Below are 54,468 nucleotides of genomic sequence, written 5' to 3'. Positions count from 1 at the left end.
CCCTCCACGCAGGCCAGCTTGTCAGCCACCTTCGTGTAGGCCTCCAGCCCGAGTTCGGCCGCGCGGCGCTCAGCGATGGTGCTGGCGCGCGCGGTGACGAAGGCGACGGCCAGGCCGGCCTTGCGCAGCATCACCAGTCCCATGCCGTCGTGGACGTGGAAGGCCTTGATCTCGCGCCCCTCGCTGTCGAACAGCAGGCGTCCGTCGGTCAGGGTGCCGTCCACGTCGAAACAGGCCAGCCGGACGCGCGAGGCGCGCTGGCGGATGTCGGCGGGATAGTCGTTGAGGTGCGAATAGGGCATTGGGTTGTTGGTGACTCGTGATTGGTGATTGGTGATTGGTGATTGGTGATTCATCGTCAGGCTGGTGGAAGAGTCCTTCCAATCACCCATCACGAATCACCCATCACCGCACTTAAACCACCCGCGCGCGCAACAGGTCGTGAATGTTCAGCGCGCCGACGACGATGCCGTCCGCGTCGACGACGAGCAGGCCGCTGATCTTGTGGGTCTCCATCAGCTGCGCGGCCTCCACCGCCAGGGCGTCCGCGCCGATGGTCTTGGGCGAGCGGGTCATCACCTGGCCGATCGTCGTGCTGCGCAGGTCGACCGCGGCATCGTCGAGGCTGCGGCGCAGGTCGCCGTCGGTGTACAGACCCAGCAGGTGCCCGTCGCCGTCGACGATCGCCGTCATCCCCAGGCGCTTGCTGCTCATTTCCACCAGCGCCTCGCTGACGGTCGCGTCAGGGCCGATCCGCGGCACCTGGTCGCCGGCATGCATCACGTCGGTGATGTGCAGCAGCAGGCGGCGGCCCAGCGAGCCGGCCGGGTGGGAGCGGGCGAAGTCGTCGGCGGTGAACCCGCGCGCCTCGAGCAGGGCCACCGCCAGCGCATCGCCCATGGCCAGCGCGGCGGTGGTGCTGGACGTCGGCGCCAGGTCGAGCGGGCAGGCCTCGGCGGGCACGGTCACGTCCAGGTGGACGTCGGACTCGCGTGCCAGCGTGGAGCCGGGGCGGCCGGTCATCGCCACGACCGGATTGCCCTGGCGCTTGAGCACGGGCAGGAGCATCAGCACTTCGTCGCTTTCGCCCGAGTTCGACAGCGCCAGCACCACGTCGGCGTCGGTCACCATGCCCAGGTCGCCATGGCCGGCTTCGCCCGGATGCATGAAGAAGGCCGGGGTCCCGGTCGAGGCCAGCGTCGCGGCGATCTTGCGGGCCACGTGCCCGGACTTGCCCATGCCGGTGCAGACCACGCGGCCGGGGGCATCGAGCATCAGCTGGCAGGCCCGGGCGAACTCGGCGCCGACGCGCCCACCGACCGCGGCCAGGGCCTGGCCCTCGATCTCGAAGACGCGGCGCCCGGAGGCGGCGAGCGCGGAGGCGGAGGCGGTTCGGGCACCGGGCGGGGAAGCGGGATGGGCTGCCATTCAGGAGATTGCCATTTATGGCCGAAGGGGTTTGGGCTACGCTAATCCGACGATTCTAGGCGCTTCGCCATCGAATTGCCTGCCTTACACCCCAATGCCCACCCGGCGATTGCTTCGCCACGCGCGCGCTGCCGGCGCCCGCGGTGGGCCCAGCCAAGGAATTCCAGTGGATCCCAGCACCATCCAGTCTTTGATCGAGCAGGGCCTGCCCGGCGCGCGTGCCGACGTGCGCGGCGACGACGGCGTGCACTTCGAGGCGACCGTCGTGGCCGAGGCCTTCCGCGGCAAGCTGCCGCTGGCCCGGCACCGCCTCGTCTATGCCACCCTCGGCGACCGCATGGGCGGCGAGATCCACGCCCTCGCGCTGAAGACCCTGACTCCCGAAGAAGCCGCCTGAGGCGGCGCTTCCCCCAACCGGAACCCCGATGCAGAAAATCGTTGTCCAGGGCGGCCGTCCGCTCACTGGCGAAGTCCAGATCTCCGGCGCCAAGAACGCCGTCCTGCCCATCCTGTGCGCCACCCTGCTGGCCGACGGACCGGTGGAGATCAGCAACGTGCCGCACCTGCACGACGTGGTCACCACGGTGAAGCTGCTTGGCGAGCTCGGCGCGGGGATCACCATCGACGAGCACTACGGGATCACCGTCGACCCGACCACCGTCCACAGCCAGGTCGCGTCCTACGAACTGGTCAAGACCATGCGGGCCTCAGTGCTGGTGCTCGGCCCGCTGCTGGCGCGTTACGGCCACGCCGAAGTGTCGTTGCCCGGCGGCTGCGCGATCGGCTCGCGACCGGTGGACCTGCACATCAAGGGCCTGCAGGCGCTGGGCGCGGAGATCAGCGTCGAGAACGGCTTCATCAAGGCCCGCGCCGAGCGCCTGAAGGGCGCGCGCTTCGTCTTCGACATGGTCAGCGTCGGCGCCACCGAGAACGTGCTGATGGCGGCCACGCTCGCCGAGGGCACCACGGTGCTGGAGAACGCGGCGATGGAGCCGGAGATCGTCGACCTGGCCGAGTGCCTGCAGGCGATGGGCGCGCGGATCCAGGGCGCCGGGAGCAACCGGATCGTGGTGGAGGGCGTGCCTTCGCTGCACGGGGGGCGGCACTCGGTGGTGCCCGACCGCATCGAGACCGGCACCTTCCTGGTGGCCGCGGCGATGACCGGTGGCCGCGTGGTGGTGCGCCGGGCGCGGCCTGACACCATGGATGCCGTGCTCGACAAGCTCAAGCAGGCGGGCGCGGCGATCGAGGTCGACGGTGAGTCGATCACGCTGGACATGGGCGGGCGCCGGCCGAAGGCGGTCAACATCACCACCGCGCCGCACCCCGCGTTCCCGACCGACATGCAGGCGCAGTTCATGGCGCTCAACTGCATCGCCGACGGGGTGGGCGTGATCAACGAAACGATCTTCGAAAACCGCTTCATGCACGTCAACGAACTGCTGCGCCTGGGCGCGGACATCCGCGTGGACGGACACACGGCGGTGGTGCGGGGGGTGGAGCGGCTCAGCGGCGCGCCGGTGATGGCGACCGACCTGCGTGCCTCGGCCTCGCTGATCCTGGCCGGCCTGGTCGCCGACGGCGAGACGACGATCGACCGCATCTACCACCTGGACCGGGGTTACGAGAACATCGAGGAGAAGCTCTCCGGCCTCGGCGCGGTGATCCGCCGGATCGACTGACCGCCCCCGCCCCCCGGATGCAGGGGCGGGGGACGTGCGCGATCAGGCCTTGCGCCAGGACTGCATGCGCAGGTCGATGGTGTCGCCCTCCGGCTCGTGCTGGAGGATGCGCACGGGCAGCGGGACACCCGGCACCACCCACACGACGGTTTTCTTCGCGCCATCGGCGTGGAACAGGCGGATCGCGCTGTAGCGCTTGCCGTCCACGGTGACGTCCTGGTTCTTGAGGCGGGTATAGGCCATCGGGCGCACGCGCCCGTTCTCGGCCACGCGGTAATTGAGCGACCGGCCAGTCGCCGCATCGGATGCCAGGCTCAGGTTGAGCAGCAAGGGATCCATGTCGCCGCGTTGCAGTGCCACCGGCCCCCGCTTGGCGGATTTCACGTCGCCCGTCCAGCTGACGCGGCCTTCGCGCCAGTTGAAATGGGTGGTGATGGCGCGCCGACCGAGCGGATAGCTCAGGTGCCGGCTGCTCGCGAGTGGCAGGTAGCGCGCGCCACTGGCGTCGAACACCGTGGCCTGGTCGATGGAGGCCACGCGGTTTCCGAGCTTGAGGGTGTAGGTCCAGCGCTGCGTGCCGGAGGCGGGGCGCAGCGCCATGCTCCCGGAGGCGTTCATTCCGTTGTAACTGACCTGGTATTGCGCGGAGGCCGGCTCGAGCGCTTGGGCCGACAGGGAGGCCAGGCACAGGCCACCGGCCAGCCAGAGGCGGGAAATTCGTGTCTTCATGGGAGGGCTCCTGGGGCTAGCGGATAGCCTGCATCGTCAATTCAAGCGCGTCGCCGTCCTTGTCCTTCTGGACGATGCGCGCCGGCACCTGCATGCCCTCCACGATCCAGGCCGTGGTCTCGCGGCGGCCATCGTTGCCCACGACCTTGGTGGCTTGGTGGCTCTGGCCGTCCACGGTGATCGTCTCGGTGCCGGCGTTGCGGTAGTCGAGCTGCTTGATCCGGCCGTCGTCCACCATGCGGTACTCCAGGGGCTTGCCGGCGGCGACGTCGCGGACGAGCGCGAGGTTGATCAGCAGTGCATCGAGGTCGCCGGCCTTGAGCGCGATCGGCCCGGCGCGGTCGGGCTTCACGTCGCCGCTCCAGCGCGCCTCGCCCGCGGCCCAGTCATAGGTCGCGGTCTTCTGGCTGCGCTTGACCAGCACTTTGTTGGTGTCGTTGCTGCTCAGGGGGCGCCACTGGTCGCCTTTCACTTCGAACACGGTGACCTGGCTGAGGTCGGCCAGGGCATTGCGCACGTTCAGGCTGTAGCGCCAGCGGCCCTCGCCCTCGCTCGCGAGCGTCATCTGGCCATTGGCCTCCATGCCCATGTAGCTGGCCTTGTAGTCGGCGGTGAAGGGCTCGATGGCCCGCGCCGGCAGCACGGCCAGCGCCAACGCGGCGCCGAGCACCAGCACGGGCGCCTTCGACAGGGTGTTCTGGATCTTCGATGCAAGCTTCATCTACTGCACTCCTGTGTAATCCACCAAACGCAAGTCGTACTTGTCTTCGCCGCCCTCGCGCTGGAGCATGCGGACCGGGGTCGGGACGCCGTGGGCGACCCAGATCACCGTCTCTTCGTCGTCCTGCGCATCGCCGGGGTCGGGCGAGCGGGTGACGCGCATCGCGTTGTAGCTCAGCTCGCCGACCTTCACGCCCTCCATCTCTTCCGAGACGCGGTAGACGTGGGGCTTGGCGCGCCCGTTGTCGACGTAGCGGTAGCGCAGCGTCGCGCCGGGCCGGGCGTCGCGGATCACCGCCAGGTTGATCAGCAAGCCGCTCATGTCGCCGGGCTCGAGCGCAACCGGGCGCTCGCGACTCTCCTTGATGTCGCCGGTCCACGTTGCGCTTCGTCGAGCCCAATCGTAGGTGCCCGTGGTCTGCTTGCGGCTGAACAGGGTCTTGCGGACCGTGCCCTGGCTCAATGGCAAGAAGCCCGAGGCCGTGTCCTCGAAGACGGTGCTCTGCTCGGCGTTGATGCCGGCCAGCCGGAACAGGCCCCGGCCGCCCATGTCGAGGTCGACGCGCCAGCGGTGCGGCGAAAGTGGCGTCAGCTGCAGCGTGGCTTCGCCCAGCGCCTTGCCGCCGGCGAGCACTTCGTAGCGCGCCTCGAAGGGCGCGAGCGCGGGTGACGCTTCCGTCTCGAGTGTCGAGGAGGCTTCGGGGAGGCCCTCGCCGACGCTCGGGTCCTGTGCGGCTGCGTCGGGCATGCCGAGCGCTCCCAGCACGAGCAGGAAGGATAGGGTGGTTCGGATCATGGGCACCTTGTCAGGCAGTCGGGACATGCAGCGCATTGTCGACATCCAGCTGCAAGGGCGCGTGCAGGGGCGTTCCGTCGACGCAGGGGCGGGGGCCATCCAGGGTGATGCGACCGCGCAGCAGGGCATCCACCGTCGCCAGCAGCAACGGGTGTTCACGTTCCAGCACGCGCGCCGCGAGGCGCCCGGCATCGTCGCCCGGCTCGACCGGCACGCGGGCCTGGGCGATGACCGGGCCGCCGTCGAGTTCGGTGGTGACGACGTGCACGCTGGCACCGTGGACAGGTACGCCCGCGTCCAGGGCTTGCTGGTGGGTGTGCAGGCCCTTGAAATCGGGGAGCAGCGACGGGTGGATGTTGATCATGCGACCGGGACGTGCCTCGACGACGTTGGAATCCAACAGTCGCATATATCCGGCACAGACGATGAGGTCGGGCTGAACGTTGTCGACGAGGCTGAACAGCGCTTCGTCGAAGCCCCGTCGCGAATCGAAGTCGCGTGGCCGCAGCGAGAACGCCGGTATCCCGGCGTCGCGCGCGCGCTGCAGTGCGCCGGCCCTGGCACGGTCGGAGAAGACGCCGACCAGCTCACCGCCCAGGCGGCCGTCGGCGATCGCGTCGACGAGCACCTGCAGGTTGCTGCCACGGCCGGAGGCCAGTACCGCGATGCGGCGCATCCGTTCAGCCGATCTTGACGCGGGCGTCGTCCGCGGCGGCCACGACCCGGCCGATGCGCCAGTTCGGCAGCGCCATCCGTTCCAGGTCGGACTCGATGGCGGGCGCGTCGGCGGGGTCGACGACGAGGACGAAGCCGATGCCGCAGTTGAAGGTGCGCCACATTTCCTCGTCGGCCACGGCGCCTTCGCGCTGCAGCCATTCGAAGACCGGGGGCTGCGGCCAGCTGGAAGCGTCGATGTCCAGGCCCAGCCCCTCCGGGATCACCCGGATGATGTTTTCGGTGAGGCCGCCGCCGGTGATGTGCGACATGGCGTGGATGTCGTGGGCGGCCAGCAGCTCCAGCACCGGCTTGACGTACAGCCGGGTCGGCGCCATCAGCGCATCGGCGAGGGCGGTGCCGTCGGCGAGCACGTGCGCGCCCGGCTGGCCGGCGCGGTCATAGATGCGGCGGATCAGCGAATAGCCGTTCGAGTGGGGACCGCTGGAGGCGATGCCGATCAGCAGGTCGCCGTCGCGGCTGCGGCCGCCGTCGAGCAGCCGGGACTTCTCCACGCCCGCGACGCAGAAGCCGGCCAGGTCGTACTCGCCCGGCGCATACATGTCCGGCATTTCCGCGGTCTCGCCGCCGATCAGCGCGCAGCCCGATGCCTCGCAACCCCGCGCGATGCCGCCGACGACCGCGGCGGCGGTGTCGATGTCGAGCTTGCCGGTGGCGAAGTAGTCGAGGAAGAACAGCGGCTCGGCGCCCTGCACGAGCACGTCGTTCACGCACATCGCGACCAGGTCGATGCCGATGCTGTCGTGGCGGCCGAGTTGCTGGGCAAGCTTGAGCTTGGTGCCGACGCCGTCGGTGCCCGAGACCAGGACCGGCTCCTTGTACTTCGCCGACAGGTCGAACAGGGCGCCGAAACCACCCAGTCCGCCCATCACCTCGGGGCGGAAGCTGCGCTTGACCAGGGGCTTGATGCGTTCGACGAGTTCATTGCCCGCGTCGATGTCGACGCCGGCGTCACGGTAGGTCAGCGGGGTTTGTGGGCTGGTCACGGGCAGTGCTTCGACGGCGGGGAATGGGGCATTTTAGCAGCGATGGCGGCTTGATCCGCGGCCCTTCCGATCCGGCCCCCCGCCGGGCGCCCGGCCGGCGATCGCGCGGCGGGGCGGGCGATCCAACCCGGCAGCGGTGGGCGCGAGGGCGGCCGGGGGGCGGGCGATTCCGTTTTAGATGGACGTACCGGGCCCGCTGCGGCACCATTTCGGTGTTTCCGGAGCAAACCAGGCGGCGAATCCTGCATGAGTGGCGCAATCCGTACGGCCTTCCTGTCCATTACCGCGGCGATGCTGCTGGCCTGCCTGGCGCCCGTCGCCCAGGCCCAGCGCGTCGAGGGCGACCGCGCCCGGGCCGAGGACATCTACACGGCGGAGGTCGCGGTGCGCGGGCAGGCCGAGGGCGAGCGCAAGGCCGCCTTCGCCCGTGGCCTGGCCCAGGTGCTGGGCAAGCTCTCCGGCGATCGCCAGGCGGCGTCGGCGCCGGGCGTGGGCCGCGAGTTGCGCCGCGCCGAGGACTACGTGGTCCACTACGACTACCGCCAGGACGAGACGCTCACGTCCAGCGGCGCCCCCACCTACCGCACGATGCTCGTGGTGCAATACCAGGACAGCGCGGTCGACGCGCTCGCGGCCACCCTCGGCATTCCGGTCTGGCCGCAGCCTCGGCCCAAGCCGGTCCTGTGGCTGGCCATCGACGACGGCAGCGGCCCCCGCCTGGTCGGCCTGTCGAAGTCGGCCGTCGCCCGCACCGTCCTCGATCGTGCCATCCAGCGCGGCTATCGCCTGGGCCTGCCCGCCGGCAACGCCGCCGAGCAGGCCGTGGTCGGCGCGATCTGGCGTGGTGACACGGCGGCCGTGGCGCGCGCTTCGCAGCGCTACAACCCGCCGATGCAGCTGGTGGGCAAGCTGTACCGCGATGGTGGCGGCTGGACCGCGGACTGGATCTTCGTCGATCGCGGACGCGTGCTCGCCCGCTGGTCGGAAAGCGGCGCCGATGCGCGCCAGGTCATGGCCACCGGCGCCGACGGCGCCGCGGACGCGCTCACCAAGCGCTACGCCAAGCGCAGCGCGGTCGGTCCGGCCGGCAGCTACGCGGTGACCTTCGAAGGCCTGGACAGCGCCGACGACTACATCCGCCTGTCGGGCTACCTGCAGGGCCTGGCGGTCGTCCGCGGCATCAAGCCGTTGAAGGCCACGGCGGAGAGCGTGGTGCTGGAGCTGGAACTGCTGACCGGCCTGGCCGGGCTCAAGCGCATGGCCGAGGGCGACGACGTCCTCGTGGCGGTGGAAAGCCTGGCGATCCCGGACGGCCTGCCCGAACCCCTGCCCGAGCCGGGCCCCGTGTTGCCCGACGACGGGACCCTGGACGAGCCGCCGGTATCGGCCCCCAGCGTCTACCGGGTGCGCTGATGCAGGAGACCGACGCCATGGACGACATCGCGCGATTCCTCAAGCGGCTGCAGTGGGGGGCGGTCGCGCTGGCCGCGCTCTGGCTGGTGTGGGCGCTGGCCCCCATCCTCACGCCCTTCGTGCTGGCGGCCCTGCTGGGCTGGCTGGGCGACCCCCTGGTCGACCGACTCGAACGCTCGGGGCGCTCGCGCAACGTGGCCGTCGGACTGGTGTTCACGCTGATGGCGCTGCTGATCACCCTCGCCCTGGTGATCCTGGTGCCGATGATCGAGCGGCAGGTGGTGACCGTCGTCGAGATGATGCCCAAGCTCCGCGACTGGCTGCTGGGCACCGGCCTGCCCTGGGTGGAGCAGCGCACGGGACTGGAGTTGCGCGGGTGGCTCGACCCGCAGCGCCTGATCGAACTGGTGCGCGAGCACTGGCAACAGGCCGGCGGGGTGGCGGCGACGTTCTTCGGCTATGTCTCGCGTTCGGGTTTCGCGCTGGTGACGATGGTCGCCAACGCGGTGCTGCTTCCCATCCTCACGTTCTACTTCCTGCGCGACTGGGACAAGCTGGTCGAGCGCGTTGGCCTGCTCGTGCCGCGCGACCACCTGCCCACCGTCCGCCGCCTGGCGATCGAGTCCAACGACGTGCTGTCGGCCTTCCTGCGCGGGCAGATCCTGGTGATGCTCGCGCTGGGTGCGATCTATGCGATCGGGTTGTCGGTGGTCGGCCTGAAGGTGGGCCTGCTGATTGGCATCGTTGCCGGCCTCATCAGTTTCGTGCCCTACCTGGGGACGGCGACGGGCGTCGTCCTTGGGCTGATCGCGGCCTTCATCCAGCCCGGCGGCGACCTGACCCTGGTCCTGATGGTCGGCGGCGTGTTCGTGGTCGGGCAGATGCTGGAAGGTTACGTGCTGACCCCGCGCATCGTCGGTGACCGGATCGGCCTGCACCCGGCCGCGGTGATCTTCGCGATCATGGCCGGCGGGCAGCTGTTCGGGTTCCTCGGCATGCTGATCGCCCTGCCGGTGGCGGCGGTGGCCAACGTGCTGCTGCGCTTCGCCCAGGAGCGCTACACGCACAGCCGCCTGTACGCGGGCGATCACGTCGAGGTGGTCGATACCGGGACCACGCCCGCCGCGGCCCTCGCGGACGCGGACGCGGGGCGCGACCCGAGGTGAGCGTGCCGCAGCTGCCCTTGGCGCTGCGCTACCCGCCGGACCAGCGATTCGAGACCTATGTCGGCGCCCCGGCGGGTGCGCTCGCCCAGCTGCAGGCGCTCGCCGATGGTGGCGCGGGTGCATGGCTATACCTCGCCGGGCCGGCCGGGGTCGGCAAGACCCACCTGCTGCTGGCCACCTGTGCGGCCGCCGAGACCGCCGGCCACCGCGTGGCCTACCTGCCGCTGGCCGCGGCCGCCGGGCGCCTGGATGACGCCTTGCAGGCGCTGGAGGGCAACGACCTGGTGGCGCTCGACGGCCTCGAGGCCATTGCCGGGCATCGCGAGGACGAAGTGGCGATGTTCGATGCCCACAACCGTGCGCGCGCCGCCGGTACCTGCCTGCTCTATGCCGCGCGTGGCAATCCTGCCGAGCTGGCCCCGGGCCTGCCCGACCTGCGTTCACGGCTCTCGCAGTGCGTACGCGTCAACCTGCTGCCGCTCGACGATGCCGGACGCCGCCAGGTACTCGCCCAGCGCGCCCAGCGCCGGGGCCTGGTGGTCGACGATGCCGCGCTGGACTGGTTGCTGCGCCGCAGCGGCCGCGACCTGGCCGGCCTGACGGCGCTGCTCGACACCCTCGATCGCGAATCCCTGGCCGCGCAGCGCCGGGTGACGGTACCGTTCCTGCGGCAGGCATTGGGCCTTGCGGCGACGCGCCCCGACGCCGACGCGAACTGAGCCCCCTCAGCGCGCGACGCGCGCCCGGGGCGATCAACGGCAGTCGTCGGCGACGTCCTTCCACACGACCGGTTCCCAGTAGGCGTTCCGGCGGATGCGGTCGCCATCCAGGCCCTCGTCGAGGAATCGCGCGCCCAGCAGGTGGCGCGTGCCGGGCTTGACCTCGACCACCAGGGTCTTGGCTGCGCGCGCGCCTTCGCGGCGGAGCAGTTGTTCGCGCATGCGCAGCTCCACCGGGTTGAAGCGGATCGACTCGATCCGTTCGGCGACCGTGATCGCGTGCATGCCGGCCGGGAGCCGGTGGCGGTTGGCGTCGATCGGAAGGCCGCTGCCGTCGATGCTGATGATCTCGACCGGATACAGACGATCCGTCACATGCGGCAACGTCCCGCGATTGCTGACGTACCCACAGCCACTCGGCGGGGGCGCGCTCCGTCCCACGGGGGCGCTGTCGGACAGTTCCAGCACCTGACCATCGCGCGAGACCGTGGCGCTGATCGCGCCGCCCTGCGCGAGCGCGGCCTGCAGGGTCGTGTTCGGCTCCAGCGTGTCGGTCAGCGACCGGCCATTGACCGACAGCAGGCGATCGCCGACCCGCATGCCCATGCGATCGGCGTTGCCGCCCGGGGTGATGGCGAGGACCGCGACGCCCCGCGTCTCCGGCCGGCGCACGTCGATGACCGCGTCCAGCGCACTCGACTGCGCGCCAGCGAGCACCATCGGCAGGCTCACCGTCGAAGGGGTGCCGCTGGCGAACGCGGGAAGCGTCGCGGCACCCGCGCTCAGGGCGAGGATCGCGACGGCAAGGTGGCGTTGGAGATGCCGGAAGTTCATGACGAGGTCCCGCTGTCCACAGTGTTGGAAGGAACGAGGTCGCGCACCAGCTGCAAGCGTGCCTCCCACAAGGGGGCAAGTTCGGCGTCGCTGGCGCCGCGCCCGTAGGCCGTCTGCAGGGCGCGGTCGATGGCCCGGAGCTTCATGTGCGCCGCATCCCCGGAATCGGGGAAGGCACCGGGCGCGACGGCGACGATGGCGGCACCGCCGGCACCCGGAGGGCTCTCGACCTGCGGTCCACGGTGTCCCGGCAGCGCCAAGACCACGACCAGGCCCAGGGCCAGGGCCGACGCCCCGGTCCGCAGGACGCGGCTGCGGCGCGTCTGCGACGCGCGCAGGCGGTGCTCCAGCGAGGCCGGCGGCAGCGGTTCGGGCAAGGCCTGCAGGTATCGGCGCAGGCGTTCGTGGTCAGGCTCGGGTGCGTGCATGGGGTTCGGTCGCGTTCGGGGCGTCGTTGTCGGATTCGAGGCTTTCGCGCAGGCGTGACAGGGCGCGGGAAATCTGGGATTTGGACCAGCTCGGGCTGCGGTCGAAGCGCTCGGCCAGTTCGGCGTGGGACCAGCCCTCGACCTCGTGCAGCCATACCAGGGTACGGGCCACGGGGTCGAGACGTTGCAACAGCGCGCCGGCATCGACCTGGCGCGCGGCGCTGCCTTCGGCGCCGTCGGCGACCGTGGCCACGTCCTCGTCCGCGTACAGGTGGGCGTGCTCGCGACGCACGCGGTCGATCGCGGCATTGGCCACGACCTTCTTCAGCCAGGGCCTCACAGGCCGGTCGCTGCGCAGGCCGCCGATGAAGCGCAGCATCTTCATGAAGGCGTCATGGGTCAGATCCTCGGCCGCGGCGGGGTCGCCGGTCAGCCGCAGGGCCAGCGCATGCGCTGCCGCCGCGTGCCGCGCATACAGCTCGGCGAAGGCCTGGCGGTCGCCCCAGCGGGCCTTTCGCAGCAGTTCGGGTTCATCCACGAGTCGGGTGACGGCCTGGTCCATTGGCATGGATACGCGCCGGGGACCGGAAGCGTCGCACGGCGAGCGCGAAGACCGGGTGGCGAGGGCGTTCAGGCACCGTCGGCGGCCAGGCGCGCATCGAGCTCGGCCAGGCGTTGCGGCGTGCCGACGTCGGTCCATTGCCCGCGGTAGTGCTCGCCGCCGACCAGGCCTTCGGTCATCCTCGCCGCCAGCACCGGCGCCAGGCGGAAGCGCGGCTTGCCGCCGGGTGAGTCGTGTCCGCCGATGATCGCCTCCCATCCCTGCAGTATCCCGGGCCGGTATACCCCAAGCCCCGCATAGGTCAGCAGTGGAGTGCCTTCTGCTCGGACCCGCCCTTCGGTCGTCAGGACAAAGTCGCCCCGCGCGGCCTGCGCCGGTGGATCGACCAGGACAAGATGCGCCATGCCGTCGGGTTCGCGCGGCAGCCTGTTGAAGTCGTAATCGGTCCAGACATCGCCATTGACCAGCAGGAAGGGCGCGTCGCCCAGCAGCGGCAGCGCATTGAACATGCCACCGCCGGTTTCCAGCGGCGTGTCGCCTTCGTACAGGAAGTGCAGCGACAGGCCCCAGCGCCGCCCGTCGCCGAGTGCCTGCGGGAAGCGGTCGGCCAGCCAGCTGGTGTTGACCACGACCTCGCGTACCCCCAGCGCCGCCAGTTTCTCCAGGTGCCACTCGATCAGCGGTTTGCCGCCGACGGGCAGCAGGGGCTTGGGGGTGCGCTCGGTGAGTGGCCGCATGCGTTCGCCGAAGCCGGCGGCGAAGATCAGCGCCTTCATCGCACCTCCGCCAGGCGTCGTTCGAAGGCCGGACGCACGCGCGCGTCGAGCAGGTCCCGCAAGGGGTGCAGCGCCGGATGGCGCGGCAACACCTCGTCCAGGTAGGCCAGGAAGCGGAACGCATCGGCCAGGTACTTCGGCTTGCCGTCGCGATGGTGGAGGCGGGCGAAGATGCCGAGGATCTTGAGGTGCCGCTGCACCCCCAGCCAGTCGGCATCGCGCATGAAGGCCTCCAGCGCAGGCACCGGCAGGCCGGCGTCGCGGGCGCGTGCGTGGTAGCGCGCCAGCCAGTCGTCGACCCGTGCCAACGGCCAGCTCACGAAGGCGTCCTTGAACAGGCTCACCGCGTCGTAGGCGACGGGTCCCACCACGCAATCCTGGAAATCGAGCACCGCCGGGCCGTCGTCGGCGGGCATCAGGTTGCGCAGCATGTAGTCGCGATGGGTGAGCACGCGCGCCTGGGCGAGCGCGTTGTCCATCAGCCGTCGCTGGACCAGTTGCAGGCGCTCGGCATCCGCGCAGTCGAGGGCCAGGCCCAGGTGCTCGCCGATGAACCAGGTCTCGAACAGGCCGGCGTCGCGCTGCAGGAGGGCCTCGCCGAACACCGGCATGTCGCGCGGCGGGGCGATCCGCTGCAGGCGGACCAGTTGGGCGATGGCGGCGTCGAAATGGGCGTCGGCCGATCCTTCGTCGATCAGTTGGGCCAGGGTCGGGCCGCCGAGGTCCTCCAGCAGCAGGAAGCCCGCCTCGATGTCCTGCGCCAGCACGCGCGGCACGCGCACGCCGCCGCCGGCAAGGAGGCGATGCATCGCCAGCCAGGGGCGCACGTCCTCCAGTGCCGGGGGCGCGTCCATGACGACCATGCTCGGCGTCGCCCCCGTGGTTCTCCAGTAGCTGCGGTGGCCCGCGTCGTACGAGGCGCGTTCGAGCCCGAGGCCTGGCACGCCGCTGGCCGCGCGCGCCCAGTCCAGGCGCGCGGCGTCGCGCGGTGGTGATTCGGTGGGGGCGTGGGGCGTGGGCATGCGCGGCGGGGCGGTTTCGACGGCCCACAGGATAACGCCCGGGACGCGGCGTTTCGCGCGCTGCGGTCCCGGGCGCGAAGTCAGCCCGCGCGGAGTGGGGCTGCGTGGCCTAGAGCGTGGCCAGCCACTCGTCGTCGGAGCCTTCCGCGACGCCCTCGAACAGGAACGTCGACAGGTAGCGCTCGCCGGTGTCGGGCAGCATCGCCAGCAGCACCGCGCCTTCCGCGGCCTGCTCGGCGACCTGCAGCGCGGCGGCTACCGTGGCGCCGGCGGAGATGCCCACGAAGATGCCTTCCTCGGCGGCCAGGCGGCGCGAGGTGTCGCGGGCCAGCACGTCGTCGATCGGCAGGATCTCGTCGGCGATGTCGCGGCTGAGGACCTCGGGCAGGAAGTCGGGCGTCCAGCCCTGGATCTTGTGCGGCTGCCATTCCTTGCCCGACAACAGCGCGGCGCCGGCGGGTTCGCTGGCGATCACCTTGAGGTCCGGGCGGGCGGTCTTGAGCACCTCGCCGGCACCGGTGATGGTGCCGCCGGTGCCCCAGCCGCTGACGAAGAAGTCCAGGCGCTTGCCGGCGAAATCGCGCAGGATCTCCGGTCCGGTGGTGTTGCGATGGTAGGCCGGGTTGGCCGGGTTCTCGAACTGGCTGGCGAGGAACCAGCCGTGCTCGCGGGCCAGTTCGGCTGCCTTGCGGACCATGCCGGTCCCGCGCTCGGCGGCGGGCGTGAGGATCACCCGGGCGCCATAGGCGCGCATCAGCTTGCGGCGCTCGATCGAGAAGGTTTCCGTCATCACCGCGACGAAGGGATAGCCGCGGGCGGCGCAGACCATCGCCAGGGCGATGCCGGTGTTGCCGCTGGTGGCCTCTACCACGGTCTGGCCCGGTTTGAGCACGCCCCGTTGCTCGGCATCCAGGATGATCGCCAGGGCCAGGCGGTCCTTGACCGAGCCGCCGGGGTTGAAGGATTCCACCTTCGCGTACAGCGTCACGTGGCTGGGCGCGATGCGGTGGAGCTTGACGATCGGCGTACCGCCGATGGTGTCCAGGATGCTGTCGTACAGGGCCATGGGGTGCTCCGGGTTCAGATCGTGTCGGGTGCGCGGCCGGTACGGCCGCGTGGTCGGTAAGACGCAGGGATCACGCGGCTTCGGCCATCGTGGGTTCCCGCCGGGCGGGACTGTCGAGCCGCAGGGGTTGCGGCCCGAACCAGTGTAGGGCCTCCGCCGACGCGGCCACTTCACCCAGGATCAACAGGGCGGGGGCCTTGACGGCGTGCCGCGCGGCGGCTTCCGGCAAGGTGTCCAGTGTCCCGGTCACCACGCGCTGGTCGGCGCGGGTGCCGTTCTCGACCAGTGCGAAGGGCGTCCCGGGCGCACGCCCATGCGCGATCAACTGGTCGCGCAGGTGCGCCAGGCCGGAGACGCCCATGTAGAAGGCGAGCGTCTGCCGCTCGCGGGCCAGCGCAGGCCAGTCGACCGGGTCGCTGCCGTCGCGGCCCAGTGCGGTGACGAAACGCACCGACTGGGCGTGCTCGCGGTGGGTGAGCGGCACGCCGGCATAGGCGGCGCAGGCCACCGCGGCGGTGATCCCGGGCACCACCTCGAAGTCGATGCCGTGGGCGTGGAGCACGTCCAGTTCCTCGCCGCCGCGGCCGAAGACGAAGGGGTCGCCGCCCTTGAGGCGCACCACGCGCTTGCCGGCGCGGGCATGCTCGACGAGCAGGGCGTGGATGCGGGCCTGGGTGGCGTCGTGGTCGCCGCCGACCTGCTTGCCGACCTCGATCCTGTCGGCGTCGCGACGCGCCAGCGCGAGGACTTCGTCGCTGACGAGGCGGTCGTGCAGGATGACGTCGGCCTCGTTCAGCACGCGCAGGCCCCGCAGGGTCAGCAGGCCCGGGTCGCCGGGGCCCGCGCCGACCAGGGCCACGCTGCCCCGCGCCGGGGAGGCATCCGTGGCCAGCGCGGCGTCGAAGGCCGCCTGGGCGGCACCATGATCGCCCCGCCGCAAGTGAGAGGGCACCGGTCCTGCCAGCAATGCATCGAAGAAGCGGCGACGCGCGCCGATCTCCGGGAAGCGTTGGCGGATGCGTTCGCGCTCGCGGTCGAGCAGGCCCGCCAGGTCGCCCAGCGATTCGTCCAGCTCCCGCTCAAGGCGCTCGCGCAGGTGGCGCGCGAGCATCGGCGCGCCGCCGCCGCTCGAGATCGCGACCTGCAGCGGGCCCCGTTCGACGCGCGAGGGCACCTGTACGCTCGACAGCGACGCGTCGTCGACCACGTTGGCCCAGACCCGGCGCGCCTCGGCGGCGGTGCAGACCGCGCGGTTGATGATCGGGTTGTCGGTGGCGGCCACGACCAGCCACGCATCGTTGAGCCAGTTCGGATCGAATCGCCCGGCGATGTGTTCGATCCGACCCTCGGCCACCAGCGTCGCCACGCTGGGCTCCAGCGCCGGCGCGCCGACCACGACGCGCGCGCCCGAGGCGAGCAGGGCGTCGATCTTGCGCCGGGCCACGGCGCCGCCGCCGACCACGAGCACGCGGCGGTCGCGAAGGTCGATGAACAGGGGAAACAGGGGGGCGGGCATGGCATCGGGCCGGAGCAGGGATTGCAACGCTAGGCCCTCGCCCGTGGATGCGGAAATGAGCAATCGCCCGACCGCCATGCCGAGCGGTCATAAGCGCGGGGCATCGCGCGCTGGACGGGTCGGGGGCCTTGGGCTAGTTTCGTGGCTGTCCATGCAGTCCACCGGCATGCCTCCATCCGCCCTGTCGCGCGCCTGCGCGGACCGGAGACCGGAACCGCGTCCATGACCCTGACCCAACTCCGCTACCTCGTGGCCATCGCCGACTCCGGCCTCAACATCACCCTGGCCGCCGAACGCGTGCACGCGACCCAGCCCGGTCTGTCCAAGCAACTCAAGCAACTGGAAGAGGAGCTGGGCTTCCAGCTGTTCGTGCGGCGCGGCCGTAGCCTGGAGTCGATCGCGCCGGGCGGCGAAAAGGTACTCACCCACGCGCGGCGGATCCTGGAAGAGGCCGCCAACATCCGCGCCTATGCCGCCAACGAGCGGGGCGAGCACGTCGGACGGCTGGTGCTGGCGACCACGCACACCCAGGCCCGGCACGTACTGCCCAGCGCGATCGCCGCGGTCAAGCGCGAATTCCCCCGCATCAGCGTCCACCTCGAGCCGGTGGCGGACGGCGAGGTCCTGGAACAACTGGCCCACGGTGCCGCCGACCTCGCCGTCCTCAGCACCGCAGGCCAGGTGCCCGACGCAGGTCTGGCGGTACCCCTGTTCCGCTGGCGGCGCATGGTGCTGGTGCCGGCGTCGCACCCGCTGGCGCGCCTGCGCCGCACGCCGACACTGACCGAACTCTCGCGCTACCCGCTCGTCAGCTACGAGTCATCGATCCGCCCGGAGTCCTCGCTGCGGCGTGCCTTCGCCAGCGAGGGCGTGGAGCCTCAACTGGCGATGACCGCCCGCGACGCGGACCTCATCAAGACCTACGTCCGCGCCGGGATGGGCGTGGGACTGCTCGCGGAAATGGCCCTGGACGCGCAGGGCGACAAGGACCTGGTGGCCATGCCCGCGCCGGACGCGATCCCCGAATGCACGGCCTGGGCAGTGCTGCCGCGCTCGCGGGTGTCCCGCGACTACGCGCTCGAACTGATCCACGCGATCGCCCCGCAACTTGATCGCCACGACCTGCGCCGGGTGCTGGAGGGCAACGCCGAGGCGGACTGGCCGGTGCCGCCGACCTGGATCGAACTGAGCCAGCCGATCACCCTGTGAGCGCCGCGTCGTTGTCCGTGCCCGGCGTGCGTGGGACGGCGGCGGGCGCACGAACGCGTGCGTGGGCGCCGGCGATCAGGCGGCTTCCTCCGCGGCGACGGGTTCGTCGTCGAAATGCAGGCCGCATTCGCGCTTGAGTCCGAAGAATCGCGTCTCTTCCGGGTTCATGCCGTCCTCGAGACGACGGGTGGTGTGCACGTCGCCGATCGAGACGTAGCCCTCGTGCCATAGCGGGTGGTAGGGCAGGTCGTGCCGGTCGAGGTACTGCCAGATGTCGCGGTCGGTCCAGTCGGCCAGGGGATGCAGCTTCCAACGACCGTCGCGCAGTTCAAGGAAGTCGATGCCGGCGCGGCTGCGCGACTGGTCGCGGCGCAGTCCGGCGATCCACGTGCGCACGCCCAGTACCGACAACGCGCGCTGCATGGGCTCGACCTTGTGGACGCGGTTGTACTGGCCGATCGCCTCTGCCCCGAGTCGCTCGAGTTGCCGCGTCCGACTCTCGGGCCAGGCTTCGCTGGGATCGGGCTGGAACACCTTGAGGTTCAGGCGAAGGCGCTCGCGCAGTTCGCCGATGAACACGTGGGTTTCCGGGAACAGGTAGCCGGTGTCGACGAGGATGACCGGCAGGTCCGGCGCCTGCCGGGTGACCATGTGCAGGGACACGGCGGCCTGTGCGCCGAAACTCGAAGAGAGCGCATGGTTGCCGGCGGTGTTTTCCAGGGCCCAGGCGATCCGCCCGGCGGCATCCTGGCGGGCCAGCCAGCGATTGAGTTCTGCCAGCGCCTTGGGGGATTCGGCGGCGGTGATGGGGTCGGGGGGCGGTGTCATGTCGTCACCTCGTAGTGCGAGGGGTGCGAATACGCGACCACGTCGCTGCGCACCAGGAAGTCGCCGAACCCTTCGTCGGGATCGCGTTCCGCGGCGTAGCGCGCGAGCAGCGCGTCCAGCTCGGAGAGGATCTGTGCCTCGTCGATGTTCTCGCGGTGCAGCGTGTTGAGCCGCTGGCCGCGGTGGTCGGCGCCGAGCATGAGGTTGTAGCGGCCGGGCGCCTTGCCGACCAGGGCGATTTCGCCCAGGTAGGGGCGCGAGCAGCCGTTCGGGCAACCGCTGATGCGCAGGTTGATCGCCGTGTCGGCCAGGCCGTGCCGGGCCATGAGTGCGTCGACGCGCGATACCAGCGCCGGCAGGTAGCGCTCGGCCTCGGCCATGGCCAGCCCGCAGGTGGGCAGGGCCACGCAGGCGATCGCGTCGCGCTGCAAGGGGGTGGCGCTGCGGTGGGCATCGAGCGCGTAGACCGCCACCAGGGCGTCGATCGCCTGGCGACGGCCGGCGGGGATTCCGGCGATCACCAGGTTCTGGTTGGCGGTCATCCGGAACTCGGCGCCTTCGTCGTGGCCTTCCAGCACGCGCGCGATCTCGCGCAGTCCACTGAGGTGGCGCACGGTTTCGTCGTCGACGATGCGCCCGGCCGGCAGGGCCAGGGTGAGGTGCCAGCGCCCGTCCTCGCCCTCGATCCAGCCGAAGCGGTCGTTGTTGTGTTCGAAAACGAACGGACGGGCCGGGGCGAGAGCGAACCCGGCACGCCGTTCAACCTCGTCCCTGAAAGCCTCCAGTCCGTGGTCGTCGATCGTGTACTTCAGTCGCGCGCGCTTGCGCACTTCGCGGTTGCCCCAGTCGCGCTGGGTGGTCACCACCGCCACCGACACCGCCTTGAGGCCCTCGGCCGGCACGAAGCCAATCACGTTGGCCAGGCGCGGGTAGGTCTCGTCGTCGCCATGGGTGGCACCCATGCCGCCGCCAACGGCGACGTTGTAGCCGACCACGCGGCCATCCTCGATCACGGCGATGAAGCCCAGGTCCTGGGCGAACACGTCGACGTCGTTGAAGGGCGGGATCGCGAACCCGATCTTGAACTTGCGCGGCAGGTAGGCCTCGCCGTAGATCGGCTCCTCCACCTGCGGCGTGCCGGCGACCTGTTCCTCGTCCAGCCAGATCTCGTAATAGGCACGGGTATTGGGCAGCAGGTGCTCGGAAACCGCCGCGGCATGCGCGTACACCTCGGCATGGGCGGTGGACTGCAGCGGATTGGCGGCCACCGCGACATTGCGGTTGACGTCGCCGCATGCCGCAAGCGTGTCGATGAGGGCGGCGTTGATCGCCTGCATCGTCGCCTTCAGCTCGGTCTTGATGACGCCATGGAACTGGAAGGCCTGGCGCGTGGTGATGCGCAGGCCGCGCTCGGCGAAGGTGGTGGCCACGTGGTCGAGCTTGAGCCACTGGGAGGGCGAGACGACGCCGCCCGGGGTACGGGTGCGGATCATGAAGCTGTAGGCCGGTTCCAGCTTGGCGACGCGACGTTCCTCGCGGATGTCGCGGTCGTCCTGCTGGTAGCTGCCGTGGTACTTGATCAGGGTCTGGTCGTCTTCCCGCAGCGCGCCCGTCAACGGGTCGGCGAGGCTTTCGAGCAGGCTGCCGCGAAGGCCGACGCTGGCGCGCTTGATGTCTTCGACCGAATGCGTGCTCATGTCAGTACACGTCCCGGGCGTAGCGGCCCTGCTGCTGCAGCCGGGCCAGGTAGTCCTCGGCGTCCGCGGCCGAGCGCGCGCCATGCTCGACGATCACGTCCAGCAGCGCCGCGTGCACGTCCTTGCCCATGCCGATCGCGCCGCAGACATAGAAGTGGGCGCCTTCTTCCAGTCGCGCGTAGACCTCGCGCCCCTGCTCGCGCAGGCGGTGCTGGACGTAGACCTTGTGGGCCTGGTCGCGCGAGAAGGCGAGGTCGATCCGCTCCAGGTGTCCGTCCCTGAGCGCGCGCTGCCACTCCAGCTGGTAGAGGAAGTCGGTGCGGAAATGCGGATTGCCGAAGAACAGCCAGTTGCGCCCGCTGGCGCCGGTGATCGCGCGTTCCTGCACGAAGGCACGGAACGGCGCGACGCCGGTGCCGGGGCCGACCATGATGATGTCGCGCGAGGGGTCGGCCGGCAGGCGGAAGCGCTCGTTGGGCTCGATGTAGACGGGCACGCGGTCGCCCTCGGCGGCACGGGCGAGGAAGTCCGAGGCAGCGCCCCAACGCGACTGGCCGTCGACCGCGTACTCGACGTGAGCCACCGTGAGGTGCACCTCGTCGCCGGCGTGTTTCTGGCTCGACGCGATGGAATACAGGCGGGGTGTCATCGGGCGGAGGGCCTCGACCAGCGCGGGCCCGTCCCAGCGGGCGGGATGGCGCTGCAGCAGGTCGATCACCTGCTGCTCGTCGAACAGGCGGGCCAGGGCCTCGCGGCCGTCGGGTTCCAGCAGTTCCCGTAGCGCGGCATCGCCGGTGCGCTCGGCGTGCGCGGCGAGGAAGGGGCGCGAGAGGCGCGTGAGTTCGCGCCTGCCGCCCAGCCACTCGCGCAACGGTCGGCTCTCGTCGGCCACGTCGACGGCCTGGTCGCCATCCAACCCCAGCACGTCGAGGACGCCCTGGACCAGGGCCGGCGGGTTCTCGGGCCAGATCCCCAGTGCGTCGCCCGGTTCGTAGTGCAGCCCCGATTCCTCGAGGGACAGTTCGAAATGGCGCACGTCGCGACCGCGCGGCGTGCGCAGGCCGCCCGGGGCGGACAGGGCATGGCCGGCGAGCAGTTCGGCACGGAAGGGTCGATCGCGATCGAAGGCCGCTGCTGGCGCCGCAAGCGGGCGCAGCGGCGTGACGGTGGCGCTGTGTGCCGGGCTGGCCTTGGCCAGGGCCTTTGCGGCCTCGACGGCGCGCGCCATCCAGGGCGTCGCGACACTGTCGATGTCGAGGTCGGCATCGCCACGCTCGAACAGGCGGCTGGCCCCCAGCTCGGCCAGGCGCGCGTCAAGCACCCGCCCGATCTCGCAGAACTGTGGATAGCTCGAGTCGCCCAGCCCGAGCACGGCGAACTTGAGTTCGGGCAGCTTGGGTGCGCGGCGCCCCCGGATGAAGTCGACCAGGCCGATGGCGTCGTCCGGCGGATCGCCTTCGCCCTGGGTGCTGATGACGATATAGAGCTGGCGTTCGTCCTTGAGCTCGCGGGTCGGGTACGCGTCCGCGCGAAGCAGGCGTACGCTGGCGCCGGCGGCCTCGCTTTGCGCGGCCAGTTTCTCGGCCAGGCGCCTGGCGTTGCCGGTCTGGCTGCCGTACACGATGGTCAGCGTCGGCGACGCCGTGGCGCCCGCCACGGGCTGGGCGATGGCCTGGACCGGGCGCCCCCCCGTCGCCTGGCCGCGGGCCAGCCCCGCGGCATAGCCCGACAGCCACCACAGCCCGGCGCCATCGAGGCCGTCGGTCAGCTGGTTCAGCAGGCCGGCCTGCTGGTCGGTCAGGGGCGCGGGGGCAGGGGAGGCGGGCATTGCAGCGGCTCTCGGGCGATTTCCTGAGCACGAGACTAGGGATGGGCCCGGGCGACGGGAAAGGATGCATCGTTATGCGGTTATGCCTTTCCCGAACTTCCGGGGGGCGGGGCCGCGCCCGATACTGCGGCGGCGCAACATCGCGCCCCCATGCCGAGTGCCATGGAACTCCCCCCCGAGCTTCTCTACTACATCGCCATCGGTGTCGCCGCACAGCTCGTCGATGGCGCGCTGGGGATGGCGTATGGCGTCACCGCCTCGAGCCTGCTGCTGGGGCTGGGGGTGCCGCCGGCGGTGACCAGCGCCACCGTGCACGCCGCGGAGTGTTTCACCACGGGGGCGTCGGCGGCTTCCCACCATGCCTTCGGCAACATCGACAAGCGCCTGTTCCGGCGCCTGCTGTTGCCGGGCATCGTGGGTGCCGGCGCCGGTGCCTACCTGCTGGCCAGCCTGCCGGGCGAGGCCATGCGTCCCTGGGTCGCCGCGTACCTGATGCTCATGGGCGCGGTGATCATCATCAAGGCCTTCAGGGCATTCCCCTCGCGCGAGGTGACCACCCACATGGCCCCGCTGGGCTTCTTCGGCGCGCTGGTGGATGCGATGGGCGGCGGGGGCTGGGGACCGATCGTCGCCAGCAACCTGCTGGCCCGCGGCAACGAGTTCCGCCTCACGGTCGGCACGGTCAATGCCGTGGAGTTCTTCGTGACCCTCACCGCGTCGCTCGTGTTCCTGCTGACCCTTGGCCTGGAGCACTGGGACGTCATCCTCGGCCTGGCCCTGGGGGGCGTGGTCGCGGCGCCATTCGGCGCCTGGCTGGTCAAGCGGGTCCGGCCCAGGCCGATGCTCGTCTGCGTGGGCCTGGTGGTCATCGGCCTGAGCCTGCGCACCCTGCTGAAGCATCTGGGCGTGATTTGAGCGACGATGCAAGCACCACGCGCGGGTTCCACACCCTTCACCTTTTCCTCAAGCGTTGCCTGAAATGTCATTAGCAGAGCTGTCCCATCTCGATCGCCTCGAGGCCGAAAGCATCCACGTCCTTCGCGAGGTCGCCGCCGAGTTCCAGAACCCGGTGATGCTCTATTCCGTCGGCAAGGACAGCTCGGTCCTGCTGCACTTGCTGGTGAAGGCGTTCGCCCCGGCGCGCCCGCCCATCCCGCTCCTGCACGTCGACACCGGCTGGAAATTCCGCGAGATGATCGCCTTCCGCGATCGGCGCGCCGCCGAGACGGGCGTGGAGCTGCGCACCCACACCAACCCCGAAGGCCTGGCCCAGGGGATCGGTCCCTTCACGCACGGGGCGACCGTCCATACCGACGTGATGAAGACGCAGGGGCTCAAGCAGGCCCTGGGCCTGTGGAACTTCGACGCCGCGATCGGCGGTGCGCGCCGCGACGAGGAGAAATCGCGCGCGAAGGAGCGCATCTTCAGTTTCCGCAGCGCCCAGCATCGCTGGGATCCCAAGGCCCAGCGCCCCGAGCTGTGGGACGTCTACAACACCCGGGTCAACAAGGGCGAGAGCGTGCGCGTGTTCCCGCTCTCCAACTGGACCGAGCTCGACGTCTGGCTCTACATCTATCGCGAGAAGATCCCGGTGCCGGACCTCTATTTCGCCGCCGAGCGCCCGGTGGTCGAGCGCGACGGCGCGCTGATCATGGTCGACGACGAGCGCCTGCCCCTGGGCGAGGGCGAGGTGCCGCAGTCGCGCAAGGTGCGCTTCCGCACGCTCGGCTGCTATCCGCTGACCGGGGCGATCGAGTCGGAAGCCGACACGCTGGAGAAGATCATCGCCGAGATGCTGGTCTCGACCACGTCGGAACGCCAGGGCCGGGTGATCGACCACGACCCGAGCGCGTCGATGGAGAAGAAGAAGCAGGAGGGGTATTTCTGATGGGCGTCCACGATACCGGCACCCAGGACGCCGCGGCCGCGGTCGCCGCCTACCTGGAGCAGCACGAGAAGAAGGGCCTGCTGCGCTTCATCACCTGCGGCAGCGTCGACGACGGCAAGAGCACGCTCATCGGTCGCCTGCTGCACGACACCAGGCGCCTGTTCGACGACCAGCTCGCGGCGCTGGAATCCGACAGCCGGCGCCACGGCACCCAGAACGGCGAGATCGATTTCGCGTTGCTGGTCGATGGCCTGTCCGCCGAGCGCGAACAGGGCATCACCATCGACGTCGCCTACCGCTTCTTCAGTACCGAGAGGCGCAAGTTCATCGTCGCCGACTGCCCGGGCCACGAGCAGTACACCCGCAACATGGCGACCGGCGCGTCGACGGCCGACGTCGCCGTGGTGCTCGTGGACGCCCGCAAGGGCCTGCTCACGCAGACCCACCGGCACAGCTATATCGTCTCGCTGCTCGGGATCCGCCACGTGCTGCTGGCGGTCAACAAGATGGACCTTGTCGATTACGACCAGGGCGTTTTCGAGGCGATCGTCGAGGGCTATCGCGCGCTCGCCGCGGACCTGGGGATCGAACACGTACACGCCGTGCCGCTCTCGGCGCTCAAGGGCGACAACCTGATCGGTCGCTCCGCCGCCATGCCCTGGTATGAGGGCCCGAGTGCGCTGGAATACCTGGAGACCGTCGATGTCGCGCGGACGGGCAGGGACATCGGGTTCAGGATGCCGGTGCAGTGGGTCAGCCGGCCCCACCAGGATTTCCGGGGCTTCGCGGGGACGGTGTGCGCCGGCGAGGTGCGCCCCGGGGACGCCGTGGTCGTGCTGCCCTCGGGCCGGCGCTCGCAGGTGGCGCGCATCGTCACCTCCGATGGTGACCTGGACCGCGCCGTGGCCGGCCAGGCCGTCACGCTGACCCTGGACGACGAGCTCGACATCAGCCGTGGCGATGTCATCGCCAGTGCCGGCCAGCCCCCCGAGGTGTCGGACCAGTTCGCCGCCCACGTGCTCTGGATGGGCGAGCAGGCGCTGCTGCCGGGTCGCCCCTATTGGCTCAAGATCGGTACCCGGCAGGTCAGTGCCACCGTCACCGAGATCAAGCACAAGGTCGACGTCAACACGCGCGACGAGCTCGCGGCCAAGCACCTGGGGCTCAACGAGGTCGGGCTGTGCAACCTGCACCTGGACCGGCCCATTCCCTTCGAGGCCTACGCCGACAACCGCACGCTGGGCGGATTCATCCTGATCGACCGGATCAGCAATGCCACGGTGGCGGCGGGCACGTTCGATTTCGCCCTCCGGCGTGCGGCCAACATCCACTGGCAGCATGTCGACGTCGACAAGACGGCCCGTGCGGCGAGCAAGGGCCAGGTTGCACGTTGCGTCTGGTTCACGGGCCTGTCGGGCTCGGGCAAGTCGACGATCGCCAACCTCGTCGACAAGCGCCTGCATGCCCTTGGACACCATGCCTTCGTGCTCGACGGCGACAACGTGCGCCACGGCCTCAACAAGGACCTGGGCTTCACCGACGAAGACCGCGTCGAGAACATCCGGCGCGTGGCCGAAGTGTCGCGGCTGATGACGGATGCGGGCCTGATCGTCCTGGTGAGCTTCATCTCGCCATTCCGCGCCGAACGCCGCCTGGCCCGCGAGCTTTTCGAAGAGGGCGAGTTCATCGAGGTCCATGTCGACACGCCGCTGGAGGTGGCCGAGCAGCGCGACGTCAAGGGCCTCTACGCCAAGGCACGCGCGGGCAAGATCCCCAACTTCACCGGCATCGACTCGCCCTACGAGGCGCCGGAAGCCGCGGAGCTGACGCTCGACACGGTGGCTGAGGATGCCGAGGCGCTGGCCCAGCGCGTGATCGACCGGCTGCTGGGCTGAGGCCCGTTCGAGCACTGGATGGCAAAAGGGCCGGATCCCTGGATCCGGCCCTTTTGCGTTCGAGACAGCGCCGCTCAGCAGCAGCCGTGGTCGCCGTGGCGGGTGCCGCTGTCGGGCGCCGCCGCGGCGCCGCGGGTCTCGCCGCGCTCGCTCGCCAGGTGGTGCTCGGCGATGACGCGCGCCACGCAGGCGGTGACCCGCTTGCCCATCGGGATGTGCAGGAATTCGTTGGGGCCGTGGGCGTTCGAGTGCGGGCCCAGGACGCCGGTGATCATGAACTGCGCGCCCGGGAACTTCTCGCCGAGCATGCCCATGAACGGGATCGAGCCGCCTTCGCCCATGTACATCGCCGGGGCGTCGTAGAACGCCTGGCTGGCATCGTCGATCGCCTTGAACAGCCAGGGCGACATCGCCGGGGCGTTCCAGCCGGTCGAGGCCTTCTCCAGGTTCAGGCTGACCTCGGCGCCATTGGGAGCGTCCGACAACAGGGCGGACTGCAGCATTTCGCCGGCCTTGGCGCCGTCCAGCGTCGGCGGCAGTCGTAGCGAGAGCTTCACGGCCGTGTGCGGACGCAGGACGTTGCCGGCAGAGTCGAGCGTGGGCATGCCGCCGATGCCGGTCAGCGAAAGGGCGGGTCGCCAGGTGCGGTTGAGCACCAGCTCGGTCAGGTCGTCGTCCATCGGCGACAGGCCATCCACCAGCGGGAACTTGTCGTAGATGGCGGTGCCCAGCACCTCGGCGGCCTGGCGAGCCTGCTCCAGCCGTTCGGCGGGGATGTCCACGTGGAGGCCGTCGAGGGTGATGCGCCCGGTCTTCTCGTCCTCGATGCGCGAGAGCAGCTGGCGCAGCAGGCGGAAGCTGGACGGCACGATGCCCGAGGCATCGCCGGAGTGCACGCCCTCGTCGAGGACCTTGACGCTCAGGTTGCCCCCGGCCAGCCCCCGCAGCGACGTGGTGCACCACAACTGGTCGTAGTTGCCACAGCCCGAGTCCAGGCAGACCACCAGCGACGGCTTGCCGATACGGTCCGCGAGGTGGTCGACGTAGGCCGGCAGGTCGTAGCTCCCCGATTCTTCGCAGGCTTCGATGATGACCACGCAACGCGCGTGTGGCAGGCCCTGCGCCTGCAGCGCCATGATCGCGGTCAGCGAGCCGAAGATCGCGTAGCCGTCGTCCGCGCCACCCCGGCCATAGAGCTTGTCGTCGCGCAGCACCGGCTTCCACGGGCCGAGGTCGTCGTCCCAGCCGGTCATCTCCGGCTGCTTGTCGAGATGGCCGTACAGCAGGATCGAATCATCGTTGCTGCCGCCGTTGCTGGCGGGGATGTCGATGTAGATCAGGGGCGTGCGTCCTTCCAGCCGGACCACCTCGAGCTGCATGCCCGGGATGTCCTGCGCGCGCGCCCAGGTCTCCATCAAGCGCACCGCGTCATCCATGTACCCGTGCTTCACCCAGTCGGCGTCGAACATCGGCGACTTGTTCGGAATGCGGATGTACTCGATGAGCTGGGGCACGATTTCGTCATCCCATTTTCCGGCGACGAATCGTTCGACCTGGCGGGTATCCATGGGGGGGCCTCGGTACTGAAAAAAAGATGTCCCATATTAACGCCTGCCATGTGTAGGACTTTTCCTACGCCACATCGCGTTCATTTCCGATCCAAGCCGGCCGGTTTGCCGATACCGCCCCTTCAGGGACGACGCGACACTGGGTCATCGCCGATGACAGGCCCGGGCCCATCATCATGAACCGTACGGAGTGGGACATGAGTCCGTTCAAGCCGATACTGAAGTCCGTCGCGTTCGCACTGCTCATGGTGTGGGCGGTCCTGACGGGAATCGTGCTGGCGGCGGAACGGGTCGACATCAATACGGCCGACGCGGATCGGCTCGATCGCGTGCTGACCAACGTCGGCCCGGCGCGCGCAGCGGCGATCATCGAGTACCGGCGCCTGAACGGACCGTTCCGCAGCGCGGAGGAGCTGGCCCTGGTCCGTGGGATCGGTCTCAAGACCGTGGAGAAGAACCGGGACCGGATCGAAGTGGGGACACCCCGGGCGCATCGACCCGCGAGCGCGTCCGGGGCCCTGCCGAGGATCGTGCCGGTTACGCCCTGATCGGGCGGGACGCGGCTGCGGGATGCCACAGGTACCACCTTCGCAGGGACGCGGGGATGGTGGATGTCAGGGCAGGGAGCCCGGAGGAGTCAGGCGGAGCGCCTGGACATGGATGTACACCGCCCGGCGTGGACGGACCCACGATCGGGCGGCCCGGCAGGCGCTGCGCAGGACGTGCAGCGCCGCCGGTCGCGCCGATACACTGTCGCGCATGGGGCATGACACCGAGACCAACGACGACCACGTGCTGCGCGTCGTGCCGGCCAACGAATACCGCCGCGTGCGGTGGAAGAACGGGTGTGGCTGGACGCGCGAGGCGGCCCAGGGGCGCCTGGCCCCGGGTCCCGGGGTGCATGCCCTGGCTGCGGAAAGCGTGCCGGGTAACAGCCCGTGTGATGGCGACGGCGATCACGACGGCAGGGGTGCCGGCGACGCCTGGGACTGGCGCCTGTCGATCGCCGAGATCGACGAGGACGCGGCGTACTCCAGCTTCCCGGGCGTCGATCGCGAGCAGATGCTGCTTTCCGGCAATGGCCTGCGCCTGCGCCTGGGCGAGCATGTCGAGACCCTCATGCCACCGCACGACCGGCATGTCTTCCCCGGCGAGGCGCCCGTGTTCGCGGAACTGGTTGATGGGCGCGTCCAGGCCATCAACCTCATGTGGCGGCGCGGGCGCGTGGCGCTGCAAAGCTGGTTCCGGCCCCTGGTCGGGCCGATGCTGGTTTTCACCGATCCCGCCGAGACCTGGGTGCTCCATCTCGTCTCCGGCCATGCCCGCCTGGACCGGACGCATGCGCTTCCGCGACTGGAGGCCGGCGACACGGTGGTCCTGCAGGGATTGGGGCAGCGTCGGCGCTGCATGATCGAAGGCGCGGGCAGCGTGCTGCTGGCGCGGATCGCGCCGACAGCGGCGGACGGCGAAATGGGTGCGATGTCGTCGGCGATGCCTCAGTAGATGTCGCGCCGGTAGCGTCCGGCTTCGACCAGTGCGTCGACTTCGGCGTCGCCCAGAACCTCGCGCAGCGCAGTGTCGACCCCGGGGGCCATGCCCTCCAGGCTGCCGCAGACATGGATGGACGCGCCGTCGGCGACCCAGCGTGCCAGGCGAGCCGCTTGCTGTCGCACCGCGTCCTGCACGTACTTCAGCGGCCCGGGGTCGCGCGAGAACACCAGGTCGAGGTGCGCGAGTCCGCCGGCCGCCGACCAGGCCGCCAGCTCGTCTCGGAAATACAGGTCGTGCGCGCGGGTGCGCTCGCCGAACAGCAACCAGTTGCGATGATGGCCGCGCTCGATCCGCGTCATCAGCAACGCGCGCAGCCCGGCCAGCCCGGTGCCGTTGCCGACCAGCACCAGGGGGCGGTCGTCGGTGGGGGCATGGAAGGCGCTGTTGCGGCGGATGCGCAGGTCGATACGGGCGCCCGGGGGCGCGTGCCGGGTCAGCCAACCGCTGCCACTGCCCAGGCGGCCGTCCGCGTGCCGTACCTGGCGGATGAGGAGGACGAGCGATCCCTCGGCGGGCGTGGATGCGATGGAATATTCACGATGCGGCAGCGCCTGCAGTGCGTCGACCACCGCCTGCGCATCGGGCCACGCACCGTCCTTCGGCAGCGCGGGCAGGCGCGATGCCGCCAGGGCGTCGCGAAGGCAGATGCGGGTGTCACCGAATCGAACCGGCTGTTCGCCGTCCAGGCCAGTGTCCAGCAACCAGGCATCGACATCGGCCGCCGCGTGGCGCGGACCCACTTCGGCGATGTCGCCCGCCACCCAGTCCAGGTCCGCCGCGTCATCGGGGCGTAGCGACACCGTGTACACGGGGCCACCGGGACTGCCGGGGTTGAGGTGGCGCCGCTCCGAGAGGCGCCACGGTTGGTAGGCGGGCGCGTTCCAGTCCGGTATGCCGGTATGACCGCCCAGCTGGCCGAGGTGCTGTTGCCACGCACGCAAGGCCCCCGGGTCGCCGTTGTCGACTTCGATCAGGTCGAACAGCGGATGCGCGTGGCTGTGGCGGAGCCACGCATCCAGCGCATGCCCGAACGCGCAGTACGCGCGATATTCGCGATCGCCCAGGGCGAGCACGCCGTACTGCAGGGAGCCGAGCGAGGCAGGCGACTGCATCGCGCGGCGCACGAACGCGAGCGCGGTGTCGGGCGCGTCGCCTTCACCGGTCGTGCTCGCGATGAACAGGACGCGTCGCGCCTGGGCGAGCCGCTCGACATCCAGGCCGCCAAGGCCCGCCACGCGTACCGACTGTCCGGCGGCCTGCAGCGCCTGTGCGCTCAGGTGGGCGAGGGCTTCGGCATGCCCGGTCTGGCTGGCGTGGACGACCCACCAGTCAGCTGCAGCGTCGGCGGCGGGAACCGCGGGTGCCACGGTGGCACGGCGACGCTGCAGCAAAACCAGGCCGGTGAAGCCGGCCCAAAGCAAGGCGACCGCCGCCGCCGCCCCTGCGCGCGCACTGCCGGGTGCGCGCCATTGAAGGGGCTCGACCTGCCAGCCGGCCAGGGCGATGCACAAGACCAGCAGGCCCAGCATGACGAGGGCCTGGCCCAGCGTCGCGGCTTCCAGCCGCGGTCGCGCGGGTGCGGTGCTCATGGCGCGGACAGCTGGCGTGCGAAGGCCGGCGTCATGCGCTGGCGGAAGCCGTCGCCCTCGTGGACGAAGAACAGCACGGCGAGGTCATGCTCCAGCGCGTAGCGCCAGCCTTCGTCCGGGCCCAGCACGCTCATCGCCGTCGCCAGGGCGTCGGCCTGCATGCAGTCGCGGTGCAGGACGGTGACCGAGGCGAGCGCATGCGCGACCGGGCGCGCGGTGCGCGGGTCGATGGTGTGCGAGTAGCGTTGCCCGGCGTCATCGAAGAAATGCCGGTAGTCGCCCGAGGTTGCCATGGCCAGGTCCTCGAGCGCGACGACGATGGCGTCGCCACGCTGCATGGCATCCTGCGGGTCGGGGTGCTCGACGGCGACATGCCACGGGCGTCCCGCCGGGTGGCGGCCGCGTGCGCGCAGTTCGCCGCCCACCTCGACCAGCCAGGAGGTGCTGCCGCTGGCTTCGAGATACCCGGCCACGCGATCGACGGCGTGCCCTTTCGCGATCGACGAAAGGTCTAGGTACAAGCCACCGGGCTGGATGGCAATCCGGCGTTCCGGGTCGAGTGCCAGGCGCTGCCAGCCGGTGCGCGCCCGGGCCGCGGCGGTCGCCGCTTCGGTGGGCGCCGCCAGGCGTTCGCCGTCCGGACCAAAGCCCCACAGGTTGACCAGCGGGCCAACCGTCGGGTCATAGGCCCCGCCGGTGCCGGCCGCCAGGTCGAGGGCCGCCTGCAGCACCCGGAAGAAGCCCTCCGGCAGCACCTGCGCGGTGCCGGCCGGCGCGGCATTGAAGCGGCTGATGTCGGAGTCGGCCTCCCAGGTGCTCATCTCCGCCACGACCTCGTCCAGCCGCCGCTGGATGCCCGCCCGCAACTCCGACGCGTCACGGTCGGAAGCGACGGTCACCTGCCAGGTGGTGCCCATGGTCTGGCCCGCCAGGTGCTGGACCGGTGCCGCCGGGACGGCCAGAGGCCACAGCAGGAACGCCAGCACCAGGGCGAGGCCGGGACGCACGACGGACGCGCCTTAGAGCGGCAGGACTTCGAAGGTCGCGACGTAACTGGCGCGACGCTCGCCGGCGCCCGGCAGGGAGGTCTTGTCATCGCTGTGGCTGGTTTCCATCCAGTACATGCCGGCGCCCGGCCAGGTCACGCTGAACTTGCCGTCCGCGCCACTCGTCAGGGTGATGGTGTCCTGCTGGTCGCGGTAGCGGGTGGCGCCGGGCACGATCTCGATCTCCAGTCCCGCCGCCGGCTCGCCGTCGAGCAGCAGCTGGAACTGCGCGGCTTCGCCCGCGTAGAGGTCATTGGGGTGAGTGACCGGCGCAAGCTCGAGGCCCTGGCCGGTGGGCTTGAACACCGAGGTCGTGGGGGCGCCAACGGTCACGAAGGTCTCCACCCGGCCCGCGCTCTCGGAGGCCCGCACCTGGGTCGCGCCCGCGGGGATGGCGGTCTTGAAGTCCGCGGCATTGCCGCGCCAGCGCTTGTTCTCGCCGTCGAGGACGTAGCTGGCGAACATGCCCTGGTTGACCATCGCCACGCGGTAGGTGCCTTCCTGCGCCAGTTCCAGGTCGAACACGCTGCGCAGCTTGCCGGTCGAGGCGTTCTGCGGCGCCACGCGGCTGCCATCGGGCGCGGTGACCTGCAGGCGCTCGAGCGCGAGCGGCACGTGGTTGAAGTAGAACAGGTCGTTGGACACGGCAGCGTCCACCGTCATCCAGGCACCCTTCTCGGAGAACACCGTCTGCGAGGGCTGCAGCCAGGCCTTGTGGGCGAGCGCGGTGGGGGCGATGCCGAGGGTGAGCGCGGCGGCGAAGGCGATGTGGCGGAGTTTCATCGGTGTCTCCTGCGGGAAGCGGGGGCTTGAAGGGCGGGCCTGGACCGGAGCGGTCAGGGCTTGAGGGAGAGCGTCACGGCGCCGAGTTCGCTGGAGCCGGAGGCCTGCTTCCGGGCGGGCGCCCGGACCGGCCAGCTGAAGGGGATGCTCACGACTTCGCGGCCGCCGACCTCGCGCGCGGCCTCCACCACCAGGGTGTAGTCGCCCGGTGCGAGGTCGGCGAGCGGCGCCTGGCCGCCCTTGAAGCTGAGCTGGTGCTGGCCGACGGGACGGGTCGCGCCGCTGACGCCGTCGATCGGCATCTGCAGCGTGCGTCCGCTCCGCCGCCACCACTGGCGCATGTCCTTCAGCCACTTGGTGCCTTCGCCGTCGCGCATGTCGACGTCGTACCAGACGGCCAGGTTGGCGGCCACGCTGTTGTCGGCACGCTCGACCCACACCGCGACGTAGGGCCTGTGGTACTCGGCCACGTTCAGGCGCGGGATCTCCAGGCGGATGTCCATGTCGGCGGCCGTGGCGGTCGTGGCGACGAGCGGGGCGAGCAGCAGCAACAGCAGGGCGGTGCGGGACGGCTTCATCGGGGGCTCCGTTGGATGGGCGGATGCGTCAGTGCATGAACAGGATGACCACGAGCGCCGGAACGGCCAGGCCCGCGGCCACCAGCGGCCAGGTCGACCCGCGCTGGCGCGCATGGAGGTGGAGCAGCCACAGCCCGGTCAGCGCGAACAGCAGGCAGGCGATGGCGAAGATGTCGATGAACCAGCGCCAGACCGCGCCGGTGTTGCGGCCCTTGTGCAGGTCGTTGAGCCACGCGATGGTGCCGCGCGTGGTCAGCTCGTATTCCACGCTGCCGGCCTCGCGGTCGATCGCCAGCCACGCGTCCCCGCCCGGACGCGGCAGCGACACATAGACCTCGCCGTCGGACCATTCCGCCGCGCGTTCGTCGACGCGGACGTCCAGCTCCGCGTCCAGCCAGCGACGGAGGCTGGCGGGGAGCGGTGCGTCGCCAGCGATCTCGCCCTCCAGCGTCCTGAGGACGCTGGCCGGCAGTTCGCCGGTGACGCTGTGCACCCTGGGTTCGGCCTCGATCTGCGCGGCGTGGTTGAGCGTGATGCCGGTGACCGTGAACAGCAGCAGGACGACCAGGCTGACCGCCGCGCTGATCCAGTGCCACTGGTGCAGGGTGCGCAGCCAATAGCCGCGACGCTGCTGTGCGGTGGCCGGTCCGGTCGGGCGGGATGCGGTCAAGCGTGGGATTCCGTCGGGCGCGGTCGGGCGGGCCGCCTATTACAACAAAAATGAGAATTAGTCGCAATTGCGAATCATGCGCAACCGCGCGCGGCGCTCAGGTTTCGCTCCAGCGCCTGAGCAGGTTGTGGTAGACGCTGGTCAGCCGCAGCACGTCCTCGCGGGCGGCGCCGGCCGCCGTGAGCGACTGGATGGAGGCGTCCATTTCGAACAGCAGCCGGCGCTGGCCGTCGTCGCGCACCAGGCTCTGCACCCAGAAGAACGATGCCAGGCGCTCGCCCCGGGTGACCGGTTCCACCCGGTGCAGGCTGCTGGACGGATAGACCACCAGGTCGCCGGCGGGCAGTTTCACTTCGTGCTCGCCATACGTGTCGTGGATCACCAGGGCGCCGCCGTCGTAGCTGTCCGGATCGCTCAGGAACAGGGTGCAGGACACGTCGCTGCGCAGGTGCATGGCCGGCATGCCGGGCGGGCTCGCCAGGCCCATCACCGCACCGTCGACGTGGAAGCCGTACTGGGCACCGCCGCGGTAGCAGTTGAAACGCGGCGGCAGGGTCCGCGCCGGCAGTGCCGCGGCGAAATACAGGGGATTGCGCGCCAGTGCCGCCAGGACCTGTTCGCCGAGGGCCTGCCGCAGCGGCGCGTCGTCGGGCAGTTGCAGGTTCTGTTTGACCTGGGCCCCCTGCGCGCCAACGGTCGCGCGACCATCGGTCCAGTCGGCGGCGCGAAGCGCATCGCGCATCGCCGTGACTTCTTCCGGCCGCAGGACGTCGGGGATGTGCATCAGCATGGCAGGCTCTCCGGAAATGACGACGCCTCCCACGGGGGGAGGCGCCGGGCGTCCGTTCCTCGGCTTGCGCCTCAGAAGCGGTAGTTGACCGTCAGCAGCGCCGAGCGCGGCTGCCCCGGGGTGTAACGGTAGCCGCTCTTGTTGATCGCGGCGACATACTCTTCGTCGAACAGGTTGTAGACGTTGAGGCGCAGGTTCCACTGCTCGCTGAAGGCGTAGCTGGCGACCGCGTCGAACACCCAGTAGTCCTCGGCGTAGGCCGGCGTGCCCACCGCGCCGTCGGTGCCGCGCTTGAGCTCGCCGGAGTAGCGCGCACCGCCGCCGATGGTCAGGCCCGAGTCGAACGCGTAGGTCGTCCAGGCGGTAAAGGCGCGATCCGGGATGTAGGTGAGCTCGCTGGAACCGTCGACGGCCACGCCGGGGCCCTCGATGACTTCGGTGTCCATGGTGGTGAAGCCGGCCGACACCGCCCAGTCGTCGGTGATCTGGCCGACCGCGCTCAGCTCGATGCCGCGCACGCGCTTTTCGCCGTTCTGGTAGTACTGCTGGTCGGTCGGGTCCTGCACGATCTCGTTCTCGATCGTGGTGTCGTAGAGCGCCGCGGTCAGCAGCAGGGCGTCGCCGGCGAGGGTCCACTTGGCGCCCACTTCGGCGGTCTTCGCCTTCTGCGGGTCGAACGCCGGGTTGTTGGCGCTGTTGGCCGAATTGCTCAGCTCCAGGCTGCCGCCGCCCGGGGGCTGCTGCGAGATGGCGTAGTTGGCGTAGAAGCTGGAGTCGGCGGTCGGCTTGTACAGCGCACCCAGCTTCCAGTTGAACAGGGTGTCGGAGCTCTCGGCGTCGACATTGGGCACCACGGTGCCCACCGGCAGGCCGTTGCAGTCCGGGCCACGGCGGCCGCCGCAGGCAGCGGAGTTGCTGAACTCGGTGTCGTAGCGGTCGATGCGCAGGCCGCCGTTGAGCTGCCAGCGCTCGCCGAACTTGACGGTGTCGAACAGGTAGGCCGAAACCGTGTCGGTGCGACCCTCGCCGTCGGCGCCGGTGCGGCCCCAGCGCAGGCCGGCCACGTCCGGATCCGGCGCATAGAGGTTCGCGTCGGGCCAGGTGCTGCCGTCGAGGGCGCCCATGCCGGTGATGTCGAGTTCCTCGCGGGTGACCTCGACGCCGGCGGTGAAGTCGTGCGTCACCTCGCCGCTGCCGAACGAGCCGGTCAGGCTGGTCTGGTTGGTCGCGATGGCGTTGCGGTTGTCCTTGAAGGTCGGCAGGTTGCGGGTGATCGTCCAGCCCGACGGGTCGGACAGGTCCGGCGTGGTGAGGTTGCCGGCGCCGCCCATGAACGCGGTGAGCATGTATTCCTGGTGCGAGCGGCCCCAGCGCGTGGTGTTGCGCAGGATCATCGCGTTGTCGAACTGGTGCTCGACATGCAGGCTCAGCATGTCCGCGGTGACGTCGTCGTAGTCCGAGAGCGTGCCGTAGTAGTTGTCGCGGTCGACCTTGGGCGCGTCGCCGATCCCGGGACGCGTGGGGTCGGGCGAGGTGTAGCCGGGCAGGCCGATCGTGGACACGCCACCGTCGGGGATGTTGTCCTGCTGCACGTGAAGCAGGTCGAAGAAGACGCGGGTGGCGCCGTCCAGGCCGAAACCGAACGATGTCGCCACGCCCCAGCGGTTGTTCTCGACCACGTCGCGGCCGGGCACGTCGCTGTCCTGCGCCATGAGGTTGACGCGGAAGGCGTTGCCCTCGCCGAAGGTCTGGTTCCAGTCGGCGGTGGCGCGCTTCTGGTCGTCGGTGCCCAGCGAGAGCGACGCGGAGCCCGCGTCGCGCAGGTAGGCGTGCTTGGTGACCAGGTTCACCGAGCCGGTGGGGGAGCTGCGGCCGGTGTCGGTGCCGGCGGGGCCCTTGGTCACCTCGATCTGCTCGACGTTGAAGATGTCGCGGGTGATCGAGCCGACGTCGCGCACGCCATCGACGAAGATGCTGCTGGAGCTGTCGAAGCCGCGCATGTAGATCGCGTCGCCCGTGGTCGTATTGCCGTTCTCGCCCACGTAGAAGGTGCCGACGCCCGGGCTGTTGCGCAGGGCTTCGGTCAGCGAGGTGGCGCCCTGTTCGGTGAACAGGTCGTTGCTGATCACGTTGATGGTCTGGGTGGTGTCGACCAGCGGCTGCGTGAACTTGGGCGAGGAGAGCTCCTCGTTGAGGTAGCGCTTGACCCGCTGCCCATGCACTTCCAGGTTCTCCAGGGTCTTGGTGTCGGCGTCGGCGGCGACCTCGCCGGCGGCGTGCGCGGCGATCGGCGCGCCCAGCGCCAGGCCGGTCAGCAGCGAGGCGGCGCCCAGCGAGCGGGCCGTGGAGGGACGGGGGTGCTTGCGACTCTTGATGTAGGACATTTCAAATCCATTGACGTGCGAGCGCCCGGCGCGGAGCCGGGCAGGGGAAGGCGTTCGGGATCGGGGCTGGCCGGCTGCGCGGGGCAGGCGCTGGCATCCCTGTTCAGGGCGACATTAGAACGCAATCAAGAATGATTCGCAATAGCTTTATCGACAACTGCATGTCGAAAGGCGCCCGGGCCGGATGCGGCCCCGACCCGGTCAGCGGTCGTCGCGGGTCCAGACCGCGCCGTCGGCGACGCGGGTGGGGAACTTGCGCACCGGCGTGTACGCGGGCGGATTGAGGCAGCGGCCGTCGCGCACATCGAAGCGGGAGCCGTGCAGCACGCACTCTATGGTCGCCGCCTCGCCGTCGAAGGGGCCGGCCGAGAGCTCGAAGTCCTCGTGCGAACACATGTCCTCGAGCGCGTAGTAGTCGCCGTCGTAGTTGCACACGAGGATCGGCGTGTCGCCGTCCCAGGCGACGGTGGATTCGCCAGGCAGCAGCTCCGAGGTGGCGCAGACACGGATCCAGTCGCTCATCAGGACGTCCAGGGGGCGGTGGGTGCGGGCAGGATGGCGGTGTGCCGGGCGCTTGTCACCCCCGCGAGGGGGGCAGGGTCGGAACGGGTGCTCAGAACGCCTTCTCGAGGACCTCGAAGCGCAGGTCGGCGCGCAGCGGGATGCCGAAGCGCTCGTCGCCGTAGGGGAAGGGCTTCTTGACCCCGGTGCGGCGGTACCCGCGGCGTTCGTACCACGCGATCAGCTCCTCGCGCACGTCGATGACGGTCATGCGCATCGCCGGCAGCCCCAGGGTCTCGCGCGCGACGCGCTCGGCCTCGGCCAGCACCACGCTGCCCAGGCCGCCGCCCTGTCGGGTGGGAGCAACGGAGAACATGCCGAAGTAGCCGGCGCCATCGACGTCGGCGACATGTGCGCAGGCTTCCATCGTACCGTCCACCTCGGCCACGAGGACGTGGCTGCGCTCGCGCTGGATGTCGGCGTGCAGGACCAGGGGGTCGATGCGCTGGCCTTCCAGCAGGTCGGCCTCGGTCGTCCAGCCGGCGCGGCTGGCGGTGCCGCGGTAGCAGGAGGTGACGAGGGCGACGAGTGCGGGGATGTCCGCCTCGGTGGCGAAGCGGAATCGCGGGGCGAGCGATGCGTTCATGCGAGCAGCTTGCGGACTTTTTCGATGGCGGCGACGAAGGCATCCACCTCGTCGTGGGTGTTGTAGAAGGCCAGCGACGCGCGGCAGGTGGCGGCGACCCCGAAATGCTGCATCAGCGGATGCGCGCAGTGGTGGCCGGAGCGGATCGCCATGCCCTCGAGGTCGAGCAGGGTGGCCAGGTCGTGCGCGTGCGCGCCCTCGACCAGGAAGCTGATCACCGCGGCCTTCTCGGCCGGCGCACCGAAGATGCGCAGGCCTTCGACCCCCGAGAGCGCTTCGGTGGCATGGGCGAGCAGGGCCTGCTCGCGCGCCTCGATGTTCGCCATGCCCAGCGCCGACAGGTAGTCGATCGCGGCACCGAGGCCGACGAAGCCGGCGATGTTGGGCGTGCCGGCCTCGAACTTGTGCGGGGCGTCGTTGAAGACGGTGCCTTCGAAGCGCACCTCCTTGATCATCTCGCCGCCACCGAGGAAGGGCGGCATCGCCTCGAGGTGCTCGCGACGTGCCCATAGGGCGCCGGTGCCGGTGGGGCCGCTCATCTTGTGCCCGGTGATGGCATAGAAATCGCAACCGATCGCGGCGATGTCCAGGGGCCGGTGCGGCGCGGCCTGCGAGCCGTCGACCAGGGTCGCGATGCCGCGCCGGCGCGCTTCCCGGCAGATCTCGCGGACCGGGTTCACCGTGCCCAGCACGTTGGACACGTGGGTCAGCGCGAGCAGCTTCACTTCGGGCGTCAGCAGGCGGTACAGGCCGTCCAGGTCGAGGTCGCCGCGTGCATCGAGTTCGGCGACCCTGATCGTCGCGCCGGTGCGCCCGGCGACCAGCTGCCAGGGCACGATGTTGGCATGGTGCTCCATCCGGGTGAGCACGATCACGTCGCCGGGCTTCAAGCGGGGCAGCGCCCAGGAATACGCGACGAGGTTGATGGCGAACGTGGTGCCGCTGCACAGCACCAGTTCGTCCGCGCGCACGTTGAGGAACTTCGCCAGCTTGCCGCGCGCGCCCTCGTAGGCCTCCGTCGCCTCGGTGCCCAGGGCATGCACGGCGCGGCTGACGTTGGCGTTGTGGCGACGGTAGAAGTCGTCGGTGGCCTCGATGACCGCCGAAGGCTTCTGCCCGGTGTTGGCGGAGTCGAAGTAGACCAGCGGCTTGCCGTGGACCTCGCGTTCCAGCACCGGGAAGTCGCGGCGCACCGCGGCCCAGTCGACGGCGGGGGTGCCGGGGACGGTCGAGGCGCTCATGACCCGGCGCCCTCCAAGCGTGCCAGTGCCGCATCGAGGCGATCCGCCAGCACGTCACGCAGGGACGCCTCCTCGATCACCGCGACGGTCTCGCGGCAGAACGCGGCGGTCAGCAGGGATCGCGCCTGCTCCGCGGGGATGCCACGGCTGCGCAGGTAGAACAACGCGGTCGGGTCCAGCTGGCCGACGGTCGCGCCGTGCGCCGCCTGCACTTCGTCGGCGTGGATCTCCAGCACCGGTTGGCTGTCGATCTCCGCGCCCTCGGTCAGCAGCAGGTTCTTGTTCGACAGCGTCGCCTCGGTACCATCGGCGCCCTCGCGGATCAGGATGCCGCCGTGGAAGGCCGCGCGGGAGCGTCCCGCGCCCAGGCCGCGCCAGATCAGTTCGCAGCGGCTGTCGCGACCGGCGTGGTCGATGCCCAGGCGCGTGTCCAGGTGGCGCCGGCCGCTGGCCAGCAGCACGCCATTGGCATGGGCGCTGGCGCCCTCGCCCTGCAGCGCGATGTTGAGTTCGTGGCGCGAGAGCGACGCGCCCAGTTCCAGGTCGAGGCGCCGGTATTGGGCGCCGCGCGCGAGGACCGCATCGGTACGGGCCATGACGGTCGCGCCCTCGTCCTCGTCCTGCACGCGGGCATGCACGAGCGAGGCGTCCGCGCCCAGGTGCGCGTGCAAGAGGTGGTTGGACAGGTGCCGGTGCGCCACGTCGCCCAGGTGGTGCTCGACCACGATCAGCCGCGCGCCCTCACGGAGCTCGACGAGATGGCGGAGGTGGCAGGCCCGGTCGCCGTCCTCGGCCGTGCCGATGAACACCAGGTGCACGGGCGCCTCGACCGTGGTGCCGGCCTCGACCCGCAGCACGCCACCCTCGACGGCGAGCGCGGCGTTGAACCGGGCGAAGATTTCGTCGTCGCGATCGAAGCGGCGTGCCAGGAAGTTCGCGTCGCGCGGATCGTCCCCGGCCAGCACGCGTGAGAGCGGGACCAGCGACGCGCCCTGCGGCAATCCATCGAGGTCGCTGTGCCGGGCATCGAAGACGCCATTGACGAAGACCATGCGCGGCGCGGGCACCCGTTCGATCGCGGTCGCGTCGAAGGCATGCGCGCGGGCGTCGGGCGCGCGGAAGGCGCGACGCTCCAGTGCGCGCAATGGCGTGTACTTCCAGGCCTCGACGCGCGCATGCGGCATGCCTGCCCCGAGGGCGGCGTCGAGCGCGGCGCGTCGGCTCTCGCCCAGCCCCGCGGCCTCGCGGTTGGCAAGCGCTTCGAAGCTGTCGCGGAAGGAATCGAGGAGCGCTCCCATGTCAGGCCGACGCCTCCGGGGCGATCCTGTCCTTGATCCATGCATAGCCGTGCTGCTCGAGTTCCAGCGCCAGTTCCGGGCCGCCGGTCTCGACGATGCGGCCATCGGCCAGCACGTGTACGACATCGGGCTTGATGTAGTCGAGCAGGCGCTGGTAGTGGGTGATCACGAGGAAGGCGCGTTCCGGCGAACGCAGCGCATTGACGCCCTCGGCGACGGTCTTCAAAGCATCGATGTCCAGGCCCGAATCGGTCTCGTCGAGGATCGCGAGCTTCGGTTCGAGCAGGGCCAGCTGGAAGATCTCGTTGCGCTTCTTCTCGCCGCCCGAGAAGCCCTCGTTGACGCCACGATGGAGCAGTTCGTCCTTCAGGTGGAGGACGGCCAGCTTCTCACGCACGCGCTTGAGGAACTGCATCGAATCCAGTTCCTCCTCGCCGCGCGCCTTGCGCTGGGCGTTCAGCGCGGTGCGCAGGAAGTAGGTGTTGTTCACGCCCGGGATCTCCACCGGATACTGGAACGCCAGGAAGACGCCGCTGGCGGCGCGTTCCTCGGGCTCCAGCGCGAGCAGGTCCTGGCCATTGAAATCGACCGTGCCCGCGGTGATCTCGTAGCCTTCCCGGCCGGCGATAATGTTGCCCAGCGTCGACTTGCCGGCGCCGTTCGGCCCCATGATGGCGTGTACCTGGCCCGGCTTCAGTTCGAGCGTCAGGCCCTTGAGGATTTCGCGTCCGCCAATCGAGGCGTGGAGATTTTCGATCTTGAGCATGTGGAGGTGTTCCAAAGTGTCCGGGTGGCGTCAGTGGGGCGCGTCCAGCCACGCTTCCCGCAGGTAGCGGGTACGTTCGCGGGTGAACCTGGCGCGGAGAAGGGCTGTACGGGTGAAATAGCTGGATCCGTATCGGGTGTGGGCCTCGCCTTCGGCCAGCGGGAATCGTGCGTCGACGTCGGCATCGCGCAGTCGTATCCAGATACGTTGCGCGTGCTTGAACTTCCCGATGGCAAGCGGGTCGGACGCCAGGTGGTCAAGTATCGCCCCGTAGACGGCATCGAGCTCGTCGTCCGCGTCGATCTGTTCGACGTACGCGCACGCCATGATCTGCATCTGGTTGCCCTGCGGGTCGCACTCGGAGGCCCATTCCGCCCGACCCGCGAGGGCCGGCGCGACCCAGAGGAGCATCAGCACGAGCGCGACGCACCTCATCCCACGGCACCTTCCAGCGATACTTCGAGCAGCTTCTTGGCCTCCACCGCGAATTCCATCGGCAGCTCGCGGAACACGCTCTTGCAGAAGCCGTCGACGATCATCGAGACCGCGTCCTCCTCGCCGATGCCGCGGCTGCGGCAGTAGAACAGCTGGTCATCGCTGATCTTGGACGTGGTGGCCTCGTGCTCGACGGTCGCGTCGGGGTGCTTGACCTCGATGTAGGGGAAGGTGTGCGCGCCGCTCTTCTTGCCGATCAGCAGGCTGTCGCACTGGGTGTGGTTGCGCGCGCCGGCGGCGCCGCGGTCGACCCTGACCAGACCGCGGTAGGTGTTCTGCCCGTGGCCGGCGCTGATGCCCTTGCTGATGATCTTGCTCTTGGTGCGCGCGCCGACGTGGATCATCTTGGTGCCGGTGTCGGCCTGCTGGCGATGGTGGGTGAGCGCGACGGAGTAGAACTCGCCGACCGAATCGTCGCCCAGCAGCACGCAGGAGGGGTACTTCCAGGTGATCGCCGACCCGGTCTCGACCTGGGTCCAGCTGACCTTGCTGCGTGCGCCCCGGCATTCGGCGCGCTTGGTCACGAAGTTGTAGATGCCGCCCTTGCCGTTCTCGTCGCCGGGATACCAGTTCTGCACGGTGGAGTACTTGATCTCGGCATCCTCGAGCGCGACCAGCTCGACCACCGCGGCGTGCAGCTGGTTCTCGTCGCGCATCGGCGCGGTGCAGCCCTCCAGGTAGGACACGTAGGCCTGGTCCTCGCAGATGATCAGGGTGCGCTCGAACTGGCCGGTGTGGCCTGCGTTGATGCGGAAGTAGGTGCTCAGCTCCATCGGGCAACGCACCCCCCTGGGGATGAAGACGAAGCTGCCGTCGGAGAACACCGCCGAATTCAGCGCGGCGAAGAAGTTGTCGCCGGTGGGCACGACGCTGCCCAGGTACTGGCGCACCAGGTCGGGGTGTTCCTTGATGGCCTCGGACATGGAGCAGAAGATCACGCCCTTCTCGGCCAGCTCCTTGCGGAAGGTGGTGCCGACCGACACCGAGTCGAACACGGCGTCGACCGCCACGCCGGCCAGGCGCGCGCGTTCGTGCAGCGGCACGCCAAGCTTCTCGTAGGTGTCGAGCAGCTCCTGCGGCACTTCGTCCAGCGAGGCGTACTTGGGGCCCTTGGGCGCGGAGTAGTAGCTCAGCGCCTGGAAGTCGATCGCGGCGATCTTCAGCTTGGCCCATTGCGGCACCGGCATCGTCAGCCAGTGGCGGTAGGCCTCCAGGCGCCATTCGGTCATCCACTCGGGCTCGTCCTTCTTGGCCGAAAGCGCGCGGATGATGTCCTCGTCCAGGCCCGGGGGGAGGCTGTCGGATTCGATGTCGGTGATGAAGCCCGCGTCGTACTTGCGGCCCAGCTGCGCATGGATGTCGCGGTTGGTGTCCGGGAGGACGGGGGCGTCGGTGATCTCGGTGGCCATGGGGCTGCCTACTGTCTCAAGCGTTGGCGAGGCGCACGTCGATGCGCCTCGGGTCGGGTGGGGGCGAGGCCGGTCCGGCCGCCGTGGGCGGGGCCAGCATCTGCGCCAGGGTCACGCTGCGCAGCGCGGCGACGACCACGTCGTTGATGTGGCGCCAGTTGGCGCGCACGCCGCACTGGGCCTCGATGCTGCAATGGCTGCCGTGCACGCTGCACTCGGTCATGCCGAGCGGTCCTTCCATGGCCTCGACCACTTCGATCAGGCCGATGCCGTCGGCCGGTCGCGCCAGGCGGTAGCCGCCATTGGCGCCGCGGAAGCCTTCGACCAGGCCGGCCTGCGCCAGCGGCTTGAGGACCTTGGACACCGTGGGCGTTTCCAGGCCCGCGCGGTCGGCGAGCTCGGAGGCGCTGAGCACGTCGTCGGGGCACGCCGCGAGGACGGTCAGGACGACCGTCGCGTAATCGGTGAGTTTGGTGACGCGGAGCATCGTGGGGGCGCTCGTGAATCAGTACCGGAATTGTACGGATTCAGGCCGCCCGCGCCAAGTATGCGAACGCGTTGGTTCAGCCAGGGAGGCGGGCGCTGGACGCCGCCTCCGCGACGTTCAGCGCCCGCCGGGACTGGACGCGACGGCCGGGCCGTCCTGGGGCGCCACAGGCAGGACCAGTTGCATGTAGGGCGGCGGGGGCTGTTGCCCGGGCGGCAGGTAGGCCGGGGCGGGGCCGCCGGCGGGGCCCAGCGACTTCACGAAGCGGTAGATGGCGCGGCGGTCGTCCTCGGCCATGGTCCGCAGGAGGAAGTCCGGCATGATCGGGCGCGTGCGCAGGTTGGCGGTGTAGGCGAGCCAGGCGGCCTCGTCCATCCCGTCCACGCGCATGCGCAGGTTGCTGGCATAAGTGGTGCCCCACGGGCCGTTGTAGCCCAGCGGCGAGCCGGTCAGCCACTCGGCCGGGTCGACCTCCCCCTGCCGCTCGGCGTAGCCCGCGGTGTGGCAATCGTTGCAGCCGGACATGCGCACGAGGTATTCGCCGCGCGCGAGCAGGGCCTCGTCGCCATGCGAGGTGGCGGCCGTCGCCGGGGCGTTCGCGCCGGGGGGAGCGGCGTCGGCGGTTGCGTCGGGTGGGGTCGGCTGGCAGGCGGCGAGCGCGATGAAAAGGCAGGGCAGGGAGAGGGCGATCGGGTTGGAGCGGTGGCGCATGTCGGCGATCCGGGAGTGGGCCTGGATTCCACAACGCCGGCCGGTGCCCGCGACGGCCATGGGGTTGGCCGTCGACGGGTGTTCCGGGTCAGAATGCAGGCAAGCCAACCTGGACACCCCCATGCCGAGCAAGATCGTCGCCCGCCGTTCCCAAATCCATGGCAATGGCGTTTTCGCCAAGGCCCCCATCAAGAAGGGCGAGCGCGTCGTCGAGTACAAGGGCAAGCGGCGCACCCACGAGGAAGTCGATGCCGGCGACACCGGCGACGTCGACTCCGGCCACACCTTCCTCTTCACCCTCAACGACGAATACGTCATCGACGCCAACGAGTCGGGCAACGTCGCGCGCTGGATCAACCACAGCTGCAAGCCCAATTGCGAGGCGATCCTGACCGAGCACGAGGGCGACGACCGCCGACGCGACCAGGTGTTCATCGAGGCCATCCGCGACATCGAGCCGGGCGAGGAACTGTCCTACAACTACGGCATCACCCTGGCCGAGAAGCACACCCGCGAGCTCAAGGAGATCTGGGCCTGCCGCTGCGGCGCGAAGAAGTGCACGGGCACGATGCTGCAGCCGAAGAAGAAGAAAAAGAAGAAAAAGAAGTGAATCGGGAATAGGGAAAGGGGAATGGGCAAGGCATGGAGCGGGTCGCAGGCGCCATTCCCCATTCCCCATTCCCCATTCCCTAAAGTGCGATGGCGCCGTCACGCGGGATCGGCATACTGGGCGCTCCCCCCCGACAGGAGCCCGACATGAGTTCGATTGAAGGCAAGGTGGCGGTCGTGACCGGCGCCGCCAGCGGCATCGGCAAGGAGATCGCCCATGAGCTGTCGCGCGCTGGCGCGGCGGTGGTGATCGCCGACCTCAACCTCGAGGGCGCCCGGGCCGTTGCCGATGCGATCGTGGGCGAAGGCCGCCGCGCCATGGCGGTCGCGATGGACGTCACCGACGAAGCCGCGGTCGAGGCGGGCATCGCGCGCGCGGTGGAAACCCTGGGCCCGATCGACATCCTGGTCTCCAACGCGGGCATCCAGATCGTCAACCCGATCGAGGCCTACCGTTTCGACGACTGGCGCAAGATGCTCGCCATCCACCTCGACGGTGCCTTCCTGACCACGCGTGCGGTGCTGCCGCACATGTACGCCGAGGGGGCGGATGGCAAGGCGCGCGGCGGCACGGTGGTGTACATGGGCTCGGTGCATTCGCACCAGGCCTCCAAGCTGAAGTCGGCCTACGTGACCGCCAAGCACGGCCTGCTCGGCCTCTCGCGCACCCTGGCCAAGGAAGGCGGCGAGCGGGGCGTCCGCAGCCACGTGGTCTGCCCGGGCTTCGTACGCACGCCCCTGGTCGACAAGCAGATCCCCGAACAGTCGCGCGAACTGGGCATCAGCGAAGAGGAGGTCATCCGCAACGTCATGCTGGGGCAGACGGTGGACGGCATCTTCACCACCGTCGAGGACGTCGCGCAGACGGTGCGCTTCCTGTGCGAATTCCCCAGCGCCGCGCTGACCGGGCAAAGCATCATCGTCAGCCACGGCTGGCACATGCAGTAGCGACGGCTGCCGCCATGTCCGCCGCCGCCCCGTTCCCCGAGAACATCGCCCTGGTCCTGCAGGGCGGCGGAGCGCTGGGGGCCTACCAGGCCGGGGTATACCAGGGCCTGCACGAAGCCGGCGTGGCTCCGGGCTGGCTGGCGGGCATTTCCATCGGCGCGTTCAACACCGCGATCATCGCGGGCAGCGCGCCGGAGCGACGGGTCGAGGCGCTGCGCACGTTCTGGGAGACCATCTCCCAGCCCTACCTGTTGCCGGCGACCACGCTGGGCCAGGAGGCGCGCCTGGAGGGCCTGGGCGAGCATGCGCGCGCCTGGCTCGATACCTGGGAGGCCTGGCGTGCGCTGGCGGAGGGCCAGCGTGGCTTCTTCCATCCGCGCGGTTGGGACGCCGGGCTGACCGGGCAATCCCCGTTCGACGCCGCCGGCCCCCAGTCGGCGAGCTGGTACGACACCCGGCCGATGATCGAGACGCTGGAGCGGATGGTGGACTTCGACCGCCTCAACGACGGCGGCATCCGCGTGTCGGTGGGGGCGGTGAACGTCGCCACCGGCAACCTGGAGTACTTCGACAACACGCGCATGCGCCTGGACGCCCGCCACATCCTGGCGTCGGGCGCACTGCCGCCGGCCTTCCCCGCCGTCGAGATCGACGGCGCCTTCTACTGGGACGGGGGGCTGGTCTCGAACACGCCGCTTTCCTACGTCCTGTCCGATCCGCGCCGGGCGGATACCCTGGTCTTCCAGGTCGACCTGTGGAGCGCACGGGGCGAGTTGCCGCAGAACCTGCTGGACGTGGCGGAACGGCAGAAGGAGATCCAGTATTCCAGCCGGACGCGGATGGTGACCACGGTGCAGCGCGTCGACCAGCACTACCGGCGCCTGCTGCGCGAACTGCTCGAAGCCATCCCGGCCGAGGCGCGCGAGTCCAATCCCTGGGCGCGGCACGCCGCGGACCTCGCCTGCGGCAATCGCATCTCGGTGATCCAGCTGATCTACCGGGAGCGGGCGCGGATCGGCCACTTCAAGGACTACCAGTTCGGCCGCGTGGCCCTGCGCGAGCACTGGACGTCCGGCCTGGTCGACGTCAACCGGGCGCTCGCCCACCCCGAATGGCTGCGACTGCCGACCGGCGAAGATGCCTTCGCCAGCCACGACGCCACCGCGATGGACGCCGATTGAGCATCCCGCGGGGCGGCCGGATCGCGGCCCGCATCCCCGGCCATTGGACTTCGATGCAGGCAGCGCCGGAAGGGTTGCCATGACTTGTGCCAGTCGGCGCCCGGGGCACGACACCGGTAGTCTGCGCGGCATTCCCCGACCGTTGATCCCATGCGCCCCCTCCAGACCCTCGTCCTGCCCTTGATCTTCCTGTTGCCCGTCCTGCAGGCGCATGCCATCGAAGTGGACGGCCGCATCGATCCCGACGAATGGGCCGGTGCCACGCGGGTGACGGACTTCCGCAAGGTGCAGCCATTGAGCCTGGCGCCGGGGTCGCTGCCGACCGAGGCCTGGGTACTGGCGACCCCCGAGGGCCTGGCGGTCGGCTTCCGCAACACGCAGCCGCAATCGGTCACCTGGACCCGCCAGCGCGTGCAGCGCGACTTCAGCGCCCAGGTGGACCGGGTCAACCTGATGGTCGACTTCGATGGCGACGGCCGCACCGGCTACAACTTCACGGTGGCCTCCACCGGCGGCATCACCGACGCGGTGATCACCAACGAGAACCAGTTCAACGACGACTGGGACGGCAACTGGCGCCATGCCGTCTCCGAGGAGGCGGACGCGTGGTCGGTGGAGATGCTGATCCCGTGGTACATCGCGCCGATGCGCGCCGGCGAGGACGGCATGCGGACGCTCAAACTGCAGCTCGATCGCGTGGTCGGTTCCACCGGCGAACGCATGGCCTGGCCGGGCGCGAGTTTCGAGCGCCCGCGCTACCTGTCGGAGTTCGCGCCGCTGGAGCTGCCGCAGTACAGCCAGTCGCTGCTCGCGGTGACGCCCTACGCCTCCGGCCTGTACGACAACATCGGTGGCGAAAGCGACTTCGAAGCCGGCTTCGACCTGTTCTGGAAGCCCAACGGCCAGTTCCAGCTGACGGCGACGGTCAATCCCGATTTCGGCCAGGTCGAGAGCGACGACTTGGTGATCAACTTCGGCGCCACCGAAACCTTCATCAGCGACAAGCGCCCGTTCTTCACCGAGAACCAGGGCATCTTCGAGTTCACCACGCCGTCCGACTACAGCCAGCTGCTCTACACCCGCCGCGTCGGCGGCCCGGCCGACGACGGCGACGGGGCCGGCGACATCGACGCCGCGGTGAAGCTCAATGGCAGCCTCGGCGCGACCAAGTACGGGCTGTTCCTCGCCGACGAGGCCGACGAGGCCGGCCGCAGCTTCGGCGCCCTGCGCGTGGTGCGCGACTTCGACACCCAGAACCTGGGCGCGATGCTGACCCGGGTCGAGCGTCCCTGGCTCGACCGCGAGGCCACCGTGCTCGGTGTCGACCACGACTGGCGCCCGGGCGAGCGCCTGATCGTGCAGACGCGGCTGATCGGCAGCCAGATCGATCAGTCGGGCGACACCCGCCGCGACAACGGCGCGACGGTGTTCGCCAACTACGAGATGGACGGCGGCTGGCGCCAGCAATGGCTGGCGATGCACTTCGGCAACGACCTGCAGATCAACGATTTCGGTTACCTGTCGCGCAACAGCCTCAATTACGCCCACTGGGAGCTGCGACGCCGCTTCACCGGCCTGCCGGAGGCGTCGCGATACGCCTCGAAGGAGTGGCGCGGGCGCATCAGCGGCACCGACAACGACCACGGCGACCGCCTGCAGCGGCAGTTCCGCCTGAGCCGGCAAGGGCAACTGCGCGACGGCAGCGCCGAGTACGCGCAGGTCAACATCAACTCGTCGGGCTACGAGGACCTGTTGACGCGCGGCAACGGCATCCTGCGCGTGCCGGCGAACTTCAACGCGTATTACGAGTACGACCGCCCACGCAAGGGCAACTGGGCCTGGGAGCTGGACGTCAACATGTTCAGCGGCGGGCTGTCGGGGAACGACGAAGTCGGCTACGACTTCAGCCTGGAGCCGCGCTATTTCTTCAGCGATGCCTTCGCCGTCTACGCGGGGATGTTCTACCAGCACCGGCCCGACTGGCTGGTCTGGCAGCAGGACAACCTGATCGGCTCCTTCGACCAGGAGCGCCTGCAGTTCAGCGCAGGACTGGACTGGACCATCGACGGCCGCCAGGAACTGCGGGTGAAGCTGCAGGCGATCGGCCTGGACGCGGAACTGCGGCAGGCCTATCGCGTGCAGCCCGGTGGCGAGGCGGTGGCCAGCAATGATCCCGTCGACGACTTCAACGTGCGCAACCTCGGCTTCCAGGTCCGCTATCGCTACGAACTGGCCCCGCTCTCCTACCTGTACGTGGTCTACGGCCGCGGCGGCTACGAGCAGGCGCCCTACTCGGACGGGACCTGGCCGCTGCTGGAAGACAGCTTCGGCCTGCACGACGACGAGCAGTTGCTGGTCAAGCTGTCCTACCGCTTCGAACTCTGAGCGGGCGAGGCGTCCTCATCGGGGGGCCAGGCTTCCGGCACGAGCACGCCGAAGTCGTGGTCGCGGACGGTCTTGCGGTTGAGGCGCAGCAGGGCCTTGTCCCGGCTGACCAGCCAGCGCGCGCCGCAGGCCCGGGTCAGTTCGAGGAACTTCTGGTCGTCGGGGTCGCGGCAACGCGGCAGCGGCGATGCGTCGATGGCCCCCGTGGCGTCGCCCTGGTGCGGCCGGGCGAGCGCATCGAACGCGCGCATCAGACTCGCCTGGCGGGGCGGGCCCAGCGCGAGCAGCGGGTAGTCGAGCACCCGGCGCCATTCCTCGCGGCATCCGGCGTCGGTGAACGCCACCAGCCGGTCTTCGGCGAGGGCGGCGCGGATCGCGGCGATGCGCGGGTCCTCGAACACCAGCAGGTCCAGCCAGGCGTTGGTGTCGAGGACGATCCCGGGCACGCCGGTGGCGGGTGGCCTCATGCGGCGCGTCCGGCGACCGCTGGCAGCCGCGGGCGGCTCATCGCGTGGGCGCGTCGTCGGAAACGAGCGTCCGGCGCTGGACTTCCACGGCGGGCCAATCGCGCTTGCGCGCGTCTGTGAAGGCCCACCACGGTCGCGCATCGTCGTTCTCGGCGAAGGCGACGGCGGCCATGAAGGTGTCCAGCACGCAAGGATCCTGGCGCAGGCCGGTCAGCCTGCACAGTTGCAGGTAGAGCCCGGTGGGGTCCTTGCCCCGGAGCTCGGAAGGGGCGTCGATCCCGAGTGCGCGCAGGTCGCCGGCCATCGCCGGCCCGATGTTGGGGATGTCGACGAGGCGGCGGGCCTGGGCGAGCGTGCGTGCCTTGGCCATGGTTCAGCTCCTGGGTTAAGGGTCGGGGGGAGGCGCGCTGGCAGGGCCAGGGTCGACCTCGGCAGGGGAGGGCAGTCTACTCGTCGTCGTGCCGCGGCTTGTAGGCCTCGACCAGCTTCTGCTGCACCTGCGGGGGCACCGGCTCGTAGTGGCTGAAGTCCAGCGAGTAGCGGCCGCGCCCCGCGGTGACCGACTTCAGTTCGGCGGCGTAGCCTTCCAGCTCCGACAGCGGCACCTGCGCCTTGACCACGATCTCGCCGCCGCGCAGTGCGTCGGTGCCGTGGATGCGCGCGCGCTTGGCGGCCAGGCCCCCGCTGATGTCGCCCATGTGCTGCTCCGGCGCGTTGACCTCCAGGTCGACGATCGGCTCCAGGACCTGCGGCCGGGCCTTCCCGACCGCGTCGAGGAAGGCCTTGCGGCCCGCTGCGACGAAGGCCACCTCCTTGCTGTCGACCGGATGGTGCTTGCCGTCGTAGACGATCACCCGTACGTCCTGCATCGGATAGCCGGCCAGCGCGCCGCCGTCGAGCACCTGGCGCACGCCCTTCTCTACCGCCGGCAGGAACTGGCCGGGAATCGTGCCGCCCTTGACCTGGTCGACGAACTCGAAACCCTCGCCCCGCGGCAGCGGCTCCACCCGCAGGAACACCTCGCCGAACTGGCCGGCACCGCCGGTCTGCTTCTTGTGGCGGTGGTGGCCTTCGGCGCGGGCGCCGATGGTCTCGCGATACGCGATGCGCGGCGGGCGCGATTTCACGTCCACCCCATGGCGTTCGCGCAGCCGATCGAGGTTGACCCGCAGGTGCAGGTCGGACAGGCCGCGGACGACGGTCTCGTTGGTCTCGCTCTCGTGCTCGACGACGAAGCAGGGGTCCTCTTCGGCCAGCTTGTGCAGGGCCGAAGCGAGCTTCTGCTCCTGGCCCTTGCGGGTCGCCTCGACGGCCAGGCCGAACATGGGCCGCGGGAAATCCAGCGGCGCGAGGTGGATGTGGTCCTCGTCGTGGCTGTCGTGCAGGACCGCGTCGAAGTGCAGCTCCTCGACCTTGGCGACCGCCGCGATGTCGCCGGGGACGGCCTGGTCGACTTCGGCGTGGTCCTTGCCGGAGAGCTTGAACAGGTGGCCGACCTTGAACGGCTTCTTGCCATCGTCGATGAACAGCTGGCTGTCGCGGCGGACCGTGCCCTGGTAGACGCGGAACACCGCGAGCTTGCCGACGAAGGGGTCGTTGACGATCCTGAAGACGTCGGCGATGACGTGCGCGTCGGGGTCGGGGCGGGCCTCGAGCGGCGCCGCGTCGGTCCCGGTGCCCTTCGCGAAGGGCGGCGGGTTGGCCTCGCCCGGGTGCGGGAACAGGCGCTCGGCGACATCGAGCAGATCGGCCACGCCGACGCCGCTGCGCGCCGAGCAGAACAGGACCGGAACCAGGTGCCCTTCGCGCAGGCATTGTTCGAAGGCGTCATGCAGCTCCTCGCCGGACAGGCCGTCCTCGCCGAGATCCAGGTAGTGCTCCATCACCGTCTCGTTGACCTCCACGACCTGGTCGATGATCTTCTGGTGCCAGTCGGCCACCGGGCCCAGGTCGCTGTCGCCATTGGCCGTGGCGAAGCAGTCGACCACCGCGCGACCGCCGTCGGCGGGGAGGTTGAGCGGCAGGCACACCGGGCCGAAGGCTTCGCGCAGTTCTTCCAGCACACGCCCGCAGTCGGCGCCCTCGTGGTCGATCTTGTTGACGACGATCGCACGGCACAGCTTGCGCCCGCGCGCGTACTCCATCATCCGCCGGGTCCCGTACTCGACCCCGTGGTCGGCGTCCACGACCACCAGCACGGTCTCCACCGCCGCCAGCGCCGCCAGCGCCGGGCCGCGGAAGTCCGGGTAGCCGGGGGTATCGATCAGGTTGACGTGGACGCGCCGACCGGACGCCGCCTTGTGGTCGATCGACGCGATCGCGGCGTCCAGCGAGTGGCCGCGCGCCTTCTCCATCGGGTCGAAATCCGAGACCGTGTTGCCGCGTTCGACGCTGCCTGCCGTCTGGAGGGTGCCGCCGGCGTGCAGCAGGGCTTCGAAGAGGGTGGTCTTGCCGGCGGCGGGGTGGCCTGCCAGGGCCACGTTGCGGATGTCCTGCGTGCTGTACGACATGGGCCGTGTCTCCCGTTCGAGGTGGGAGTCCGGCCATCGACGGCCGGGCTCCTGCGGCAATACCGCAGTTCGGGCGTCATGGCTGTCCGCGTCGGAAGCGCTGCCATCCGAGGGCGGTGGGCGCTCGGCGGGCGGTCATGGCGGGATCCGGCCGAAGCCGGGCCCCAAGGCTCGCGCCAACCGGGTCCCGGGTCAAGGGGGCGCCGGCCCGGTCGCGAAGTCGCCTGTCCCCTCACGTGCCGCCCTCGCCGCGCATGCCACCATGCCGCGGCATCGGGCCGCCGGGCGCCGCCCCCGGCGCGAGCGGATGCAATTCCCCTTCGAATCCCACGGAGACACGAGACATGGCATTCAAGCGATACGCCGACGCGGTCTGGCAGGGCGACCTGCAGGCCGGCGCCGGCACCTTGAGCACCCCCCAGAGCGGCCTGTTCGCCGACCAGGCCTACTCCTTCAAGACCCGCTTCGGCGAGCCCGGTGAGCCCGGGAGTCGCGGCACCAACCCGGAGGAACTGCTGGCCGCGGCCCATGCCGGCTGTTTCAGCATGGCCTTGTCGGCGGTGCTGGGGAAGGAGGGCTTCACGCCCGAGCGCATCCAGACCCGCGCCGAGGTATCGATGGATCCGGGCATGGACCCGGGGCCGACGGTGACCGGCGTGAAGCTGGTGGTCGAAGCCGCCGTCCCGGGCATCGACGCCGCGCGCTTCCAGTCGATCGCCGAGGCAGCCAAGGCCGGGTGCGTGATCTCGCGCGCGCTGTCGGTGCCGGTCAGCCTCGACGCGACCCTGGCGTCCTGAACCCGGCGCGCGTGCGCGTTCCGCGAGCCGGCCATGCGCTGCTGTTGCACGGCGCCGGCGGAGGCGGCTGGGAGTGGGCGATCTGGTCGGGCGTGTTCGAGGCTGCCGGACTGGCGGTGTCCGCGCCCGACCTGGTCCCGGCGGGCGCTGGCCTGGCGGCCACGGGCATCGAGGACTACCGCGCCCAGGCCGAGGCGGCCTTGCGCGTGCTGCCGCGGCCGCGGCTGCTGGTCGGGGCCAGTCTGGGCGGCTTGCTCGCCGCCGCGATCGCACGGGGCGAGGCCGATGCCCTGGTCCTGGTCAATCCGTTGCCACCGGCTCCCTGGGCAGCGGAATTGCCGGCAAGGGACTGGCCGGCCAGGGTGCCTTGGGCACGATTGGCGCGCCTGGACTCGACCCGTCGCGCGATCCCCGACGCCGATCCCGCCAGCGCGCTCTACGCCTTCCGGCGCTGGCGCGACGAGTCCGGACGGGTGTTGCGGCAGGCGCATGAGGGGTTGGACCTGCCTCCGCCCGATTGCCCGGTGCTGTGCGTGGCATCGGGCCAGGACCGTGACGTGCCTCCAGGCGTGACCGATGGGCTCGCGCGTGCCTGGGGCGCGGACCGGATGGCGCTGCCCGGGGCGAGCCACGTCGGACCGCTGCTCGGCCGGGAAGCGGTGGCCTGCGCCGAAGCGGTGCTGGCGTGGTGGCGCCGGTCGGCAGTGGCCGGCCGGCCCCGGGCCCCCGAACTCAGGTCCCCGGCCAGTCCAACTCGCCGCTGAGCACGTCGCAGGCCTGGCCGCCCGACCAGATGTCGCCGGCCTCGTCGATGCGCAGGTGCAGGCGCGCGTCGTAACCCACCTCGCGGCCCTGGCTGGCGACGTAGCGGCCGCCCTCACCCGGGACGGCGCCGTTGTGCCTGAGCCAGGCCGCGAGCGTGGCATTGGCGGCGCCGGAGGCCGCGTCCTCGAAGCGCGCGCCCGCGCCCACGAAGGCGCGCACGACCAGGTCGTGGTCCTGCCCGGCGTCCGCGCGGGAGAAGGCGAACACGCCCATGCTGCCGGTGTCGGCGGCCAGCGCGGCGACCGCGTCCCAGTCAGGCGTGGCCGTGCGCACCGTTGCCTCGTCCGCCAGCTCCACGACCCACCAGCGG

The 54,468-nt window shown here is 70.1% G+C and carries 55 protein-coding genes (1 of these 55 only partly in view); 17 read left to right on the top strand and 38 right to left on the bottom strand.

Annotated elements, in window-relative coordinates; all coding sequences use genetic code 11:
• On the bottom strand, window positions 1–302 hold the 5' portion of the coding sequence (locus FKV25_RS05035; protein WP_141517708.1) for a KdsC family phosphatase. It extends 277 nt beyond the left edge of the window; the window shows 302 of its 579 coding nt (coding positions 1–302); it begins with the start codon at window positions 300–302; the stop codon falls past the left edge of the window.
• 112 nt (window positions 303–414) lie between these two features.
• Window positions 415–1,428, bottom strand: a complete 1,014-nt coding sequence (locus FKV25_RS05030) for a KpsF/GutQ family sugar-phosphate isomerase (RefSeq protein ID WP_141517707.1) — start codon at window positions 1,426–1,428, stop codon at window positions 415–417.
• A gap of 166 nt (window positions 1,429–1,594) precedes the next feature.
• On the opposite strand from FKV25_RS05030, the gene FKV25_RS05025 reads away from it, so the two are divergent.
• Window positions 1,595–1,825 carry a BolA family protein gene (locus FKV25_RS05025; RefSeq protein ID WP_141517706.1) on the top strand — a complete coding sequence of 77 codons (231 nt, stop codon included), beginning with the start codon at window positions 1,595–1,597 and terminating at the stop codon, window positions 1,823–1,825.
• A gap of 28 nt (window positions 1,826–1,853) precedes the next feature.
• Window positions 1,854–3,110 (top strand): UDP-N-acetylglucosamine 1-carboxyvinyltransferase, encoded by a 1,257-nt coding sequence (gene murA / locus FKV25_RS05020; RefSeq protein WP_141517705.1) that lies wholly within the window; start codon window positions 1,854–1,856, stop codon window positions 3,108–3,110.
• Window positions 3,111–3,152: 42 nt separating this feature from the next.
• On the opposite strand, the gene FKV25_RS05015 is transcribed toward murA, so the two are convergent.
• From FKV25_RS05015 to purM, 5 genes are read right to left on the bottom strand one after another with little or no spacing between them, the layout of a single operon-like run.
• Window positions 3,153–3,839: a DUF3108 domain-containing protein gene (locus tag FKV25_RS05015; RefSeq protein ID WP_141517704.1), complete on the bottom strand. Its 687-nt coding sequence runs from the start codon at window positions 3,837–3,839 to the stop codon at window positions 3,153–3,155.
• Window positions 3,840–3,855: 16 nt separating this feature from the next.
• Window positions 3,856–4,560, bottom strand: coding sequence for a DUF3108 domain-containing protein (locus tag FKV25_RS05010; RefSeq protein WP_141517703.1), 705 nt, complete (start codon window positions 4,558–4,560; stop codon window positions 3,856–3,858).
• Window positions 4,561–5,355: a DUF3108 domain-containing protein gene (locus FKV25_RS05005; RefSeq protein WP_246071925.1), complete on the bottom strand. Its 795-nt coding sequence runs from the start codon at window positions 5,353–5,355 to the stop codon at window positions 4,561–4,563.
• Between the two features lie 10 nt (window positions 5,356–5,365).
• Window positions 5,366–6,031, bottom strand: a complete 666-nt coding sequence (gene purN, locus FKV25_RS05000; protein WP_141517702.1) for a phosphoribosylglycinamide formyltransferase — start codon at window positions 6,029–6,031, stop codon at window positions 5,366–5,368.
• Between the two features lie 4 nt (window positions 6,032–6,035).
• On the bottom strand, window positions 6,036–7,055 hold the full coding sequence (gene purM / locus FKV25_RS04995; protein ID WP_170218546.1) for a phosphoribosylformylglycinamidine cyclo-ligase: 1,020 nt from the start codon (window positions 7,053–7,055) through the stop codon (window positions 6,036–6,038).
• A 267-nt stretch (window positions 7,056–7,322) separates the two neighbouring features.
• On the opposite strand from purM, the gene FKV25_RS04990 reads away from it, so the two are divergent.
• Genes FKV25_RS04990 through hda form a run of 3 tightly spaced genes read left to right on the top strand, consistent with a single transcriptional unit; the run spans window position 7,323 to window position 10,374 of the window.
• Window positions 7,323–8,489 carry a DUF2066 domain-containing protein gene (locus FKV25_RS04990; protein WP_141517700.1) on the top strand — a complete coding sequence of 389 codons (1,167 nt, stop codon included), beginning with the start codon at window positions 7,323–7,325 and terminating at the stop codon, window positions 8,487–8,489.
• A 17-nt stretch (window positions 8,490–8,506) separates the two neighbouring features.
• Window positions 8,507–9,655: an AI-2E family transporter gene (locus tag FKV25_RS04985; protein ID WP_141517699.1), complete on the top strand. Its 1,149-nt coding sequence runs from the start codon at window positions 8,507–8,509 to the stop codon at window positions 9,653–9,655.
• Entirely contained in the window at window positions 9,652–10,374 is a 723-nt protein-coding gene (gene hda / locus FKV25_RS04980; RefSeq protein WP_141517698.1) for a DnaA regulatory inactivator Hda, read from the top strand. Before FKV25_RS04985 ends, hda begins: the two co-directional genes overlap by 4 nt.
• A gap of 33 nt (window positions 10,375–10,407) precedes the next feature.
• Here hda and FKV25_RS04975 read toward each other — a convergent pair whose 3' ends face one another.
• The 7 genes from FKV25_RS04975 to cysG form a co-directional block, all read right to left on the bottom strand.
• Complete coding sequence (locus tag FKV25_RS04975; protein WP_141517697.1) at window positions 10,408–11,208, bottom strand: PDZ domain-containing protein; 801 nt, start codon at window positions 11,206–11,208, stop codon at window positions 10,408–10,410.
• Window positions 11,205–11,636, bottom strand: coding sequence for a hypothetical protein (locus tag FKV25_RS04970; protein ID WP_141517696.1), 432 nt, complete (start codon window positions 11,634–11,636; stop codon window positions 11,205–11,207). The genes FKV25_RS04975 and FKV25_RS04970 overlap by 4 nt, the downstream gene beginning before the upstream one ends.
• Window positions 11,617–12,198, bottom strand: a complete 582-nt coding sequence (locus tag FKV25_RS04965) for an RNA polymerase sigma factor (protein WP_170218542.1) — start codon at window positions 12,196–12,198, stop codon at window positions 11,617–11,619. The genes FKV25_RS04970 and FKV25_RS04965 overlap by 20 nt, the downstream gene beginning before the upstream one ends.
• Before the next feature lie 68 nt (window positions 12,199–12,266).
• Complete coding sequence (murU, locus tag FKV25_RS04960; protein WP_141517694.1) at window positions 12,267–12,974, bottom strand: N-acetylmuramate alpha-1-phosphate uridylyltransferase MurU; 708 nt, start codon at window positions 12,972–12,974, stop codon at window positions 12,267–12,269.
• A complete protein-coding gene (locus FKV25_RS04955; RefSeq protein WP_141517693.1) occupies window positions 12,971–13,996 on the bottom strand; it encodes an aminoglycoside phosphotransferase family protein in 1,026 nt (341 codons plus the stop codon). Before FKV25_RS04955 ends, murU begins: the two co-directional genes overlap by 4 nt.
• Before the next feature lie 109 nt (window positions 13,997–14,105).
• Entirely contained in the window at window positions 14,106–15,062 is a 957-nt protein-coding gene (gene cysK / locus FKV25_RS04950; protein ID WP_141517692.1) for a cysteine synthase A, read from the bottom strand.
• Between the two features lie 70 nt (window positions 15,063–15,132).
• Window positions 15,133–16,578 carry a siroheme synthase CysG gene (gene cysG / locus FKV25_RS04945; protein WP_141517691.1) on the bottom strand — a complete coding sequence of 482 codons (1,446 nt, stop codon included), beginning with the start codon at window positions 16,576–16,578 and terminating at the stop codon, window positions 15,133–15,135.
• Window positions 16,579–16,800: 222 nt separating this feature from the next.
• Here cysG and FKV25_RS04940 point away from each other — a divergent pair, with 222 nt between their 5' ends.
• Window positions 16,801–17,787, top strand: a complete 987-nt coding sequence (locus tag FKV25_RS04940; protein WP_141517690.1) for a LysR family transcriptional regulator — start codon at window positions 16,801–16,803, stop codon at window positions 17,785–17,787.
• A 75-nt stretch (window positions 17,788–17,862) separates the two neighbouring features.
• Here FKV25_RS04940 and FKV25_RS04935 read toward each other — a convergent pair whose 3' ends face one another.
• The 3 genes from FKV25_RS04935 to FKV25_RS04925 are packed head-to-tail and all read right to left on the bottom strand — an operon-like array spanning window position 17,863 to window position 22,140.
• A complete protein-coding gene (locus FKV25_RS04935; RefSeq protein ID WP_141517689.1) occupies window positions 17,863–18,615 on the bottom strand; it encodes a phosphoadenylyl-sulfate reductase in 753 nt (250 codons plus the stop codon).
• Window positions 18,612–20,312 (bottom strand): assimilatory sulfite reductase (NADPH) hemoprotein subunit, encoded by a 1,701-nt coding sequence (gene cysI, locus FKV25_RS04930; RefSeq protein ID WP_141517688.1) that lies wholly within the window; start codon window positions 20,310–20,312, stop codon window positions 18,612–18,614. Before cysI ends, FKV25_RS04935 begins: the two co-directional genes overlap by 4 nt.
• A 1-nt stretch (window position 20,313) precedes the next feature.
• On the bottom strand, window positions 20,314–22,140 hold the full coding sequence (locus FKV25_RS04925; RefSeq protein ID WP_141517687.1) for an assimilatory sulfite reductase (NADPH) flavoprotein subunit: 1,827 nt from the start codon (window positions 22,138–22,140) through the stop codon (window positions 20,314–20,316).
• 162 nt (window positions 22,141–22,302) lie between these two features.
• Here FKV25_RS04925 and FKV25_RS04920 point away from each other — a divergent pair, with 162 nt between their 5' ends.
• The 3 genes from FKV25_RS04920 to cysN all read left to right on the top strand — a co-directional run bounded on the left by FKV25_RS04920 (window position 22,303) and on the right by cysN (window position 25,923).
• Entirely contained in the window at window positions 22,303–23,055 is a 753-nt protein-coding gene (locus tag FKV25_RS04920) for a sulfite exporter TauE/SafE family protein (protein ID WP_141517686.1), read from the top strand.
• 64 nt (window positions 23,056–23,119) lie between these two features.
• Window positions 23,120–24,028: a sulfate adenylyltransferase subunit CysD gene (gene cysD / locus FKV25_RS04915; RefSeq protein ID WP_141517685.1), complete on the top strand. Its 909-nt coding sequence runs from the start codon at window positions 23,120–23,122 to the stop codon at window positions 24,026–24,028.
• Window positions 24,028–25,923: a sulfate adenylyltransferase subunit CysN gene (cysN, locus tag FKV25_RS04910; RefSeq protein WP_141517684.1), complete on the top strand. Its 1,896-nt coding sequence runs from the start codon at window positions 24,028–24,030 to the stop codon at window positions 25,921–25,923. Before cysD ends, cysN begins: the two co-directional genes overlap by 1 nt.
• A 74-nt stretch (window positions 25,924–25,997) precedes the next feature.
• On the opposite strand, the gene FKV25_RS04905 is transcribed toward cysN, so the two are convergent.
• The gene (locus FKV25_RS04905; protein WP_141517683.1) at window positions 25,998–27,491 is read right to left on the bottom strand and encodes a M20 family metallopeptidase; all 1,494 of its coding nucleotides are present in this window, start codon (window positions 27,489–27,491) and stop codon (window positions 25,998–26,000) included.
• A gap of 197 nt (window positions 27,492–27,688) precedes the next feature.
• On the opposite strand from FKV25_RS04905, the gene FKV25_RS04900 reads away from it, so the two are divergent.
• Both FKV25_RS04900 and FKV25_RS04895 read left to right on the top strand, forming a co-directional pair.
• Window positions 27,689–28,039: a ComEA family DNA-binding protein gene (locus tag FKV25_RS04900; RefSeq protein ID WP_141517682.1), complete on the top strand. Its 351-nt coding sequence runs from the start codon at window positions 27,689–27,691 to the stop codon at window positions 28,037–28,039.
• A gap of 211 nt (window positions 28,040–28,250) precedes the next feature.
• A complete protein-coding gene (locus FKV25_RS04895) occupies window positions 28,251–28,994 on the top strand; it encodes a HutD/Ves family protein (RefSeq protein ID WP_141517681.1) in 744 nt (247 codons plus the stop codon).
• Here FKV25_RS04895 and FKV25_RS04890 read toward each other — a convergent pair.
• From FKV25_RS04890 to FKV25_RS04815, 16 genes are all read right to left on the bottom strand, one after another.
• Complete coding sequence (locus FKV25_RS04890; RefSeq protein ID WP_141517680.1) at window positions 28,988–30,631, bottom strand: sulfite reductase subunit alpha; 1,644 nt, start codon at window positions 30,629–30,631, stop codon at window positions 28,988–28,990. The genes FKV25_RS04895 and FKV25_RS04890 overlap by 7 nt on opposite strands.
• Window positions 30,628–31,638, bottom strand: a complete 1,011-nt coding sequence (locus FKV25_RS04885; protein ID WP_246071923.1) for an FAD:protein FMN transferase — start codon at window positions 31,636–31,638, stop codon at window positions 30,628–30,630. The genes FKV25_RS04890 and FKV25_RS04885 overlap by 4 nt, the downstream gene beginning before the upstream one ends.
• Window positions 31,639–31,650: 12 nt before the next feature.
• The gene (locus FKV25_RS04880) at window positions 31,651–32,460 is read right to left on the bottom strand and encodes a DUF4198 domain-containing protein (RefSeq protein ID WP_141517679.1); all 810 of its coding nucleotides are present in this window, start codon (window positions 32,458–32,460) and stop codon (window positions 31,651–31,653) included.
• 53 nt (window positions 32,461–32,513) lie between these two features.
• Complete coding sequence (locus tag FKV25_RS04875; RefSeq protein WP_141517678.1) at window positions 32,514–33,038, bottom strand: DUF2271 domain-containing protein; 525 nt, start codon at window positions 33,036–33,038, stop codon at window positions 32,514–32,516.
• A 28-nt stretch (window positions 33,039–33,066) separates the two neighbouring features.
• Window positions 33,067–33,708: a PepSY-associated TM helix domain-containing protein gene (locus FKV25_RS04870; protein ID WP_141517677.1), complete on the bottom strand. Its 642-nt coding sequence runs from the start codon at window positions 33,706–33,708 to the stop codon at window positions 33,067–33,069.
• A 97-nt stretch (window positions 33,709–33,805) separates the two neighbouring features.
• Window positions 33,806–34,498, bottom strand: a complete 693-nt coding sequence (locus FKV25_RS04865) for a Fe2+-dependent dioxygenase (protein ID WP_141517676.1) — start codon at window positions 34,496–34,498, stop codon at window positions 33,806–33,808.
• A gap of 71 nt (window positions 34,499–34,569) precedes the next feature.
• Window positions 34,570–36,882 (bottom strand): catecholate siderophore receptor Fiu, encoded by a 2,313-nt coding sequence (locus FKV25_RS04860; RefSeq protein ID WP_141517675.1) that lies wholly within the window; start codon window positions 36,880–36,882, stop codon window positions 34,570–34,572.
• Between the two features lie 201 nt (window positions 36,883–37,083).
• Window positions 37,084–37,404, bottom strand: coding sequence for a non-heme iron oxygenase ferredoxin subunit (locus FKV25_RS04855; RefSeq protein ID WP_141517674.1), 321 nt, complete (start codon window positions 37,402–37,404; stop codon window positions 37,084–37,086).
• Window positions 37,405–37,495: 91 nt separating this feature from the next.
• On the bottom strand, window positions 37,496–38,029 hold the full coding sequence (locus tag FKV25_RS04850; protein ID WP_141517673.1) for a GNAT family N-acetyltransferase: 534 nt from the start codon (window positions 38,027–38,029) through the stop codon (window positions 37,496–37,498).
• Window positions 38,026–39,270, bottom strand: coding sequence for a cysteine desulfurase (locus FKV25_RS04845; RefSeq protein ID WP_141517672.1), 1,245 nt, complete (start codon window positions 39,268–39,270; stop codon window positions 38,026–38,028). Before FKV25_RS04845 ends, FKV25_RS04850 begins: the two co-directional genes overlap by 4 nt.
• The gene (gene sufD, locus FKV25_RS04840; protein WP_141517671.1) at window positions 39,267–40,568 is read right to left on the bottom strand and encodes a Fe-S cluster assembly protein SufD; all 1,302 of its coding nucleotides are present in this window, start codon (window positions 40,566–40,568) and stop codon (window positions 39,267–39,269) included. The genes FKV25_RS04845 and sufD overlap by 4 nt, the downstream gene beginning before the upstream one ends.
• 1 nt (window position 40,569) lies before the next feature.
• The gene (gene sufC, locus FKV25_RS04835) at window positions 40,570–41,334 is read right to left on the bottom strand and encodes a Fe-S cluster assembly ATPase SufC (protein ID WP_141517670.1); all 765 of its coding nucleotides are present in this window, start codon (window positions 41,332–41,334) and stop codon (window positions 40,570–40,572) included.
• Between the two features lie 30 nt (window positions 41,335–41,364).
• The gene (locus tag FKV25_RS04830; RefSeq protein ID WP_141517669.1) at window positions 41,365–41,769 is read right to left on the bottom strand and encodes a lysozyme inhibitor LprI family protein; all 405 of its coding nucleotides are present in this window, start codon (window positions 41,767–41,769) and stop codon (window positions 41,365–41,367) included.
• Entirely contained in the window at window positions 41,766–43,238 is a 1,473-nt protein-coding gene (gene sufB / locus FKV25_RS04825; protein WP_141517668.1) for a Fe-S cluster assembly protein SufB, read from the bottom strand. The genes FKV25_RS04830 and sufB overlap by 4 nt, the downstream gene beginning before the upstream one ends.
• Window positions 43,239–43,254: 16 nt before the next feature.
• The gene (locus FKV25_RS04820) at window positions 43,255–43,725 is read right to left on the bottom strand and encodes an SUF system Fe-S cluster assembly regulator (RefSeq protein WP_141517667.1); all 471 of its coding nucleotides are present in this window, start codon (window positions 43,723–43,725) and stop codon (window positions 43,255–43,257) included.
• A 117-nt stretch (window positions 43,726–43,842) separates the two neighbouring features.
• A complete protein-coding gene (locus FKV25_RS04815) occupies window positions 43,843–44,436 on the bottom strand; it encodes a hypothetical protein (protein ID WP_211345373.1) in 594 nt (197 codons plus the stop codon).
• A gap of 121 nt (window positions 44,437–44,557) precedes the next feature.
• Here FKV25_RS04815 and FKV25_RS04810 point away from each other — a divergent pair, with 121 nt between their 5' ends.
• The 4 genes from FKV25_RS04810 to FKV25_RS04795 all read left to right on the top strand — a co-directional run bounded on the left by FKV25_RS04810 (window position 44,558) and on the right by FKV25_RS04795 (window position 49,559).
• Complete coding sequence (locus tag FKV25_RS04810) at window positions 44,558–45,046, top strand: SET domain-containing protein (protein WP_141517666.1); 489 nt, start codon at window positions 44,558–44,560, stop codon at window positions 45,044–45,046.
• 146 nt (window positions 45,047–45,192) lie between these two features.
• Window positions 45,193–45,993, top strand: coding sequence for a 3-hydroxybutyrate dehydrogenase (locus tag FKV25_RS04805; protein ID WP_141517665.1), 801 nt, complete (start codon window positions 45,193–45,195; stop codon window positions 45,991–45,993).
• A 14-nt stretch (window positions 45,994–46,007) separates the two neighbouring features.
• On the top strand, window positions 46,008–47,174 hold the full coding sequence (locus FKV25_RS04800; RefSeq protein WP_141517664.1) for a DUF3734 domain-containing protein: 1,167 nt from the start codon (window positions 46,008–46,010) through the stop codon (window positions 47,172–47,174).
• Window positions 47,175–47,324: 150 nt separating this feature from the next.
• Window positions 47,325–49,559: a DUF5916 domain-containing protein gene (locus tag FKV25_RS04795; RefSeq protein ID WP_141517663.1), complete on the top strand. Its 2,235-nt coding sequence runs from the start codon at window positions 47,325–47,327 to the stop codon at window positions 49,557–49,559.
• Here the strand turns inward: FKV25_RS04795 and FKV25_RS04790 are convergent.
• The 3 genes from FKV25_RS04790 to fusA all read right to left on the bottom strand — a co-directional run bounded on the left by FKV25_RS04790 (window position 49,541) and on the right by fusA (window position 52,536).
• Entirely contained in the window at window positions 49,541–50,026 is a 486-nt protein-coding gene (locus tag FKV25_RS04790) for a PIN domain-containing protein (protein ID WP_170218540.1), read from the bottom strand. The genes FKV25_RS04795 and FKV25_RS04790 overlap by 19 nt on opposite strands.
• Window positions 50,027–50,063: 37 nt before the next feature.
• Window positions 50,064–50,396 carry a helix-hairpin-helix domain-containing protein gene (locus FKV25_RS04785; RefSeq protein WP_141517662.1) on the bottom strand — a complete coding sequence of 111 codons (333 nt, stop codon included), beginning with the start codon at window positions 50,394–50,396 and terminating at the stop codon, window positions 50,064–50,066.
• Window positions 50,397–50,472: 76 nt separating this feature from the next.
• Window positions 50,473–52,536, bottom strand: a complete 2,064-nt coding sequence (gene fusA / locus FKV25_RS04780; RefSeq protein ID WP_141517661.1) for an elongation factor G — start codon at window positions 52,534–52,536, stop codon at window positions 50,473–50,475.
• Between the two features lie 344 nt (window positions 52,537–52,880).
• On the opposite strand from fusA, the gene FKV25_RS04775 reads away from it, so the two are divergent.
• Window positions 52,881–53,333, top strand: coding sequence for an OsmC family protein (locus FKV25_RS04775; protein ID WP_141517660.1), 453 nt, complete (start codon window positions 52,881–52,883; stop codon window positions 53,331–53,333).
• A gap of 11 nt (window positions 53,334–53,344) precedes the next feature.
• Window positions 53,345–54,097, top strand: a complete 753-nt coding sequence (locus FKV25_RS04770; RefSeq protein ID WP_170218538.1) for an alpha/beta hydrolase — start codon at window positions 53,345–53,347, stop codon at window positions 54,095–54,097.
• Here the strand turns inward: FKV25_RS04770 and FKV25_RS04765 are convergent.
• The coding region (locus FKV25_RS04765) for a PhzF family phenazine biosynthesis protein (protein ID WP_141517658.1) at window positions 54,066–54,468 on the bottom strand (403 nt) is incomplete at its 5' end. The genes FKV25_RS04770 and FKV25_RS04765 overlap by 32 nt on opposite strands.

Source organism: Marilutibacter aestuarii, from assembly GCF_006546775.1.
Taxonomy (GTDB): Bacteria; Pseudomonadota; Gammaproteobacteria; order Xanthomonadales; family Xanthomonadaceae; genus Marilutibacter; species Marilutibacter aestuarii.
Note: the sequence above shows the minus strand (reverse complement) of the source record. Positions and strands in the feature narration are given on the sequence as shown.

What these genes read in the sequence shown, in the direction of transcription:
- FKV25_RS04975 (WP_141517697.1), bottom strand. Translation starts at nt 11,208, where the DNA reads ATGAACTTCCGGCATCTCCAACGCCACCTTGCCGTCGCGATCCTCGCC.
- purN (WP_141517702.1), bottom strand. Translation starts at nt 6,031, where the DNA reads ATGCGCCGCATCGCGGTACTGGCCTCCGGCCGTGGCAGCAACCTGCAG.
- FKV25_RS04860 (WP_141517675.1), bottom strand. Translation starts at nt 36,882, where the DNA reads ATGTCCTACATCAAGAGTCGCAAGCACCCCCGTCCCTCCACGGCCCGC.
- FKV25_RS04985 (WP_141517699.1), top strand. Translation starts at nt 8,507, where the DNA reads ATGGACGACATCGCGCGATTCCTCAAGCGGCTGCAGTGGGGGGCGGTC.
- FKV25_RS04795 (WP_141517663.1), top strand. Translation starts at nt 47,325, where the DNA reads ATGCGCCCCCTCCAGACCCTCGTCCTGCCCTTGATCTTCCTGTTGCCC.
- FKV25_RS05005 (WP_246071925.1), bottom strand. Translation starts at nt 5,355, where the DNA reads ATGATCCGAACCACCCTATCCTTCCTGCTCGTGCTGGGAGCGCTCGGC.
- FKV25_RS04875 (WP_141517678.1), bottom strand. Translation starts at nt 33,038, where the DNA reads ATGAAGCCGTCCCGCACCGCCCTGCTGTTGCTGCTGCTCGCCCCGCTC.
- fusA (WP_141517661.1), bottom strand. Translation starts at nt 52,536, where the DNA reads ATGTCGTACAGCACGCAGGACATCCGCAACGTGGCCCTGGCAGGCCAC.
- sufC (WP_141517670.1), bottom strand. Translation starts at nt 41,334, where the DNA reads ATGCTCAAGATCGAAAATCTCCACGCCTCGATTGGCGGACGCGAAATC.
- FKV25_RS04880 (WP_141517679.1), bottom strand. Translation starts at nt 32,460, where the DNA reads ATGAAACTCCGCCACATCGCCTTCGCCGCCGCGCTCACCCTCGGCATC.
- cysI (WP_141517688.1), bottom strand. Translation starts at nt 20,312, where the DNA reads ATGAGCACGCATTCGGTCGAAGACATCAAGCGCGCCAGCGTCGGCCTT.
- FKV25_RS05030 (WP_141517707.1), bottom strand. Translation starts at nt 1,428, where the DNA reads ATGGCAGCCCATCCCGCTTCCCCGCCCGGTGCCCGAACCGCCTCCGCC.
- FKV25_RS04890 (WP_141517680.1), bottom strand. Translation starts at nt 30,631, where the DNA reads ATGAGCACCGCACCCGCGCGACCGCGGCTGGAAGCCGCGACGCTGGGC.
- FKV25_RS04925 (WP_141517687.1), bottom strand. Translation starts at nt 22,140, where the DNA reads ATGCCCGCCTCCCCTGCCCCCGCGCCCCTGACCGACCAGCAGGCCGGC.
- FKV25_RS04785 (WP_141517662.1), bottom strand. Translation starts at nt 50,396, where the DNA reads ATGGCCAAGGCACGCACGCTCGCCCAGGCCCGCCGCCTCGTCGACATC.
- FKV25_RS04810 (WP_141517666.1), top strand. Translation starts at nt 44,558, where the DNA reads ATGCCGAGCAAGATCGTCGCCCGCCGTTCCCAAATCCATGGCAATGGC.
- FKV25_RS05010 (WP_141517703.1), bottom strand. Translation starts at nt 4,560, where the DNA reads ATGAAGCTTGCATCGAAGATCCAGAACACCCTGTCGAAGGCGCCCGTG.
- FKV25_RS04920 (WP_141517686.1), top strand. Translation starts at nt 22,303, where the DNA reads ATGGAACTCCCCCCCGAGCTTCTCTACTACATCGCCATCGGTGTCGCC.
- cysG (WP_141517691.1), bottom strand. Translation starts at nt 16,578, where the DNA reads ATGCCCGCCCCCCTGTTTCCCCTGTTCATCGACCTTCGCGACCGCCGC.
- FKV25_RS04905 (WP_141517683.1), bottom strand. Translation starts at nt 27,491, where the DNA reads ATGGATACCCGCCAGGTCGAACGATTCGTCGCCGGAAAATGGGATGAC.
- cysD (WP_141517685.1), top strand. Translation starts at nt 23,120, where the DNA reads ATGTCATTAGCAGAGCTGTCCCATCTCGATCGCCTCGAGGCCGAAAGC.
- FKV25_RS04815 (WP_211345373.1), bottom strand. Translation starts at nt 44,436, where the DNA reads ATGCGCCACCGCTCCAACCCGATCGCCCTCTCCCTGCCCTGCCTTTTC.
- FKV25_RS04990 (WP_141517700.1), top strand. Translation starts at nt 7,323, where the DNA reads ATGAGTGGCGCAATCCGTACGGCCTTCCTGTCCATTACCGCGGCGATG.
- cysN (WP_141517684.1), top strand. Translation starts at nt 24,028, where the DNA reads ATGGGCGTCCACGATACCGGCACCCAGGACGCCGCGGCCGCGGTCGCC.
- FKV25_RS04845 (WP_141517672.1), bottom strand. Translation starts at nt 39,270, where the DNA reads ATGAGCGCCTCGACCGTCCCCGGCACCCCCGCCGTCGACTGGGCCGCG.
- FKV25_RS04900 (WP_141517682.1), top strand. Translation starts at nt 27,689, where the DNA reads ATGAGTCCGTTCAAGCCGATACTGAAGTCCGTCGCGTTCGCACTGCTC.
- FKV25_RS04970 (WP_141517696.1), bottom strand. Translation starts at nt 11,636, where the DNA reads ATGCACGCACCCGAGCCTGACCACGAACGCCTGCGCCGATACCTGCAG.
- murA (WP_141517705.1), top strand. Translation starts at nt 1,854, where the DNA reads ATGCAGAAAATCGTTGTCCAGGGCGGCCGTCCGCTCACTGGCGAAGTC.
- cysK (WP_141517692.1), bottom strand. Translation starts at nt 15,062, where the DNA reads ATGGCCCTGTACGACAGCATCCTGGACACCATCGGCGGTACGCCGATC.
- FKV25_RS04955 (WP_141517693.1), bottom strand. Translation starts at nt 13,996, where the DNA reads ATGCCCACGCCCCACGCCCCCACCGAATCACCACCGCGCGACGCCGCG.
- FKV25_RS04965 (WP_170218542.1), bottom strand. Translation starts at nt 12,198, where the DNA reads ATGGACCAGGCCGTCACCCGACTCGTGGATGAACCCGAACTGCTGCGA.
- FKV25_RS04935 (WP_141517689.1), bottom strand. Translation starts at nt 18,615, where the DNA reads ATGACACCGCCCCCCGACCCCATCACCGCCGCCGAATCCCCCAAGGCG.
- FKV25_RS05015 (WP_141517704.1), bottom strand. Translation starts at nt 3,839, where the DNA reads ATGAAGACACGAATTTCCCGCCTCTGGCTGGCCGGTGGCCTGTGCCTG.
- FKV25_RS04830 (WP_141517669.1), bottom strand. Translation starts at nt 41,769, where the DNA reads ATGAGGTGCGTCGCGCTCGTGCTGATGCTCCTCTGGGTCGCGCCGGCC.
- murU (WP_141517694.1), bottom strand. Translation starts at nt 12,974, where the DNA reads ATGAAGGCGCTGATCTTCGCCGCCGGCTTCGGCGAACGCATGCGGCCA.
- FKV25_RS04940 (WP_141517690.1), top strand. Translation starts at nt 16,801, where the DNA reads ATGACCCTGACCCAACTCCGCTACCTCGTGGCCATCGCCGACTCCGGC.
- FKV25_RS04805 (WP_141517665.1), top strand. Translation starts at nt 45,193, where the DNA reads ATGAGTTCGATTGAAGGCAAGGTGGCGGTCGTGACCGGCGCCGCCAGC.
- sufD (WP_141517671.1), bottom strand. Translation starts at nt 40,568, where the DNA reads ATGGGAGCGCTCCTCGATTCCTTCCGCGACAGCTTCGAAGCGCTTGCC.
- FKV25_RS04865 (WP_141517676.1), bottom strand. Translation starts at nt 34,498, where the DNA reads ATGCTGATGCACATCCCCGACGTCCTGCGGCCGGAAGAAGTCACGGCG.
- FKV25_RS04820 (WP_141517667.1), bottom strand. Translation starts at nt 43,725, where the DNA reads ATGCTCCGCGTCACCAAACTCACCGATTACGCGACGGTCGTCCTGACC.
- FKV25_RS04850 (WP_141517673.1), bottom strand. Translation starts at nt 38,029, where the DNA reads ATGAACGCATCGCTCGCCCCGCGATTCCGCTTCGCCACCGAGGCGGAC.
- FKV25_RS04790 (WP_170218540.1), bottom strand. Translation starts at nt 50,026, where the DNA reads ATGAGGCCACCCGCCACCGGCGTGCCCGGGATCGTCCTCGACACCAAC.
- FKV25_RS04855 (WP_141517674.1), bottom strand. Translation starts at nt 37,404, where the DNA reads ATGAGCGACTGGATCCGTGTCTGCGCCACCTCGGAGCTGCTGCCTGGC.
- FKV25_RS04895 (WP_141517681.1), top strand. Translation starts at nt 28,251, where the DNA reads ATGGGGCATGACACCGAGACCAACGACGACCACGTGCTGCGCGTCGTG.
- sufB (WP_141517668.1), bottom strand. Translation starts at nt 43,238, where the DNA reads ATGGCCACCGAGATCACCGACGCCCCCGTCCTCCCGGACACCAACCGC.
- FKV25_RS04775 (WP_141517660.1), top strand. Translation starts at nt 52,881, where the DNA reads ATGGCATTCAAGCGATACGCCGACGCGGTCTGGCAGGGCGACCTGCAG.
- FKV25_RS04800 (WP_141517664.1), top strand. Translation starts at nt 46,008, where the DNA reads ATGTCCGCCGCCGCCCCGTTCCCCGAGAACATCGCCCTGGTCCTGCAG.